At 36.3% G+C, this 41,841-nt stretch carries 39 protein-coding genes and 1 riboswitch; of the genes, 30 read left to right on the forward strand and 9 right to left on the reverse strand.

Features of this window, described 5'->3' with window-relative positions; translation table 11 throughout:
- The 10 genes from RV15_RS16980 to RV15_RS17025 all read left to right on the forward strand — a co-directional run.
- Positions 1–300, forward strand: a 300-nt coding sequence (locus tag RV15_RS16980) for a family 1 glycosylhydrolase (protein ID WP_139243056.1), incomplete at its 5' end; no start/stop codon positions are given.
- A 16-nt stretch (positions 301–316) separates the two neighbouring features.
- A complete protein-coding gene (locus RV15_RS16985; RefSeq protein WP_071879190.1) occupies positions 317–1,138 on the forward strand; it encodes a histidine phosphatase family protein in 822 nt (273 codons plus the stop codon).
- A gap of 132 nt (positions 1,139–1,270) precedes the next feature.
- On the forward strand, positions 1,271–2,032 hold the full coding sequence (locus RV15_RS16990; protein WP_071879191.1) for a tyrosine-protein phosphatase: 762 nt from the start codon (positions 1,271–1,273) through the stop codon (positions 2,030–2,032).
- 26 nt (positions 2,033–2,058) lie between these two features.
- Positions 2,059–2,541 (forward strand): nucleoside deaminase, encoded by a 483-nt coding sequence (locus tag RV15_RS16995; RefSeq protein ID WP_071879192.1) that lies wholly within the window; start codon positions 2,059–2,061, stop codon positions 2,539–2,541.
- A 159-nt stretch (positions 2,542–2,700) separates the two neighbouring features.
- On the forward strand, positions 2,701–3,018 hold the full coding sequence (locus RV15_RS17000; RefSeq protein WP_071879193.1) for a cupin domain-containing protein: 318 nt from the start codon (positions 2,701–2,703) through the stop codon (positions 3,016–3,018).
- A gap of 22 nt (positions 3,019–3,040) precedes the next feature.
- Entirely contained in the window at positions 3,041–4,678 is a 1,638-nt protein-coding gene (locus RV15_RS17005) for a peptide ABC transporter substrate-binding protein (protein WP_071879194.1), read from the forward strand.
- 219 nt (positions 4,679–4,897) lie between these two features.
- Positions 4,898–5,596, forward strand: a complete 699-nt coding sequence (locus tag RV15_RS17010) for a DUF1003 domain-containing protein (RefSeq protein ID WP_071879195.1) — start codon at positions 4,898–4,900, stop codon at positions 5,594–5,596.
- A gap of 10 nt (positions 5,597–5,606) precedes the next feature.
- Positions 5,607–6,143 carry a GrpB family protein gene (locus RV15_RS17015; protein WP_071879196.1) on the forward strand — a complete coding sequence of 179 codons (537 nt, stop codon included), beginning with the start codon at positions 5,607–5,609 and terminating at the stop codon, positions 6,141–6,143.
- 9 nt (positions 6,144–6,152) lie between these two features.
- Positions 6,153–6,596: a GNAT family N-acetyltransferase gene (locus tag RV15_RS17020; RefSeq protein WP_071879197.1), complete on the forward strand. Its 444-nt coding sequence runs from the start codon at positions 6,153–6,155 to the stop codon at positions 6,594–6,596.
- Positions 6,597–6,976: 380 nt separating this feature from the next.
- The gene (locus RV15_RS17025) at positions 6,977–7,408 is read left to right on the forward strand and encodes a hypothetical protein (protein WP_071879198.1); all 432 of its coding nucleotides are present in this window, start codon (positions 6,977–6,979) and stop codon (positions 7,406–7,408) included.
- A 234-nt stretch (positions 7,409–7,642) separates the two neighbouring features.
- Here RV15_RS17025 and RV15_RS17030 read toward each other — a convergent pair whose 3' ends face one another.
- Entirely contained in the window at positions 7,643–7,960 is a 318-nt protein-coding gene (locus RV15_RS17030) for a hypothetical protein (protein ID WP_071879199.1), read from the reverse strand.
- A gap of 356 nt (positions 7,961–8,316) precedes the next feature.
- On the opposite strand from RV15_RS17030, the gene RV15_RS17035 reads away from it, so the two are divergent.
- From RV15_RS17035 to RV15_RS17085, 11 genes are all read left to right on the forward strand, one after another.
- Complete coding sequence (locus tag RV15_RS17035; RefSeq protein ID WP_071879200.1) at positions 8,317–9,006, forward strand: winged helix-turn-helix domain-containing protein; 690 nt, start codon at positions 8,317–8,319, stop codon at positions 9,004–9,006.
- Positions 9,007–9,352: 346 nt separating this feature from the next.
- Positions 9,353–12,697, forward strand: a complete 3,345-nt coding sequence (locus RV15_RS17040; protein ID WP_071879201.1) for an isopeptide-forming domain-containing fimbrial protein — start codon at positions 9,353–9,355, stop codon at positions 12,695–12,697.
- A 22-nt stretch (positions 12,698–12,719) separates the two neighbouring features.
- A complete protein-coding gene (locus RV15_RS17045) occupies positions 12,720–13,070 on the forward strand; it encodes an LPXTG cell wall anchor domain-containing protein (RefSeq protein WP_071879202.1) in 351 nt (116 codons plus the stop codon).
- Complete coding sequence (locus tag RV15_RS17050) at positions 13,067–13,876, forward strand: WxL domain-containing protein (protein WP_071879203.1); 810 nt, start codon at positions 13,067–13,069, stop codon at positions 13,874–13,876. Before RV15_RS17045 ends, RV15_RS17050 begins: the two co-directional genes overlap by 4 nt.
- Before the next feature lie 46 nt (positions 13,877–13,922).
- Positions 13,923–14,696 (forward strand): WxL domain-containing protein, encoded by a 774-nt coding sequence (locus tag RV15_RS17055; RefSeq protein WP_071879204.1) that lies wholly within the window; start codon positions 13,923–13,925, stop codon positions 14,694–14,696.
- Between the two features lie 116 nt (positions 14,697–14,812).
- Positions 14,813–15,883, forward strand: a complete 1,071-nt coding sequence (locus tag RV15_RS17060; RefSeq protein WP_071879205.1) for a WxLIP family cell surface protein — start codon at positions 14,813–14,815, stop codon at positions 15,881–15,883.
- A gap of 67 nt (positions 15,884–15,950) precedes the next feature.
- Positions 15,951–16,613, forward strand: a complete 663-nt coding sequence (locus RV15_RS17065) for a hypothetical protein (protein WP_071879206.1) — start codon at positions 15,951–15,953, stop codon at positions 16,611–16,613.
- Positions 16,614–16,625: 12 nt separating this feature from the next.
- Entirely contained in the window at positions 16,626–17,324 is a 699-nt protein-coding gene (gene lepB, locus RV15_RS17070; protein ID WP_245791428.1) for a signal peptidase I, read from the forward strand.
- 148 nt (positions 17,325–17,472) lie between these two features.
- Positions 17,473–17,613: riboswitch (SMK box riboswitch) on the forward strand.
- Entirely contained in the window at positions 17,611–18,798 is a 1,188-nt protein-coding gene (gene metK, locus RV15_RS17075) for a methionine adenosyltransferase (RefSeq protein ID WP_071879207.1), read from the forward strand. It overlaps the preceding riboswitch by 3 nt.
- A gap of 372 nt (positions 18,799–19,170) precedes the next feature.
- Positions 19,171–20,634 carry an MDR family MFS transporter gene (locus tag RV15_RS17080; RefSeq protein WP_071879208.1) on the forward strand — a complete coding sequence of 488 codons (1,464 nt, stop codon included), beginning with the start codon at positions 19,171–19,173 and terminating at the stop codon, positions 20,632–20,634.
- A gap of 248 nt (positions 20,635–20,882) precedes the next feature.
- The gene (locus tag RV15_RS17085) at positions 20,883–21,671 is read left to right on the forward strand and encodes an alpha/beta hydrolase (RefSeq protein WP_071879209.1); all 789 of its coding nucleotides are present in this window, start codon (positions 20,883–20,885) and stop codon (positions 21,669–21,671) included.
- A 54-nt stretch (positions 21,672–21,725) separates the two neighbouring features.
- Here RV15_RS17085 and RV15_RS17090 read toward each other — a convergent pair whose 3' ends face one another.
- A complete protein-coding gene (locus tag RV15_RS17090; protein WP_071879210.1) occupies positions 21,726–22,373 on the reverse strand; it encodes a TetR/AcrR family transcriptional regulator C-terminal domain-containing protein in 648 nt (215 codons plus the stop codon).
- Between the two features lie 224 nt (positions 22,374–22,597).
- On the opposite strand from RV15_RS17090, the gene RV15_RS17095 reads away from it, so the two are divergent.
- Together RV15_RS17095 and RV15_RS17100 are read left to right on the forward strand one after the other, a co-directional pair.
- Complete coding sequence (locus RV15_RS17095; RefSeq protein WP_071879211.1) at positions 22,598–24,316, forward strand: ABC transporter ATP-binding protein; 1,719 nt, start codon at positions 22,598–22,600, stop codon at positions 24,314–24,316.
- Positions 24,309–26,078, forward strand: a complete 1,770-nt coding sequence (locus RV15_RS17100; protein WP_071879212.1) for an ABC transporter ATP-binding protein — start codon at positions 24,309–24,311, stop codon at positions 26,076–26,078. Before RV15_RS17095 ends, RV15_RS17100 begins: the two co-directional genes overlap by 8 nt.
- 146 nt (positions 26,079–26,224) lie before the next feature.
- Here RV15_RS17100 and RV15_RS17105 read toward each other — a convergent pair whose 3' ends face one another.
- Both RV15_RS17105 and RV15_RS17110 read right to left on the reverse strand, forming a co-directional pair.
- Positions 26,225–26,695 carry a hypothetical protein gene (locus RV15_RS17105; protein ID WP_217265838.1) on the reverse strand — a complete coding sequence of 157 codons (471 nt, stop codon included), beginning with the start codon at positions 26,693–26,695 and terminating at the stop codon, positions 26,225–26,227.
- A 4-nt stretch (positions 26,696–26,699) separates the two neighbouring features.
- Positions 26,700–28,187 carry a helix-turn-helix domain-containing protein gene (locus tag RV15_RS17110; RefSeq protein WP_071879214.1) on the reverse strand — a complete coding sequence of 496 codons (1,488 nt, stop codon included), beginning with the start codon at positions 28,185–28,187 and terminating at the stop codon, positions 26,700–26,702.
- A gap of 363 nt (positions 28,188–28,550) precedes the next feature.
- Here RV15_RS17110 and RV15_RS17115 point away from each other — a divergent pair, with 363 nt between their 5' ends.
- The 6 genes from RV15_RS17115 (at position 28,551) to RV15_RS17140 (ending at position 35,698) form a co-directional block, all read left to right on the forward strand.
- A complete protein-coding gene (locus RV15_RS17115) occupies positions 28,551–31,442 on the forward strand; it encodes a WxL domain-containing protein (protein ID WP_071879215.1) in 2,892 nt (963 codons plus the stop codon).
- A gap of 12 nt (positions 31,443–31,454) precedes the next feature.
- A complete protein-coding gene (locus tag RV15_RS17120; RefSeq protein ID WP_071879216.1) occupies positions 31,455–31,859 on the forward strand; it encodes an LPXTG cell wall anchor domain-containing protein in 405 nt (134 codons plus the stop codon).
- Positions 31,859–32,668 carry a WxL domain-containing protein gene (locus RV15_RS17125; protein ID WP_071879217.1) on the forward strand — a complete coding sequence of 270 codons (810 nt, stop codon included), beginning with the start codon at positions 31,859–31,861 and terminating at the stop codon, positions 32,666–32,668. The genes RV15_RS17120 and RV15_RS17125 overlap by 1 nt, the downstream gene beginning before the upstream one ends.
- A 40-nt stretch (positions 32,669–32,708) precedes the next feature.
- Positions 32,709–33,491, forward strand: a complete 783-nt coding sequence (locus RV15_RS17130) for a WxL domain-containing protein (RefSeq protein ID WP_071879218.1) — start codon at positions 32,709–32,711, stop codon at positions 33,489–33,491.
- 226 nt (positions 33,492–33,717) lie between these two features.
- Entirely contained in the window at positions 33,718–34,794 is a 1,077-nt protein-coding gene (locus RV15_RS17135) for a WxLIP family cell surface protein (protein WP_071879219.1), read from the forward strand.
- A gap of 184 nt (positions 34,795–34,978) precedes the next feature.
- On the forward strand, positions 34,979–35,698 hold the full coding sequence (locus RV15_RS17140) for a winged helix-turn-helix domain-containing protein (protein ID WP_071879220.1): 720 nt from the start codon (positions 34,979–34,981) through the stop codon (positions 35,696–35,698).
- Between the two features lie 120 nt (positions 35,699–35,818).
- On the opposite strand, the gene mnmM is transcribed toward RV15_RS17140, so the two are convergent.
- From mnmM to RV15_RS17165, 5 genes are all read right to left on the reverse strand, one after another.
- Positions 35,819–36,382 carry a tRNA 5-(aminomethyl)-2-thiouridylate-methyltransferase MnmM gene (gene mnmM, locus RV15_RS17145; RefSeq protein WP_071879221.1) on the reverse strand — a complete coding sequence of 188 codons (564 nt, stop codon included), beginning with the start codon at positions 36,380–36,382 and terminating at the stop codon, positions 35,819–35,821.
- On the reverse strand, positions 36,382–37,344 hold the full coding sequence (gene mnmL, locus RV15_RS17150) for a tRNA modification radical SAM protein MnmL/YtqA (protein WP_071879222.1): 963 nt from the start codon (positions 37,342–37,344) through the stop codon (positions 36,382–36,384). Before mnmL ends, mnmM begins: the two co-directional genes overlap by 1 nt.
- Before the next feature lie 14 nt (positions 37,345–37,358).
- Positions 37,359–38,009: a phosphatase PAP2 family protein gene (locus RV15_RS17155; RefSeq protein ID WP_071879223.1), complete on the reverse strand. Its 651-nt coding sequence runs from the start codon at positions 38,007–38,009 to the stop codon at positions 37,359–37,361.
- 134 nt (positions 38,010–38,143) lie between these two features.
- Positions 38,144–39,175, reverse strand: a complete 1,032-nt coding sequence (locus RV15_RS17160) for a DUF4097 family beta strand repeat-containing protein (RefSeq protein WP_071879224.1) — start codon at positions 39,173–39,175, stop codon at positions 38,144–38,146.
- Between the two features lies 1 nt (position 39,176).
- Entirely contained in the window at positions 39,177–39,833 is a 657-nt protein-coding gene (locus tag RV15_RS17165) for a DUF1700 domain-containing protein (RefSeq protein WP_071879225.1), read from the reverse strand.
- 309 nt (positions 39,834–40,142) lie between these two features.
- On the opposite strand from RV15_RS17165, the gene RV15_RS17170 reads away from it, so the two are divergent.
- The coding region (locus RV15_RS17170; protein ID WP_071879226.1) for a LysM peptidoglycan-binding domain-containing protein at positions 40,143–41,841 on the forward strand (1,699 nt) is incomplete at its 3' end.

A 41,841-nucleotide genomic window follows, 5' to 3' on the forward strand; every position in this document is an offset into this window, starting at 1 on the left:
GATACACCAGACGAAAACGGCAATGTGATCGATGATTACCGTATTGAATACCTAGCAGCGCATATCCAAGCGATGAAAGATGCGGTAGAGCTTGATGGCGTAGATTTACTAGGCTATACAACATGGGGCTGTATCGATCTTGTTTCAGCAGGAACAGGTGAAATGAAAAAACGTTACGGCTTTATCTACGTTGATCGTGATAATGATGGCAATGGAACATTAAAACGTTCGAAGAAAAAATCATTTGACTGGTATAAAAAAGTTATTGCGACAAATGGGGAAGATTTGACGAACGCATAAAAAAGGAGGAAATCAGATGAAAAATTTTGGAAAACTGTTAGGGGTTTTAATGTTAGGTTTGTTAGTAGTTGCAGGGTGTGGTAATGGTAATGCGAAGAGCGATGAGGCATCAGCAGCTAAAAAAACACCAGAAGAATTAACTCTGTATATCGTTCGACATGGTAAAACAATGCTAAATACAACAGATCGTGTTCAAGGTTGGTCAGATGCAGTCTTAACGAAAGCTGGCGAAGAAGTCGTAACAGCCGCTGGTGTTGGTTTAAAAGATATTGATTTTCAAAATGCATACAGCAGTGATAGTGGTCGTGCCATTCAAACTGCCAATTTAATCGTAAAAGAAAGCGCAAAATCTTCTGACTTAAAAGTGATTACAGATGAGCGCTTGAGAGAATTTAACTTTGGGACTTATGAAGGTGATTTAAATCACACCATGTGGCAAGATATTGCGGATGATCAAGGAATCACCCTAGAAGAATTTTTGAAAAATATGACGCCAGAATCATTTGCTAATAGTGTAGCCAAACTAGATGCTAAAAATGTAGAAGAAGCTAAAATCAACTGGCCAGCGGAAGATTACAAAACAATCACTACTCGACTTAAAGCAGGTCTAGATGATATTGTTGAAAAAGAAATGAAAAATGAAGGATCGGGTAATGTCTTGATCGCTTCACATGGGTTAAGTATTTCTGCTCTACTGGCGACGTTATTCGATGATTACAAAATTCCAGAAGGCGGTTTAAAAAACGCGAGTGTTTGTACAGTAAAATATAAAGATGGAAAATACACGTTAGATAAAGTCAATGATCTAAGTTATGTTGAAGCAGGGCAAAAAAAGTAGAAAAAGATGTAACTAACAATAGTAAATGAATATTAAAACTCAGCTTCATTCATATAAAATTCGATCAAAGAAACACTTTTGATCGAATTTTGTGTATAATAATAACAAAAAGAAGGAAAAGGGCTAACTATTATGGTAACTATTACAAATTTTCGTGATATCGGCGGTATCAAAAATAAAGCTGGAAAACAAATCAAAAAGAATGTTTTCTTAAGATCAGGTGAATTATCTAATTTAACCAAAGAGGATGAAAAACGCCTGGAAACAATTTACCAATTAGGTAAAATCATTGATTTAAGAAGTGAAGCTGAAGTAGAAGAAAGACCAGATCTGACTGTTCCCAAAGCAGAATATATCCATATTGATATTTTGGAAGATATCCAAGATGAAGGTGCATCGATCGAAGACTTTGTTAAAATTGGTTCTCCAGAGAAATCAGCTGCGTATATGGAAAAACTCTATGCTGACATTGCTTTAAACACGACATCTCAAAAGGGGTACAACAAGTTTTTTGAAGAAATTTTAGCATTGCAAAAGCCAGAAAGTATTTTATTCCATTGTTTTGCAGGGAAAGATCGTACAGGAATTGCAGCCTTATTGGTGTTGGAGACTTTAGATGTACCAAGAGAAGCAATTTATGCAGATTATTTATTAACAAATGATTTGAGAAAACAAGAAAATGCGATGATTTTGGAACAAGCCAAAAAAGCTCAGCTGGAAGAAACAAATTTAGAAGCGTTACATGTTGCTTTAAATGTAGACAACAGCTATTTAGATAATTTTTATCAAACAGTTGAAAAGCAATATGGTGATATTGCTACTTACTTAAAACGAGCGATCGGTATTGATAAGGGAACAAAAGAAGCGTTAAATCATCGTTTTGTATTAGATTAGATGAAAAGAAAAGACAAGAGGGACTTATGAAGAGACAACAGCATATCGAATTATTGAATCGGTGCGTCGAAATTTCCCGCAATGCCCGTGAGCATGGGAATACACCTTTTGGCGCTCTACTAGCTGATAAAGAAGGAACAATTCTTTTAGAGCAAGAAAATATCGAGATCACAGAAAATATCTGTACAGGGCATGCTGAGACAACCTTGGCAGCACAAGCCTCGCAACAGTATAGCAAAGAATTTTTATGGGAGTGCTTGCTATACACCACTGCTGAACCCTGTGCGATGTGTACGGGTGCGATTTATTGGGGTAATATTGGAACAATCGTTTATGCAATGACGGAAAAGCGTTTGTTGGAACTCACCGGTGATAATGAACAAAACCCAACCTTTGATCTACCCTCAAAAGAAATAGTGAGTCATGGTCAAAAAGATATTCAAATCATCGGTCCATTTCCTGAAGTGGAACAGGCAGCAGCTCTTGTTCATCAAGGTTATTGGGATTAATAAAAAGTAGAAATCATTCAGTTGGTTGGATCATTTCTACTTTTTTATTTAGGATAAAATAAAATGTCAGAATTTTCCGAAAGGTTATTGACATCTGTGGAGGTTAAGGCAATAATAGATAAAATCACTTACTAAAAAATAAAAGGGGCGAGACGAATAATGATTATTAAACCATCACTACCGCAGGAAATGACGATTTTTTTCGATGCAGAGAATCAACCAAATAAAAATGTGCAAATGGGAGTGATTATTTTAAAGCCAGGAGAAAAGAGACCATTGGAAGGCTTTGCAAGACATGATCAAGATGAATATTCGTATGTTGTTTCGGGAAAAGCCCATACGATTTTAGAAGATGGACAAGATTTGGTAGGAAAACCTGGTGATGCACAGCTGATCGAAGCAGGAGAAGGTCATATTAATTATAATGATGGCGCTGAAGATGCAGTTGTTGTTTGGCTCTTAGTGGAACGCACATAAAACAAGTTTAGGGGAGAAAAGTATGAAAAAAACACTTAAATCAGTCTTCGGCTTAGTTATGCTGATGACGATTCTATCGGGATGTTCTGGCGGTCAAGAAGCAAAACAAACACAAAAGAATAAGCCAATAAATTTAATGTCACCTTCAGAGTTAACAACGTTGGATACGTCCGTTATGTTGGATTTTCCAGATGCAATCGTCCAAACAGCTGCTTTTGAAGGACTATACGCATTAGATGACAAAGATCAACTGATTCCAGCGGCCGCTAAAGAAATGCCCACAATTTCTGAAGATGGGAAGACCTATACGATCAAGCTACGAGATGATGCTAAGTGGACTAATGACGATCCAGTCACCGCAGCAGATTTTGAATATGCTTGGAAAAAGATGATCGATCCTAAAAATGGTTTTGTTTATAGCTTTTTAGTAGTAGATACGATCCTAAATGCTGAAGAAATTTCAGCTGGGAAAAAAGCGGTAGATGAACTTGGAGTAAAATCGCTGGACGATCAAACCTTGGAAATAAAATTGAAAGAGGCAAAACCATATTTCACGTCTGTTTTAGCTTTTCCAACTTTTTTTCCACAAAACCAAAAGTTTGTTGAAAAGCTTGGTGCAGACTATGGAACAACAAGTGAGAACGTTGTTTACAATGGTCCCTTTACTGTAGAAAATTGGAAGCAAACCGATTTAAGCTGGGATCTAAAGAAAAATGAAAAGTATTGGGATCGTTCAAATGTAAAATCAGATACAATCCATTATGAGGTAGTTAAAGAAGCATCGACCGCCTTGAATCTTTTCGAAGATGGGCAGCTGGATGTAGCGACCATCACTGGAGAACTAGCAAAACAAAATCAAAGTAATCCAGATTATCATTCTTACCCAACTGCAACAATGAATTACATTCGCTTAAATCAAAAACGACAAGGGAAAGATACTCCTTTAAAAAATGAAAACCTAAGAAAGGCTTTGGCACTAGGGATCGATAAAGAAAATCTAGTGAATAATATTATTGCAGATGGCTCCAAACCATTGTACGGTGCAATAACAAAAGGCTTTGTAAGCAACCCTGAAACTGGAGTAGATTTCAGAGAAGAAGCTGGGGATTTAATGACCTATAATAAAGATGAGGCATTAAAATATTGGGAGTTAGCTAAAAAAGAATTAGGCGATAACATCACACTGGATTTAATGGTGACAGATGATGGCTCGTATAAAAAAATGGGCGAAAGCCTTCAAGGAAGTCTAGAAAAATTATTCTCTGGTCTGACTGTCAATGTTTCTGCCTTGCCAACTGAGACAGCGTTAAATCTTAGTCGTGAGAGTGACTATGATATGTTCTTGATTTATTGGACACCAGATTATCAAGATCCAATCTCAACGCTAAGTATGTTGCGGACAGGCAATGATCGTAATTATTCAAATGCTACTTATGATGGATTATTAGATGATGCTTCGCAGAAATATGCGACGAATCTAGAAAAACGCTGGGAGACATTGATTGCTGCTGAAAAAGAAGGAATTGAAACGACAGCTGGTATGATCATCATTAGTCAAAATCAACAATCTGTTTTACAAAATCAACAAGTCAAAGGGCTGAGCTATCACACGTTTGCAGCGCCTTTAACGTTAAAAGATGTCTATAAGGAAGCTGAATAGCTAAAAACTAAGACGAACGTGTTTAGCTCTAAAAATTTATTTTGCTACTAAAAAAATGATGAAATCAAAACGAGTGGACAAAACGAACGCATAGTTTTGTCCACTTTTTTAGTCATATTAATATCTGAAATCATGGTATCGTTGTATGATAGGAGTATCAAAAGCAAATGATTCTAGGCAAAAACGTCTGGATAGCAAAATAAATTAGGAGTGAAGCCAATGTCTAAGCCAGCACATAACAAACAACACAACAATAACGAAATACTCTTAAAAAATATCGAAGAAGAAATTCAGCAGTTTATCTTAAAGCAACATCCTAATTTAACCGGAAATTCAATCATTCTTTTTCCTGAACTTTTAAATTATCGTTTAGATTATATAAAAACAATGATCAAAAGTGATTCACAAACAATGGAAAAATTAAATGAGAATATTGTTCAAAATATCAAAAATAATGAAACTATCTCGAATAATCTAAATACAACTGTGGAAAAAAATTTAACTTTAGGACAGAAGACTGCTGATAAAATCGCGAAATTTGGTGGAAGCTGGCCGTTTATTTTCTTGTTTATTACGGTCTTGGTTATTTGGATCGTTGTCAATTCAACGCAGCTGTTCGGAAAGCCCTTCGACAGCTACCCATTTATTTTGTTAAATCTGGCATTATCGTGCTTGGCCGCCATTCAGGCACCGGTCATTATGATGAGTCAAAATCGTCAAGAATCCAGAGACCGCGAACAGGCAAATAATGATTATAAAGTAAATTTAAAAGCTGAAATAGAAGTCAATTTGCTGCATGAAAAAATGGATTATCTAATTAACAGTCAATGGCAGCATTTAGTCCAAATGCAACATATGCAAATCGAGTTGTTAGGCGAATTGCAAGAACAAATCAATGAATTGAATAGAAAGGAATGAGGAGACAACAGTGCCTAGAAAAATAGAAGTCATAGCTCCACAAGACAAGTGGTCAAAGTGCTTTGAACAAGAAAAAAGCCTGTTAGAAACTATACTAACTCAACAAATAGTAAGCATCGAACATATCGGCAGCACAGCAATCAAAAATAGTAGTGCAAAGCCTGTGATCGATATTTTAATGGTTGTAAAAGCAATTCAAGAAATCGATAGTTACAATTTAGCTTTTGAAAAAATCGGTTATACCTGTCTAGGCGAAAATGGTATTTCCGAGCGCCGCTTTTTTACCAAAGGTGGAGATAATAGAAGTCATCACCTCCATGTGTTTCAAGAAGGCAACACAGAAATCAAACGTCATTTGGTATTTAGAGATTTCATGAATCATCATCCTGAACAAACCGAAGCTTATAGTCAATTAAAAATCAACTTGGCTGAAAAGTTTCCATATGATATTGAATCATATGTTGCTGGAAAAGATGCTTTTATTAAAGAGATCGATCAAAAAGCAAAGATTTGGTATAATAGAACGGCATCTGAAGAAAAAAATTAGGAGAATAACATGAATTATCATCAAGTAACTGAAAATGAATTTAACACACTTGTAGAAATCTGGGAGAGATCAGTTGAACAAACACATGAGTTTTTAAGAAGAGAAGATCTTATAACAATCAAAAAGGAATTACCAACCTATTTTCCTCACCTAGATGTAAAAGTGTGGACGGATCAAGAAAAGCTAATTGGATTTTCTGGTGTAGCTGGGAATAAATTAGAAATGCTTTTTTTAGACCCAAGATATATTGGTCAAGGTTATGGTAAGCAGATAGTCAGAACTTTACTTGAAGAAAATGGCATACAATTAGTAGATGTTAATGAACAAAACCTGTCTGCGAGGCACTTTTATCAAGCGTTGGGTTTCGAAGCATATGAACGCAGCGAAGTTGATGATGCAAGGAGACCCTATCCAATTTTACACTTGCAAATAAGAGCAGATAATCTAAACTAAGAATCTCGACAGACGTTAATGAGCATTATTGTTTAGCTTATGTAGAATAATGTGTATAATTTTATTGTAGTCATTACAAATATAGCTACGGTGAGTAGTCTAAAACGTAATTATTTTAGAAAAATCAAAAAGCGAGATACTCAATAAAAAAACCAAAAAATATTTTTTTTAAAAATAATAAAAATGCTCTAATCCTTTGGAAACACTGTAGGATGGGGTTTTTTTTTGTTTTAAAGTCTAAAAAAAATAAATATAGGGATGAAAAAAATGACAAAAAAATTTATTTTAATAGCATATTACTTGATATAAGAGATTGAGAGATACTATAATAAGTACAAGTCAGCTGTTTTAGCTGCTTAGTTATGGGAGGAGAGAGCATTATGTTTAGTTATACAGATATGATTTTGTCAGTAATGCAGCGAGTTGAAGTCTACAATGAGATTTTTAATGCCATTTCTAAGGAAGTACAAGAGAACAGCTGCAGCCAAGCGATTAACCGAAGAGGGAAAGATACGTATGTATTTTGTCGGACGAATGTTAATCGGTTCTTTGTAGAAGAAGCGAGTTTCAGAAAAAACTTAGTCTTCTATGGCGAAAAAGAAGCAACAAAGATCTTGTTGGAAGGTCTAGATGCTTATAAAGAAGGAATCTACTTCTGGCTGGAAGGATTAAATGATAAATGCGAAGTAATTGATGAAATCAAGTACAAACGCGGATTGAATCGTGCCGAGAGTTCGTTTAGATTGATCAATCAAGCCTGCAAGGAAGCATGTGGAGGCATTCAAAGTGCACATAGTGTACATAAAATGTAAGCTTAGATATTTACAATGAAAATGCTATAATTTGTTTTTGAAAAAGTAATTTAGTTTGTTGGAATAATTTGTATTAGAGATATGTATATCAGATTTTTATTTATTTAGATTGAACTTTCAAAACGGATAAAAGTCTTTCACTCTTTAAACTAGCTAAGAGTGGCTTTTATCAACATTTACTCAACTTTAGAGCCCGCAACAAAACGGTCCAAATCGTTTTGTTGCGGGCTTTTTTTATAGTCTCTGCAAAAATTTTTCGATTAGCATATCCAAGGCACAATCAATTTCAACCGCGTTGACGTCATCTCTAGATAAAAAAAGTGGGGGAGAAGAAACCATATCAATTAGTTTAATGCCAGTTGCTTGTGTGTCGTCTAGAGCGACAGTGATTTGAGGATGCGGGAGGCTCTCACCGCAGGGACCAGCGATTAAATAAGCTAACTCAATTGTCCCTTCATCGATTGTCCGTATTCTATAATAACCGTCTTTAATAAACCTTTTGTCTTCGTTAAAAACAGTGGTCAGCTTATCAAGCTGCTTTTTTCTATTCATATTCTTGCTCCTTTGTAAATAGTGTAACACATGTTTAAAGATAGCCGAAAACGATTAAGGAAGTGTTATAAATCGTCAATTGCTTCAAGTTATATTCAAAACAAATACTATGAATTTTAATAATAAACGATATTATATTCACATAATTCTCAAATATTTATGTTATTTATCAAAAATATGATAAATAAATGATCGATTTATTGTAGACTAACCAAATTAAATAGATTAAACTAATTTTAGTTTAGAAATATATCTTATTTTTATCTTATTAATATTTTTTTCTAAATATAATGATATAAAATCGATATATTAGATAGATGGATGCCTACTAACAAAATGATAAAGGGGAACACTAGATGTACAACATAGGATTTACCTTGCTTGACAACATAAATGAACAGGAATCGATAAATTTACTAAAAAGTAGTCAGTTACATGTGCAGCCAATCAGTAAAGAAAAAATTGCTGAAGCAATGGAAACCTATGATGGTGTCATCATTAAAGAACGTGATTCTCAAAATATCGGTGTAATTTGTGAACTAATCATTCTATTAAAGAAAAAATGCGATACGTTCATTTGGGTGATTTCAGAGCGAACTAATAAAATGAATCACATCGTTTATTTACAGCTTGGCGTAGATGGCATCTTCGATAACGAATCTGATTCAGAAGAATGGAAGCTCATAATGCTCAATGCATTCAATCGATACTCGCAGCTCTGTTCTAAAACAGAAGAACAGCCTAATAAAAAAACTGCGTTTTTCGATCTTCAACTACGACCAGCTAATTTTAGTGTTTTATTGGATGGAGAAGAAATCAACCTAACAAAATTGGAATTTAAAACAATTGAATTTTTACAAACACAAAAAGGAGTCGCTGTTTCTTACGAAGAAATTTACAAAAATGTCTGGAAAAATGAAGGGAGTGATAAGCAATACCGCGTGTCAAACCTGATTTTTCATTTAAGGCAGAAAATTGAAAAAGATGCGGCACATCCTAAATACATTAAAACTGTTCGTTCAAAAGGCTATAAATTAACTGTATAAACTTATTTTTTATAAAAATGATGTACTTATTGAAACACAGATGTCATGGCGGTTGTTTTTGAAAGAAAATACAATGACGGTGACAAAAAGAAAGTGAATAGGTTTTCTCTTTTTTTTACTAATTGTTGAAGCATAAACAAAATAGAGAAAATCAGTGCTCATTTGTTAACGTCCTAAATAGAGAACAGCCATTCTCAATGGACGGATAAACAAAAGTTGAGCGCTAATTTTCCCCTGCATTGTGAATGTATCAAAAAATCAAACAATTGGCAAGAAAAATAGAAATAGATTGTGCGTTCTTTTAAGACAGACGGACAAAAAATGTTAGGGGAGGAGTTGAGAAGAAATGAAAATCGGAAAAAAGTCTTATTTTATTGGACTAGTTATTTTTCTGTTCAGTATTTTAGCGGTTATTTTATTTAATAACTCTAACAAAATTGAAGCAGCTGAGGAACCTTTGATAGAAAATGTTGATCTAAAAACCGAAGAGGACCTGCATAATCAAGAAACAATCACTATTCCCCAAATGGAAGCTTATATGGATGGAACTAATTACCAACCAGCTCAGACCAAAATTGAGAATAAAATCACAGGAAGCATGACAAATGAGCAGTATCAAACACAATATGCTGATTTGAATGCTCAGCAAAATCAAGCATGGAATACTCAATATAATTTCCGACCTGATACCAATGCGGTCCATGTAGCAACTTGGGCTGAATTTAGATCAGCTTTTGAGAATAATAAAGTCTCAAAGATTATACTTGATGCAGATATTTATTATGCCACTGCGATTGCTATTTCTAGAGCAGAATCAATTGAAATAGATGGTCAGGGGCATCTCCTTGAGATGCGAAATGGTTCAATCAATGCCGATGATTTAAGTTCTTTAGCAAGTTTTGGCAAAGCGTTTTCTGATGTACCAGTATTTCACATGCATGATATTCAAATTGCGAATAACACTGGGTATGGAGCGTTAGAGGGGAATCTTGGAACTGCGTGGTCATTTGTTAATGGTAAAGGACAATGGGGAACTGGTGGTTCAACTGGTTCAAATAGAAGATTATGGCGTTACAGAATTGGAAATATTTACACTCCTTATGACACTAGTAAAAAAAGTGATAACCAACGTGTGGGTGGCCGTTTGATCAGTGCTCCTCGTGCTGAGATTAGCATGTATGGTTACAATGTCATCGTAACAGGTGCTGAAAATTTCTATACTGGTGGAATGACATTTGAGCCTAGTACCTTTTATAAAGGCACAAACGCTGAGTATGATTATTCAGTTGTTTGGTTCATGGATAATACTGGTAAAAATGGAGACACTGATTCAACTGGGACAAGGAAGTTTGATATTGGAGAAGGCAGTTTTGTGTATTTAAATTACACAGCCAATGGCACCAATTACCCAGCTGTGTATAACTTTTTTGATGAGCTAAGAGTCGGGAAAAATGCAACTTATAATGCAAACATGCCAGGATCAGCTGCCTATTTTAATGTAGACAATGCAAGCTTTATAGCAGAAGAAGGTTCGACAGTCAATTTACTTTCTCGTGCAGGTAGTCGAGCTACTGTTCAATCTGGTGCAGTAAATGCTACGAATACTGGTTCACAAGCGAATCCTAAAAACACTAAATATGAATTTAAGCCTAAATCAAATGTGTTCATTGTTGGGAATAATAATGGTGGAGTAGTTGCGTATAACTCAACAAATGGAGGAAATCAATTCATATTTGATAGTCCAGAGTCATTTGACATTCGTAATTCGTATAATAGTACAACGACAACCAATGCCTTTTTGGGTGATACAACGTCGAATAGAGGAACCAACAGTTTCACTATAAAAAATTCTGATATATCTATTTGGAATAATCAAGCGGGTATCGATGGTGCTCCAACCTATGACTATTCGAATGTAACAGACTTCACTGTCACAAATGCTTCTGCAAATGGAGGAGTGACAAGCTCCGATCCGGCTCTTCAAAGTCAATATCTTCGTCCAAATTATAAACGTATCTCAGGAATGAATAGTATACCTGAACTAACTTGGACGCCAGTAACTGATGCGGATTTCGACCAACGAACACGTATTTTAATAGGATATACAGCAGTTGGTGGTAGTGATCCGTTTGATGAGGATGGTAATGCAAAAACAAAGCCAGTTTATGCAGATAGTATTCGTAAAGCCTATGTCGACTTTACAGATACTTTAGGCAACACTTTTACCGGAATTAGTACCGATGATAACTATGTACATTGGAAAAAGGCAGATCATACGATACCAGGATTTCAACTTGCCGAGCAAAATATGTTTGGCACACCATATCGTGCATCTTTTGTTAATAATGTCCTGACTCCTTATAGAACTGGGGAAAAGACACCTACAACAGTAATTGACGTCACACCGCCTGAACCAGCAGTTGTTACAGGGGATAAAGTGACAAATGCAATCAAACAATTAATCGGTAAAGATGCTGAACCAAAAGCTAAAATCTATGTTGATATCAACGGGACACGTCAATCAGCAGTCGGAGCAGTTAATGAAGATGGTACTTGGACCTATAACTTACCTCGTTACTTAAATACTGGTGAAACCGTCCAAATCTTCCTAGAAGACAATGCTGGTAAAATCACAGAAGTTTTAGATCCAGCAGCGCCATCGACCAATAGTGATACTGGAAATATCAACCCGGCTACTGAATTGAAATACCGCGATGCCACGTTTAAGGCGGCAACAAAGTATACAGTCGAAGATGCATTACCAGATAAACCACTTATGGAAAAAACAGTTGTTTCTTCTGGCGGACAAACAACCCAAGTTGGGGACGTGTTGACGTATACGTTAACTGCTAAGAATAATAAAGCAGCAACATTGACTACAAATTGGGCAAAAGTTGTGATTACGGATACTCTTCCTGCGGGTTTAGACTTTGATCCAGCAACAGCAGATATCAAAATTAATGATGTAACAGCCGTAAGTCCAGCTGATTATACGTATGATTCTGATTCTCGCGTATTAACAGTTAATGTTGGAAATTTAGCAACAGGCGCAACAGCTAAGGTAACATTTAAAGCAACAGTTGCAGCCAAAGCTGTCGGAACGATCATTACGAACGAAGCAGAAGCAATTGGTGATTCTCCAAGAGAAACCCCATTTGTCGAAGGTCCAAATGATCCAGATGCCAAACATGAAACCTATTCAGCCAAATCACTTGCTGTAGATAATCCTGGCGGCACAGTCTTTGGTGTCTTAGAACTAGCGTCTGCGCCAACGGAAATTGATTTTGGCAGTGTGAAATATCAAGGGAAGAAAACCCGTGTGAATGCTGCTGAACATCATGGTGCTGATCTTGTTGTTAAAGATAGCCGAGCAAATAAAAAAGGCTGGTCATTGACTGCTAAAATGACGACACCGATGACAAGTACGACGCCAGATGCTCCTGTGTATACACTGGATGGAGCAGTCAAGTATGTTTACAAAAACCGTGAAATCACGTTAAATGGCGGTGCGCAAGATATTATGGTACAGACTGCTGTTACCGGCGGAGCGATCGAAGGCGCTACCTATAACATTAGTGATACATGGTCTGAGTCTGGTGACGGATTCAAATTTGAAGTTTCTGCTCAAGATGTGAAAGCACTTGGTTCTTACCAAGGAGAAATTCTCTGGGAATTGGGCGATGCTCCATAAAAGTAAAGGAGATTCTTGATCTATGAGAAAAAAAATCAATTTTTTAATCTTCTCCTTTACTTTGCTATTAACGTTAGCAATCAGCTATCCTTTGACTGCTACGGCTAATAGCAATGGAGGAGAAGTGCAAACGGATGGTGTGATTCGTTTTTATGAAGATAGTTCTTCAACAGAGCCGTCAACAAGCACACAACCATCAAGCAGCACGTCAACTAGCTCAGCCCAAGTTTCTAAACCTGTTGGACGTTATCCGAGCACTGGTGAAATGGTAAAAACAAGTCTTGTATTTACCGGAGTAGCCTTGGTCATTATCGGATTACTTCTGTTTTTCTGGAAACGCAAGAAAGAGAATGAAGGGCGGGATAACACATGAGAAGATTGAAAAAAATAATTAAATTTCTCGTTATGCCAATTGCTGTAATTTCTTTATCAGCGCTTACCAGTAATACTGCATTTGCAGAAACAGAATCAATGAGCGGACCTGGCAAAATCAAATTTTCAGGTGAATATCCGCAAGAGATTGTCGATCCGGAAAAACCCGGTGAGATTGTTGATCCAGGAGAAACACCTCAACTTAAGGGAGATCTGAGAATCGATTTTGTTCCAAAACTAGATTTTTATCAGAATAAAATTTCCGATAAAGATGAGACATACTATGGAAACGCCCAAAATTTCTTTGGTGCAACAAAACCCAGAGGAAACTTTGTTCAAGTCACTGACTTGAGACAAAAGCCGACGGGATGGACGTTACAATTACGTCAAGAAATGCAGTTTACCAACAAAGATACGGAACACAGCGAAATCAACGGGGCAATGTTATCACTAGATAAATCCTGGGTAAGTTCTACTCGAGACTCTAGCGGCGCGCCCCAACTCTCAAAAGAGATCATTAACATAGACAATGTGGGTGCTTCGTATAATTTAGCACAAGCAAATGCTGGTCAAGGTGCAGGAACCTGGATGATTTCCTTTGGTGCATCTGAAGAAAATCAGAACAACCAAAGGAATACACTGGAACCAAGACTAGATCATACTGGTCAAGCAGTTTTAGATCCAATATTTGATAATAAACCTGTCTATTTGAATAAAGCTGTTTCATTATCGATTCCGGGCACAACGATCGTTGATCCGGTACCTTATACTACGGTGTTAACTTGGATATTAGCCGAGTTGCCATAAATAGAAACAACACATAAAAACACACACAAACTAGGAGGAAACACACATGAAAACAAAAACATTATGTTCAGTAGCATTATTAACTTTATTAGGAGTAAGCCTAGCAACACCAGCTGTAGCTAACGCTGAAGCAAAATCTTTACCAACTAATGGTAAAATCAAATTTACTGAAGACAACGATCCTAAAGATGTTGTTGATCCAGAAGATCCAGACAAACCAGTTGTAGATCCTAAAGAGCCAATCATCGTTAACCCAGATCGTGGTTCATTCAGTATCGACGCTGTAACTGAATTAAACTTTGGTGAAGATAAAGTAAAAGCTTTCGCTTCTAACCCAGAATACTTTGCAGCTGCAATCCCAGTAACAACTGCTGATGGTGATGTTACTCGTGGGAACTTCGTACAATTTACAGATGTACGTGGTGTTGCAAACCATAAATATCAAGTAAGTGCACAATTATCAAAACAATTCGAAGCCAACGCTAATGCTGGAACATTCTTGAAATCAGCTACAATCGATTACTCAAATGCAGCTATCACATCTGCTGATCCAGCAGCACAATGGCCTGCAACAACTGTTGCCGGATTCCAATTAGCAGCAGATGCAGCTGGAACAGGCGCTGGTGCTTCAGTAGTAGTTTTAGATAATAAAGAAGCATCTAAAGGAATCGGAACATACACAATTGAATTTGGTCAATATGGTGATGGAACTGCTGATACAACTGCAGAATCTGTTAAATTAACTGTACCAAACACAAACGTTTTACTAGCTGACGAATATACAGCTGAAATCACTTGGACAATCGCTGAAGTATTATAATTTAAACTGAATAAGTAGGTTGAATTATATCGCATACTTTAAGTAGTCATGTTCAAATAAATGGCGAGACAGAAATGATTATTTCTGTCTCAGCCTTTTTAAAGAGAGGGATAGCGATGAAGAAAAAGCATCTATTATTTTTAGTAGCGACATTTATTGTAACAATGCTTATGCCAATCAAGACATATGCAGAAGCAAACAGCGGCGGTAACGCAACTGGATTTACATATGAAACAATTAAACCTGATAATCAGAAGAGTCAAGATACAGGTTACTTTGACTTAAAGATGACACCTGGGCAAAAGCAAACTGTGAAAATCAAACTTAAAAACTTGGCTTCAGAAGAAGTCGAAATTTCAGTGAGATTAAATGGTGCTAAGACAAACGCCAACGGAGTTATTGAGTATGGTCCGACAACAATCAAAAAAGACAATTCATTAAAATATGATTTTGAAAGTATTGTTAAAGCTCCTGAAACGGTTAAATTGCCAGCCAATGGTGAAAAAGATGTCGACATAGAACTTACGATGCCGGAAGCCTCCTTCGATGGAGTGATTTCAGGCGGAATCCAACTGCAAAAAATTGAAAAAGAAGAAGCGTCAAAACCAAAGAAAACGGGCGTTATTAATAAATACGCTTATGTCATCGGGATGCTGCTTTCTGAAACGGACAACGAAGTTCAACCAAATTTAGAATTAAATAAAGTTTATGCAGAATTAAATAACTTTAGAAATACATTTTTTGTGAATTTTTCTAATGTGCAACCTGCCTATCTAGAAAATATGACCACACAAGTTCAAATCATGAAAGACAGTAGTGATGAAGTTTTATACGAAACAAAACGTTCTGGTATGAGAATGGCACCTAATTCTTTGATTGATTTTCCAGTCAGTATGGAAGGCGATCGCATGGTTCCAGGAGACTATCGCGCTAAAATTTTAGTGACTTCTGGTGATAAGAAATGGGAATGGAACGAAAAATTCAAGGTTACAGATGAAGAAGCCGATAAATTTAATAATCAAGACGCTGGTTTAGAAGACGTTCAAACGTTTAACTGGCAGTTGATTGCAGGAATTGTTGGAGGAGTATTAGCATTAGCAGTTATTATCTTCCTAGTAATTAGAACAGTGAATAAAAAGAAACAAGCCAAGAAAAAACAAGCAAGAAAAAAGAAGCCTAAAAAATAATAACGAATGAAGAACAATTATCTAGTTTAAAAAGCTAGCGATACTTTTAAATGAAGGAGGTAAACAAATGACTATATTAGATTGGTTTTTTATTGTTTCTTTGTCCATAGCCAGTGTAGGATTATTATTTGCAGGGACCTCCTTTTATCTGATGATTCAAACTAAAAAAGCTTTAAACAAGGTAAAAAGAACCAAAGTCAAAAAGAAAAAAAAGAAACAAAAAAAACGAAAAATCAGAGAACTAACGAAAAAAAGCAAAAAGCAGTGGACGTTTGGAATTGTGCTAAGTCTTCTATTTGTACTATCAATGTTAAGCGCTAGCTATTCATTGTATTATCAAGCCATGCATTTAAGTCAAAAAGATTCTAAAGCTGTCATTCAAGGTTATTATCTAGTAGGCAATATCGAAAAAGAGCTACAAGCAGCAAAAACAACGGATAATGACATCAAAGCAGGAAAAAACATTAAACTATTAGCAGGGCAGCTTTCGAGCTATGGTATTTATAAAGCAACGATCAGAAATACTGAACAAGGACAAAAAACGTTGAATAAATATTACAAGTCAATGAAAGAGTTAGGAATAAACTTATCCTCTCAAACAGATGGATTTTTCAAAGATGAGATGCTCTTAAATGAATTTGAAGCAGATGTTGCGGCAGTTAAGAAAAATCAAGCAGCAGTTGTCAGCTACTTTAAAATCAATGAAAAAGCGTTGGTAAATAAAAAATAACCTGGTGATTTTATGAAAAAAGCAACTCATAAAAATAGGACGAAACAAAAACCAAAAAAACAAACCGCCCAAACAACAACGAACGCTAAAAAAACAGTTAAAAGAAACGTTCTCACCAATCCTAAAATGCCGTCAAAAAAGCGTAAGAAGAAACGGAATAAGAAAAGAAGAAAAATGCTTCTTCTTTTTGGGGAAATCGGACTCACTTTGTTGGTGACCATTGTGGTGGTCTATCTATTATCTCTGTTTACCTTTTCTTTGGCAAAAGTTGAAGGCTATTCTATGAGTGATACATTGGACGATAAAGATGTAGTTGTTATCAATAAACTAAAGGATATCAAGCGTTTTGACCTAGTCTATATGAAAGTACCTAACGCTAAAGATAAATCAATTCGAAGAATCATCGCTTGTTCTGGAGAAAGTGTATACTATAAAAATGGACAGTTGTTTATTAACGAAGAGGAAAAAGAGGAACGTTTTATTGCCGATTACAAGAGTCAATTTGAAAAAGATGGTATGATGTTTACCGAAGATTTCACATTAAAGACTTTGACGGGAAAATCTACGATACCTAAGGGGAAGTATTTGGTTTTAGGCGATAATCGACCTTATGCAACGGATAGTCGTTATTATCAGCTCGTAGATGAAAAAGAGATCATCGGCACTGTCGAAATGAGAATACTACCGCTACATAAATTACAGAAATTTTAATGCAATATTTGAAAAACACCGCGATTTTAGAGATTCGTAGGTGTTTTCATTTTAGAAGTCAATCTTTTTTTATCAATGAAAAAACAAAAGAGTTTCACTTAGAAAGAATAAAAAGTAAGTTTTTTCTTTGGAAATCTGTTATACTGGTAAGCGTTACAAGTTCCCGAAAGGATTTGTTGTAAAATAGTAGGCTTTTCGATGAAATATTCTTTTTGATATGATGCGAGTGGTGCTACATTTTGTACAAAGATGCCTTGTAACCGAATAAACTTAGGGGGAATACATTATGACAGAGAGACATTTATTTACATCAGAATCCGTTTCTGAAGGACATCCAGACAAAGTTGCCGATCAAGTGAGTGACGCAATACTAGATGCGATTTTAGAACAAGATCCACTGGCCCGTGTGGCATGCGAAACAAGTGTTACAACTGGCTTAGTTTTAGTTTTTGGAGAAATTACGACTACAGCTTATGTAGATATCCAAAAAGTCGTTCGTCAAACGCTGAAAGATATTGGTTATACTCGAGCTAAATATGGCTTTGATGGAGACACGGTTGCTGTTTTAGTGGCAATTGATGAGCAATCACCAGATATTGCACAAGGTGTGGATGATGCACTAGAAACACGTGGTGAGAAAGATACCAAAGATGATATTGGTGCTGGAGATCAAGGCTTGATGTTTGGTTTTGCGGTTGATGAAACCCCAGAATTAATGCCATTACCGATTTCTTTAAGTCATAAACTCGTTCGTCGTTTAGCGCAATTACGTAAAGAGGACAAACTTCCTTATCTACGTCCAGACGCAAAATCACAAGTAACAGTAGAATATGACGAAGACGGTAAACCACAACGTGTAGATACAGTCGTAATCAGTACACAACATGATGAAGAAGCTACGCTGGAGCAGATTCAAGCAGACGTAAAAAAACTCGTTATTGATGAAGTTATCCCAGCAGAATTACTAGATGAAGACACTAAATATTTTATAAATCCGACAGGTCGCTTTGTTATTGGTGGACCGCAAGGCGATGCAGGCTTGACTGGACGTAAGATCATCGTAGATACCTATGGTGGCTACGCTCGTCATGGTGGTGGTGCCTTTTCTGGAAAAGATGCGACGAAAGTCGATCGCTCTGCAAGCTATGCAGCACGCTATATTGCAAAAAACCTTGTTGCTGCAGGTTTAGCTGAGAAAGTTGAAGTTCAGTTAGCCTATGCAATTGGTGTAGCACAACCTGTATCGATTTCGATCAATACTTTTGGAACGAGTGAAGTAGCCGAAAGTAAATTGATTGAAGCGGTTCGTAAAAACTTTGACCTGCGTCCAGCAGGAATAATTGAAATGCTTGACTTACGCCGTCCAATCTACAAACAGACAGCGGCATATGGTCATTTTGGTCGTACAGACATTGAACTACCTTGGGAGCAGACAGACAAAGTCGATGCAATCAAGAAAAGCTTGATGGAGTAAACGAGGCGGCGCTACTAATGAAAATTAGTGGCGCCGTTTTGCTGTGAATCACCACGACTGGCTCCGCCAGAGTGGATGATGAACAGTACTAGGCGACCAAAGGGAGCGTAGTCACCTTACTAGTGAATCACCAAACGCCATAGACTAAATAACAAATAGAGATAGTGAATCACCAAACGCCATAGACTAAATAACAAATAGAGATAGTGAATCACCAAACACCATAGACCGAACAACAAACGGAAGTCAACAATCCACAAAAATAGTCATAAAGTAAGTTACAATAAACCTTCACACCAGTGGTAAAAAAAGTTTAAAATAATGCACAAGTAACTGTATCAAACTAAAAAATAGCAAAAAGGATGGAGATATATGGAAAGAAAAACAAATGTCAAACTTGTAACGATCAGTGTTTTCGTTGCAACCTTTATGACAGCAATCGAAGGAACAATTGTTTCAACCGCAATGCCGACGATTGTCGGATCGCTACATGGTATGGAGATTATGAATTGGGTCTTCTCTATTTACCTACTAACAAATGCGATGTTAACACCGATTTACGGAAAATTAGCAGATAAAGTCGGGCGTAAACCGATTTTTATGATAGGAATTATTATTTTTATTATCGGTTCATCTCTTTGTGGTCTAGCACAAAATATGATCACCTTGATTATTGCTCGAGCAATTCAAGGAATCGGAGCAGGGGCGATCATGCCAGTGGCGTTAACGATTCTTGCAGATATCTATTCGATTGATAAACGTGCAAAAATGCTTGGATTAAATAGTGCAGCGTGGGGAATTGCGAGTATCTTTGGTCCACTTGCTGGTGGCTTTATCGTTGATACAGTTGGTTGGCACTGGATTTTCTTCATTAATGTGCCAATTGGACTTGTCTTGATGGGCTTAATCGCTTACTTCTTAGTGGAACCCAAAAGAGAAAAATCAAAAGTACCAATGGATATCTTGGGTAGTGTTCAGTTGATGTTCGTTTTATTAACGCTATTATTAGGATTCCAATTAATTGGCGATAATGGTTTTGATTTAAAAGTCTTCCTTTGTTTAGGAGCTTCTGTGTTATTCTTTATTAGCTTTATTTTTGTGGAAAAAAGAGCAAAAGATCCTGTTATTGATTTGATGCTGTTTAAAAATTCCACTTTCGTGATCGTCAATATCGTAGCTGCTTTGATCAGCGGATTTTTGATGGGCGTAGAAGTGTATATTCCAATGTGGATGCAAGGTGTATTGGGCAAAAGCGCTGGAATCGGTGGATTAGTATTAGCGCCGATGTCGATTTTATGGATGGTCGGTTCATTTATTGCGAGTAATTTAATGGAGAAACATACAACAAAAAGAGTACTAACGATTGGCTTGAGTATTACGCTATTAGGGGGTATTTTCTTAGTGTTGGTTCCAGCAACGATTTCATTTGTCTGGTTCTTTGCAATCTCTTCTGTTTTAGGCATTGGTTTTGGGATCACGATCACAACAACAACTGTGACAGCGCAAAGCAGTGTGGATCCTTCTGAGATGGGTGTGGCTACGTCATTCAATACATTAGCGAGAACAATTGGGCAAACCTTGATGGTATCGATTTTTGGGGTTATCATCAATGCTGTGACAACTTCTGAATTAGCGAAAAGTACCTTAAAAGTTGATTCGGATGTGATGAATCAGTTGGTTAACCCACATACTGCTAACACGATCCCAGCAGATTTGCTGAAACCATTACGCGGTATGCTGTATGCTGGTTTGCATAACGTTTATTTAGTTGGAATTGGCTTGATTATTGTTGCAATTATTTTAAATGTGAGTGTTAAAAAGAAAATAGCTAATTAGAGGAGTCTATATTTCTTTGTAAAAAATAAACAGACAATACGAAGTTTCGCCATACAAAGTTCATATTTACTTTGTATGATAGAAACATACAAAAAGAAAACAACTTAAGAAAATCATTTTTCATTTTTAACTCCTCCTCCGGCTCGTTCTTCATTGAAGAACGAGTTTTTTTGTGATGTCAGACATTTAGTCAAAAAATAAGTGATTTAATGCTACAATAAAAGAAAACAGAAAATGAGGGATGCTGGATGGCTTTTTTGCAAGCAAATATTTATTCTAATGTATTAGAAATGGAAGTTTCAGTAAATGTTATTTTGCCACAAAAAACAGAGAAAAAAATTGGAACTACAACGAAAGGAAACCTTACAGATGTCCCTGTCATGTATCTGCTTCACGGAATGGGCGGCAATCACAGCGTATGGGAACGCCGGACGTCAATCGAACGTTACGTTGCTGATTTGGGCTTGGCTGTGATCATGCCTTCGACAGATCTTGGTTGGTATACAGATACAAGCTACGACATGAATTATTGGACATTTATCTCAGAAGAGCTACCATTAATTTGCCACGAATTATTTCCACAACTAACAACAAAAAGAGAAAAAACATTTGCAGTAGGACTTTCGATGGGAGGCTATGGGGCGCTGAAACTAGGACTTGCCAAACCAGAAAATTTTGCGGCTGTGGCATCTTTATCAGGAGCGGTCAATTTAGCTGATAGAATCGAAGATTTGTTAGCGGTCAAAGGGAGAAACTTCTGGGAGGGAATTTTTGGACCTTTGGAGCAGGTTCAAGGATCGATCAATGACCCCATGTTTTTACTTAATCAGTTAGTAAACAGTGGAGAGAGTGCGCCCAATATTTTTTTATGCTGTGGGGAAGAAGATTTACTTTTATATGGAAATAAGAAAATGGAGGCAGCCTTGACGGCTAATAAGATCGAACATACATTTGAAACAGGTCCTGGCAATCATGATTGGGTCTTTTGGGATGAGTGGATTCAACGAGTATTGGAATGGTTGCCGTTAGAAAACTAAAAGTGAAAAAGCTTAGACAGATAAAAATGTCTAAGCTTTTTTGCGTATTTAGTATTAGACAAACGTATCTAACCCATTCAAAAACACCCGTAAGGTTTTCATAAAAAAATCCTTCTGCTTTTCTTTTTGTCGATATTGAATGCTTTCGCTGATATTATCCAGCTCTTGTTCTTGAACATATTGTTTCATCAAGATAATTTGCTTTTTCAAATAGTCATCACCAGCCATGACTTTATTGTATAATTTTTTCTCTTCAGAAGAATCCATCAGCATGCCAAAGAGTAAATGCTGTAAAGAAGTGATTGTCATATAACTTAACTCAATAGAAAATCCAGCATCATTCAAAATACCCAGTATTGCGTCAAGATTTCTTAAACGAGAGGGATAAGAAGGAATGGTCTGAATTTCGATTTCGATAGCACAGGGGTATTGTTGGTACAGTTCATAATAATTTTCCATATAAGCATAGAGGGTTTCTTTCCAGTTTTCTTGGTGTGTTGGTGGTATAAAATGATCCTCTATTTCTTCAGCCATACTTTGCAGTAAGGCCTGTTTATTTTCTACATGCCAATAGATTGCGGGCGCTTGAATATTAAGCTTTTGCGCTACTTTACGCATGGATAATTTATCTAATTCAGGATTTTCCGTCAACAATTCAAATGCTGCCTGAATGATTCTTGCTTTTGATAATTTTTCTTCCAAATTTCTCATCCTTTTATCTAAAAAATAGAAGCTAACTTCTTGAATTTCATTTCTAAAAATGGTAAATTGTTATGCAGCCTAATTTTACAGTGTTAAGTTTGTGAAATCAATGGAAATGAATGTGTCTCATTCCTTGACTATGATCACATAATAACATTAAATGATCGTTGAAAGTTGCACAATGAATCAGATATGGCTAGTTTTACTAAGAAAGTTGGGATTAAGTGAGTATTATTCTGGAACATGTCAAAAAGTACAAGCTGGAAGTTTCCATTGCCTTGATTACTGTTGTTGTCATGGTCATGTCGGCTTTATGGCAACCTAAACTATTACAAAAAGTGCTAGAAGCAATTATTAAAGAAGATAAGAGCCAAATGAAAGAACTTGGACTATATTTGATTGGGATCGCAGGTCTGGGGTTGATCGCAGGAGTATTCAATACGATATATTCTGCTAAAGTTGCACAAGGTGTAAGTGCAGATATTCGTGAAGCAACATTTCGTAAGATCCAAACCTTTTCATTTGGGAACATTGAAGAATTTTCAGCTGGAAATTTAGTCGTTCGTTTGACGAATGACGTGACCCAAATTCAAAATGTGATCATGATCGCATTGCAGTCATTATTCAGAATTCCGATTCTGTTTATCGGTAGTTTTATTCTAGCAATGATGACCTTGCCGCAGTTGTGGTGGGTGATCGTCTTACTTGTTGTCGCGGTCTTCATTATCACAGCACTATCTTTTTCGCAAATGGGTAAGCATTTTATGATCATTCAAACATTGATCGATAAAGTAAATGGTTTAGCGAAAGAGAATCTCTTAGGTATTCGTGTCGTTAAATCCTTTGTTCAGGAAAAAAATGAATTAAATCGTTTCAGTAAAGTCAGTGAAGAATTGACGACACATAATTTGATTGTTGGCACACTCTTTTCTGTGATGATTCCATCCTTTATGTTGGCAGCTAACTTAGCTGTTGTAGGGTCGATTTTTCTTGTAAGTAATCTTGTAAAAGATGATCCAACTGTTATCGGTGGCATTGCTTCATTTATGAGCTATTTGATGCAAATCATGATGGCAATCATTATCGGTGGAATGATGATGATGACCTCTCGTGCAGCTGTCTCAATCAAACGGATCAAAGAAGTCATGGATACTGTTCCTGCACTAACATATAAAGATGTACCGGAACAAAATTTAGATGGCAGTGTGGTTTTTGATCACGTTAGTTTCCGTTATCCTGGAGATGAGACCGATACATTGAAAGATATTTCATTTTCTATCAAGCCAGGTGAAATGGTTGGGATCGTAGGTGCGACTGGTGCAGGTAAATCAACCTTAGCACAATTGATTCCTCGATTATTTGATCCTTCTGAGGGAAAAGTGGAAGTTGGCGGAATTGATCTTAAAGAGGTCAATGAGCATAGTTTGCGTAAAGCTGTATCTTTCGTATTACAAAAAGCGATTCTTTTCTCTGGTACGATCTCGCAAAATTTACGTCAGGGAAAACGAGATGCTAGTGAATCTGATATGTCACGGGCAACTGAAATTGCGCAAGCAAAAGAATTTATTGAGAAACTATCATTACAATATGAAGCACCAGTTGCTGAACGAAGCAATAATTTCTCCGGCGGACAGAAACAACGTTTATCTATTTCACGAGGTGTGATCGGCGATCCTAAGATCTTGATTTTAGATGATAGTACGAGTGCTTTAGATGCCCGTTCAGAACGTCTAGTTAGAGAAGCGTTAGATAAGGATTTAAAAGAAACAACAACAATCGTGATCGCCCAGAAGATTTCCTCTGTTGTTCATGCTGACCGTATTTTAGTCTTAGACAAAGGTCAATTAGTGGGTGAAGGAACGCACGAAGAACTAGCTAAAACAAACCCAATCTATCAAGAAATTTACGAAACACAAAAAGGAAAGGATGAAAATAATGACTGATTTAATAAGAGCAAGTAAATTCTTTTTTCATTATTTAAAACGCTATAAACTTTCCTTCTTGTTTATCTTTGTGACAGTTGTCATTGCCACCTATTTACAAGTGAAAGCACCCCAATTTGTTGGTGAAGCAATTCAAGAATTGGCCAATTATGTGGGGGCCTTGATACAAGGAACGGATGATAAGAGTAAGTTTGTGGATATTATTTGGAAGTTATTGATTTTCTATGTGCTGACCAGTGCAGCTAACTTTATTTATAGTATCTTATTTACCCAAGTAGTTGGTAAGTCAACAAATCGGATGCGTATCGGTTTATTCAATAAATTAGAAAAGCTAACGATCCGTTTCTTTGATTCTCATCAAGACGGTGAAATTTTGAGCCGATTTACTAGTGATTTGGATAATATTCAAAATAGCTTGAATCAGGCGTTGTTGCAAGTGCTGACGAATATTGCGTTATTTGTTGGGATCTTGATCATGATGTTCCAGCAAAATGTTCAATTGGCTTGGGCCACGATTGCTTCTACTCCAGTTGCTATCTTGATTGCTGTAGTTGTGATCAGTAAGGCGCGCAAATACGTTGATATCCAACAAGATGAAGTCGGTAAATTAAACGGTTATATGGATGAAAAAATCAGCGGTCAACGTGTCATTATCACCAATGGTCTGCAAGAAGAAACGATTGATGGTTTCTTAGAGCATAATGAAACAGTGCGTAAAGCAACATTTAAAGGACAAGTTTACTCTGGTCTATTATTTCCAATGATGCAGGGAATGTCACTTGTAAATACCGCGATCGTTATTTTCTTTGGTGGTTGGTTAGCATTAAACGGTGATTTGGATAAGACGGTCGCTTTAGGTCTGGTTGTAACTTTTGTTCAATATTCACAACAATATTACCAACCGTTAATGCAGATTTCTTCAGGATACAGCATGATTCAGTTAGCAATCACAGGAGCACGTCGTTTGAATGAAATGTTTGACGAGCCAGATGAAATCAATCCGACAGCTGGCAAAGAAATCGATGGTATCAATCAATCCGTTTCTTTGAACCATGTTGATTTTGGCTATGATCCAGAAGTGCCGATTTTAAAAAATGTTTCAATTAATGTAAGTAAAGGTGAAATGGTCGCTTTAGTAGGTCCGACGGGTTCGGGGAAAACAACGATCATGAATTTATTGAATCGTTTTTATGACGTAAATAGTGGTTCAGTCACATTTGATGGAACGGATATTCGTGAAATTGAATTGAGCAGTTTACGAAGCCACGTGGGAATTGTTTTACAGGATTCAGTGTTATTTTCTGGAACGATTCGAGCAAATATTGCTTTTGGTAAACCTGAAGCAACTGAGGAAGAAATCATCGGAGCCGCTAAACAAGCCAATATTCACGAATTTATCATGGAACAAGAAAAAGGGTATGAGACTGAAATTACTGAAGAAAACAACATTTTCAGTACAGGTCAAAAGCAATTAATCAGCATTGCTAGAACGATCATTACAAATCCATCACTATTGATTTTGGATGAAGCAACCAGTAATGTAGATACTGTAACGGAAGCAAAAATTCAAAAAGCAATGGATGAAGCAATTAAAGGTAGAACTAGCTTTGTCATCGCGCACCGCTTAAAAACGATTTTAAATGCGGATCGTATTGTGGTTTTAAGAAATGGTGAAGTCATCGAAGAAGGAAGCCATCATGAATTATTGGAACAAGCTGGTTTTTATTCGGAGCTTTACCACAATCAATTTGTATTTGAATAATGGGTAAAATAAACTAGTCATTGTTCTGCTAGAAAATCAATACTTTTAAAATTTTAATAAATGGTAATAAAATAGAATTCAACACTAAAATAAGCACTAGAGAGTAAAATCATCTATTGATGGTCGTATTCTCTGGTGCTTATTTTTTAATTTTTGTATTTTCTTCCATATAGAAGGACTCCTGATAATCTTGCTAATGTTTGTCCAGTCTGAGTAGTTGTTCCAGTAAAATCATCTGACCCGCCACTTATATCGGGATGACTTTGTAGGACTAGCCCTTCATTGCTCAACGGATAAGAAGAAAGTTCATTGATGTTTTTTAATCTAGATTTCTTCTTTTTTTTCATAGTCACACTAGCATCATTTACTTTGTGGGGGAATTGATTAGACTCCGTTGAACTTGAACTTGAACTTGAACTTGAACTTGAACTTGAACTTGAACTGGAGGTTTGAGTTGTGTTGCTTTCTTTTTCAGAGCTTGAAAAAGTGTCAGGCGGCGGTGAGGTTGGCTGGACAACGACTGTGGGATTAAGTGGATTCACCGGAGCCCCGCCCTTGTTGTCTTGGGTTGCAAGAACATCAATGGGCGCCACAACCAGTAAGCTAGTTAGCACCACTGCGCTATGGAGAAGGGAGGATGTGAGAATAGTCTTTTTTCGATTGTTTTTGTTCATTAAGCACTGTTTTCCTTTCTTTCATTTCAACTACGATATTACCGAAGTGTTCCCAATCAGAAGCTAGTGGAGGCTTTTTCCAAATAATAAACGCACACGGCAAGTTATTTAATTTGATATCTGATAAATAGAGATCCGTTTTTTCAGAAATTGTGTTTTCTATAACAATATTAAGAAATTTAAATGACTGAATATTTTCAATAATAAACTCGTTATACGCTTTTCCATACAAAAAATCAACACAGACATATACTGGCGTACTAATAATTGTCGTTGGCATATGCTGAATGAGCAAAAATAAGTAATCATATTGAAGTGTGCTTGCTGAATCTGTATGTAACTTTCTCTTCTTCATAAAAGAGTCAATGAATAAAAAGAAATCAGGGTAATTTTCTTTAAAAAAAACAAAATCAGATTCAAAGGAATAAGAAGCATTTATGTGAGTGAAACGAAGGTATCGGTAATGAACCTGTAGTAAACCGTCTCGTAAGCTAGAATAATAGGATGATTCTTCAGTAACATCAAACTCTTTTTTCAACTCTTTTATAAAATGGGCTGTTAAACGAAAGGCATCTGGGCAAAAATTTTTTATATGACTCCTAACTACTTTTGGTTCATAAATGGCTATCATCTGTTCAGCAATTAAGAACGAATAAATAAACGTTACTTCCCGAGAAATTTCTTCTGAGGTTAAATTGGTATAAACAGTGAACCATTCTTTTACGGATGTAATTCTTAAAGAAGCCTCTTCCTCAGTTGGTTCCTCTGTAGAAATAGTATGTCCGCCATACAATCTTTGGAAAATAATGGCTAGGAAAAATTTTAATTTTATTTTTTGTGAATCGGGAAAATTCATCGAGTGCAGCAGCCCGATTTTTTTTAACAGGTTTTCAGATAGATTAAGAATTTCCGTTGAAAAAGGAAATTCTAAGCTATTAAAAGAAAAGAAATAGACATCGAAAAGAAAAATACGAATCGCCGTCTCCACTCCTGAAAATTCTAAATTGGAATTGATACTTATATCATACAAGTCCAGTAACTCATCAAGTTCAGATTTTAACAGATAAGTGGCGGAAAGACTTAAATAGTGATGCGTTGAAAAGTCCTCAAAAGAAAAATGCTCCTCTTTAAAAAGGGCATCTAAAAGTAAAAATAGTTTTGATTCCTTTAAATAATACCATTGGAGAGTTAATAATGAATCTTGTCCTGTTGTGTAAAAATAGACAGTTTTATTTTCAATAACTATCTTAAGATCAGAAATTTGATAAAAGTCGAAGTCTTCAAGTAATTGACCGACTTCTTTTTTTATTACATAGGTAGACAACATCAACTCATTAGATAATTGTTTAAATGAAGCATTTTGCAGAGGTTGTATTTCAAGATAATTTAAAATAGCAAGTCTATATTGGTATTCTTTATTTAAAAACTGCTTCATAAAAACTCTTCTCCTTTAAAATATACTTCAAACTTCCATTATATAGACAAAATTGTGGCAAAACGACAAACAATTTCCGAAAAAAAAGGAAAAAATTAAAAATTATTGATTTAGAAGTGCTTCTCTGGGTTTCCATTTTTTTTGCATTTTTTTCAAAAAAATTGAAATGACAAAAAGAGCGGGTGACAATATAATAATTTATGTCTTAGGGATGCGGTGCACCAAGTCCTCTAGAATAAGGCAAATCGTGTATCAGCTAGAAAGGAGAGGCTAATGATCACAAAGCGGAGAAAAAAACTTTTTTCCAGTACTTATATACTTCTTACGTTGTCTATTCTTTTCGTATTAACGGGAAGTATAACTATGTTTTTTTCTAGTAAAATTTCTGCTCAAGAGAAATCATTGCACTTGAGTACAGCTGAAAGCATAGTTCAAATTGAAAGTATTACGGATTTCACAATTGGTTTAAATGGTGTGGAAGAAAATGCTCTCACGTTGCAGTATCCAAAAAGCTTTCAATTAGAAGAGGAAAAATTTAAGCAAGAAAATAGTGATAAAGTTCAAAATATTGAAGTTGATTCTCGGCAACACCAACTTTCATTTATGCTAAAGAATAAAAATACAACAGAGATTGTGTTTTCTGGTGAGTTCTTAGAGCAAGGTGAACAGAAACTTACGGTTTATGCTGGCGTAGAAAAAGAGCAGCTGCTGATTAGTGTTCAAGGCGCAACAGCTGAAAGTACTTCTGATCAAGTCAAAAGTTCAAACGTGTTGAAAACAACTTCGACTGAAGAGATGACTACACGTTCACTGAGCGATAACACGTTAGAAGCTGTTCAACCAAGAGCTGACATTTTACCAAGCTTCGATTGGAATTTGTTGAACACAGATGGAACGGATCTGTCAACATATGAACAAGTTTCTGTCAATACACCTGTCAAATTAACAGGGAGTGCGTTTGATCAACAGCAACGAGACTACTATATGTTTTTCGGTCATGTTGGGAAAATGAACACCTATAAATATGATACGGGATTCAATACTCAAGGAAACATGTACGCGCCTTTAGGGGAAAAAAGTATGCTGCCACTATTATCACCAATGATGATCGGGGTAAAAAAACAAGTAGCAGCTGAAACAAGCACAGGTCTTTTTGGGTATGATTATTCTTATACTGACAGTAATGTTGGTGGTAGCGGAGCCAATTTTGATATAGGAGAGATAGATTCCCAAACAGGTACAATCTCAAAAGCAGGTATAACTGATCCCGTAAATCTATCAGTATCGAAAACCTGGATCATTTCTCAGTATGTAAAAGAAAATGAAATCTTGTCATATGGATTTGTAGCAAAACAAGTAATAGGAAATAAGAAAGAAACATTTTATCAACCTGTCAGAGTCCATGGATATGTAGTAAGTAAAGGAACTGGGAGAATTCGTTATGACATTTCTTTTTACAATGAGGATCAAGAAGAAAAAGAGTATGCATTGACTTATGGAGCGCATATGGACGTCGGAGGTGCTCATACAAATTCAAGGCTGTTTTCATATGGTGAATCAGGGTTGTATTTCGATGAACCTACTAAAACACCAGTGGATAAATTGCCAGCACGTATTTATTTTTATATGAATAATGGCTATGGCAATCAGGTAGGTCCGGCAGACTACAAATCAGGGAATTTATATGAAACTACCACGAGCTCAGGAAAGCAAGCCTTATATAAAATTGGGTATTGGAGTGATATCAAAATTCAAAGGTGGTTAAACCCTATGAATGGTTATACAACTCCCTATGAACCTTGGGATCCATTCCAACCTATGGGATACGAGTTTCCGTTAAAGCATCCAGTTTTTGCATTACGATGGAATAAAATAAATGTCAAACCTAATGATGTCGGTACAGGCTCTTTAGATTTATCAATCGAAGAACCAGCACCCATTTTGCCAGTAGCAGAAAAAAACTATACAAATGAAAGCTCAACAAACAATGTAAATCGCGTAGGCGATACTCTGTCTTTCAGTTTAACAGCCATGAACAGAGGCGATATAGATATTTGGGAACAAGTCAACCTAACAGATACCTTACCTAAGGAACTAGAGCTGGATACGTCCTCATTAATTCTAGTAGATGAAAATGGAATAGAAAGTCAGCTTGATCCAGCAATTTATGATGAAAAAATGCATAAGTTTACTGCAGGAGCGTATAATATTTCACCTAAGAAACAGATTGAAATAAAATACAAAGCTAAAATCATTTCAGGGATCGATCAAACAATCATCAATAAATTTACTGCGACTAATCAAAAAGCTGAGACAGCCGAAGCGGAAGTCCAGATTCCTGTTAGTGAACGTCTAGACTTCAAACTAAAAGAAGAGGTTTTTCATGAAGATGGTACAGTTGCCGAAAAGGCAAATCAAGGGGAAACATTATTATATCGAACAACCATTTTCAACCCGAATAGTTTAGGCAAACTAAATTATCGAAGTCTTCAAGGTTATATACCATTGGACACTAATTTGGAGAATGTGAAAGAAGGAACACTGAAAGATCAATCCGGCAACATAATTGGGATCGTTGTTTATAGCGCTGCTTCTAATAGTGTCATTTATTCTGGAAACTATCTTGAAGAGACGGATATTCTTCCTATTAATCAAGATATTTATGTTGAATATAAAGCAACCGTTAAACAAGACACACCAGATGGATCATTGATTAAAGCCCAGGCTAATTTTTGGGCGGACTTTAAAAATGATACTGCGCTAGATCAAGACGACAAACCCACTTCTAATGAGGTACAAACAGAGATTGTGACCAAAAGAGGAGACTTACTGTTCGTTTCGGCACCAACAGTCCTTGATTTTGGTGAAAATCTAAAAATTTCTGCAAAAAATAAAAGTTATCCGATCGCTTCAAAAGATGATGCTCTTGTTGTAGAAGATTATCGTGGTACAGGGGAACATTGGTCGATGACAGCTACTTTGTTAAAAGAATTAAGCAGTACTTCTGGACATCAACTAACAAACAGTTTGCACTATAAAAACCAAAATCAGGATTATATCTTTACTTTGGGGAATGCTATTCCAGTTATAGAAAAAGAGACAACCGATGAACAGGGAGTAGATATTTCTGCTGATTGGGCAAGCACGAACAATGGTCCCTTTTTAGATGTAAAAGCTGGTCAACCACGTGCTGAAAAATATTCAGGCTCCATAAAGTGGACATTGCAAGATGTTCCAGCCAATGACCAGGAATAGGAGAAGAAGCAAATGAAAAAAAGACAAGTTTTTGTTGTGTTGTTGTCACTATGCGGTCTCTTCTTTCTACTGATTGGAGGCCAACAAGTACAGGCAGATGAACATCAAGAATATGGATCACCGGCTGGGGTTGGATTTTATGGTTCTTATGAATATCCCGAAGAAGAATCTCAACCAGATGACTCTTCAACTGAAGGGTCTACAGAAATACCTTCCCCGGAAAAGCCAATAGAGGATGAGCCGCCTCAACGTGAAACTGGTATTAATCAATTAACCAGTAAACCTGTAGGAAGAGTATTTCCTCATACAGGGGAAATGAATAACCGCTATATTGGATTGATCGGTAGTTTGATTGTCGTGATGGCTATATTGATCGTCCTTATAAATAGAAAAAAGAGTAAAGAGGAGAACGTATAATGAAATTTATCAATTTAAAATCAGCAGCAGTATTAATGATTCTAGGATCAATGACTGCTTCAGGAATGAACGCATATGCAGAGGAAAATTATGAAAGAAACTATCAAAGTGGCGGTCTCGTTGAATTTGTTCCGGATACAGATCCAACTGATCCCGTTGATCCAACGAATCCAGATCCTAACAATCCTGTGGCGCCTTGGGATCCAACAACACCTGACCACAAACCGACCCCAGGAACAGATGGCCCATTAAGTATAGATTTTGCATCAAGCATTGACTTTGGTAAAAATAAAATTACCAACAAAGATGAATTATACTATGCAGAACCACAATATTTATGGAATGAAGATCATTCAGACTTTGAACCAGCTTCTGCAAAACCTAACTATGTCCAAATATCTGATAAACGTGGAACAAACGGTGGTTGGACACTGACAGTTAAACAAGATGCACAATTCAAAAATGAAGCAACATTAAACAAAGAGTTAACAGGTTCACAGATTAAATTTACGCAAGGTCAAGCTGCGTCAAATAGCACAAGTGTAGTAGCACCAAAAACTGTTGATATGACTTTAGTGCCAGGAACAACTACCAACGTTATGGCAGCAGATAAAGGTGCGGGCGCAGGTACTTGGGTAGACCGTTTTGGCACACTTGAAGAGGTTGAAATCAATGGTCAAACAGTGAAAAAAAATAAAGCAATCACGTTATCTGTACCAGGAACAACACCAAAAGATGCAGTGAAATATGAAACAACATTAATTTGGTCCTTAACAGATGTACCAGGAAATGCAACAGAAGCAGAATAATCATAAAAAAATAATGAAATAGACAGAGGAGAATAACAACATGAAATCAATCAAATTAGCAACAACAGCAGGAGTATTATTATTTAGCACAGTATTATTTGGCACACAAGCACTAGCTGCACCAGGTGTTTTGCCTGCAAATCGTGACACAGATGCACAAGTAAAATTTATAGAAGATGATGCGCCAACCGATCCTACTGATCCAACCAACCCAGATCCAGAAAAACCAGTTGTTCCAGTAGATCCAACCAACCCAGATCAACCAGTAGAACCAGGTACAAATGGACCGTTAAGTTTAGATTATGCTTCAATTTTAGACTTTGGGACGCAACTGATTTCTAACAAAAATCAAACCTACTTTGCAAAACCTCAATATTTAAAAGACAAAGATGGCAATGTTGACGAAGTAAATCCAGTACCTAACTACGCTCAAGTAACAGACAAACGTGGTGGTGAAAAAGGCTGGGCGCTTAGTGTGAAACAAAATGGTCAATTTAAATCGTTAACAAATAAAAAAGAATTAACTGGTGCCCAAATCACTTTCCTAAACGGTGAAGCAGCTACAGTATCTTCTTCAAACGCCCCAAGTACTGTGAAAGAAACATTCAGCTTAGGGACTGATGGTATTGGTGTAGCTGAAAATGTGATGGCTGCAACTACAGGCGAAGGCTTTGGTACTTGGGTTTATCGTTTTGGGGATGCAACAACAATGAAAGAAAGTATTAAATTAGACGTTCCAGGTTCTACAGTTAAAGAAGCAGATACTTACAAAACAACTTTAACTTGGACTTTAACAGATATTCCAGAAAACACTGAAGAATAAACATAAGAGTAACATGTTTAGAATGAGATAAGATCTGGTGAAAATTAGTAAATTCAAACTCTGAGTAGCGAGAAGTAATTAAGAGCGTTGATGAGAGAATAAGTAATACTTATTTTCTCACCAACAATCAGCTGCAAATCACTCAATTAAACAAGCGAAGCATACTATTTTTATCTGTTCTTTTCTTGATTCTATTTACATATGCAAATATAGGAGGAAAATAATAATGTTAAAATTAAAAAGGTTATGGATTTTTTCTTTAATCCTATTTATTAGTTTAGTAGGTTTTATGCCAAAAGTAGAGGCTTCAGAACTAAAATTTAGTGTTGAACCGGTACTTCCAGAAAATCAAAGGAGTAAAGGACATACTTATTTTGATTTGAATATGAAACAAAATCAAAAGCAAACACTAAAAGTCCACATGCGCAATGATACAGATAAAGAAGTAATTGTGAAGCCATCCATTCATGCAGCGACAACGAATATCAATGGTGTTGTTGAATATGGTGAGTCAAATACCAAGGTTGATGAGACAATTCAATATAATATTGAAGACATTGTTAAATCGTCTGTGGACGAGATCAAGGTTCCAGCTAATGGAGAAACAGACTTAGACTTGAATGTTCAAATGCCAGAAGCAAAATTTAAGGGAGTTTTAGCAGGAGGAATTACTTTAGAAGAAAAAGAAGCAGAAAAAAAAGAGGAAAAAAATAAAGCACAAGGGCTGGCTATTGAAAATAAATATGCCTATGTTGTAGCTGTTGTCTTACATGAATCAGAGGAAAAAGTTGCTTCAGAATTAAAACTTGCCAAAGTAGAACCTGGACAAGTAAATGTTCGAAATGTGATTAATGCAACGATTCAAAATACTCAACCTAAGTATATGAACCAACTATCCGTCAATACAAAGATTACTAAAAAGGGCGAAAAAGAGGTATTATACTCTTCTGAAAAAGAAGGGATGCAAATGGCACCGAATAGTTCTTTCGACTATCCAGTCTCACTAAAAGGAGAAGCGTTGAAGCCAGGTAAATATACATTGGACATGACAGCAACCTCTATGAAACAAGATTGGCATTTTACCCAAGATTTTGAAATTAAAGCCGATGTTGCTAAAAAACTAAATAAAACAGACGTAAGTATTAAAAAGGAAAATAACTGGATGTATCTCTTGATTGCTCTTTTATTTATTTTAATTATCATTTTACTGGTGGTACTCTTATTTAAGAAGAAAAAAGAAAAACAGGTGAATACCAACAAAGGAAAATTGAAAAAGAAAAAAAAGAAGAATAAGAGCCGATAATACTAAATCGTTTATTTGAATAGGTCAAATGAAGGAGAGGCTTTCAGCTTCAGTGGGTTAATTTTTACAAGGATAATGTTTTTGTAAATACGAATATAAATCGAGATAAGAGGGTCTGATTTTATTTCGATTTTACGCGTATTTGGATCCAGTGAATAGAAATAAACATAAGGTGTGAACAAAAATGAGTACTATAGGGTTAATATATATGAGAGTTGAGGAAGAAGAAGTCAAGACCGACTACTTAGAAGAATATCAAGAAATTTCTTTATTAAGCAACAAAGCAGAACTTTTTGAACGATTAAATCAGTTTGAGGGCGTTATTATTGTTGAAGAAGAAAAAAATAAGTTAGGTGAAACTTGCGAATTGATTATGGCAATTAAAAAGCAATCGGCTTGTTTTATTTGGCTTGTTTCAGCTCTAGAAAAAGACATGGAAAAGCTAGTCTATCTACAATTAGGTGTTGATTTTGTCATTAATAAAAATTCTAGTAAAATGGAAAAAGAGTTGATCGTAAAAAACTCAATGCGCAGAAGTTATGTGTTAAAAGCAGAAAATGAGACTGAGCAACCTAATGTAGCCTTATCTGAAGAAAATGAAATGAAATTTGACTTAATACCTGAAAATTTAAGTGTGAGAATCAACGGAGGGACGGAAGTTTCCTTGACTAAATTAGAATTTCAATTATTAGGTCTGCTATTCGAAAATCCCAGGGTAACTTTTACCTATGAAGCGCTACAAAAACATCTATATGGAAATATTTCTGAGGATCGCCAATACCGTATAACCAATCTAATGTATCATTTAAGAAAAAAAATCAATAAAGTAGATGACCCGAAGAATCATTATATCAAGACCGTTCGCTCAAGAGGGTACATGTTTACTTATAAAAAATCTAATTAGTCTGCAGCTGAAAGTTGATCCGAATCTGGGGAAATTAACCACAAAAATAGGAAGTATTTGTAAAATATATACATTAAAAATAAGTAGTAGAGCAAAACATTGTCCGTTTTGCTCTACTACTTATTTTTTTTCAATACAAAACAAAATCGGCGGATTGTTTCTCTGATTAACAAACTGGTAAGTCAAGACGCTATATTCTTCTTGAGGTAGTTTTTGAGAATAGTCTTGGACTAATGCTAATTCTGCTTCACCGCCTGTATGTCCATAATAAACAACTAAAATAATCCGTCCTTTAGGCTTTAATCTAGTCAGTATAGCATCTAAGGCTTTTTTAGTTGTATCTGGTTTTGTGATGATTTGTTTGTCACTTTTAGGAAGATATCCCAGATTAAAGACAGCGGCAGTCAGGCTTGTTTCTGTTGGGATCGTCTCTTCAATGGTTTCGTGCCCCTTATGAAACAAAGTAACTTGTTCTGTTAAGCCTAATTCAGTGAGTTTTTTTTCAGTGTTTATCAAGGCTGCTTCTTGTATATCAAATGCATAAACTAAGCCTTTCGAACCAACAAGCTGTGCTAGAAATGCTGTATCATTGCCATTGCCCATAGTAGCATCGACAACGGAAGCACCTGGTTCTACCACTTCTTTTAACAGTGTATGGCTAAAATGAAGAGCTGTTTGCAACATTAAGCAAGCACCTCCTTGCGGACATTATAAATTCCTTGGACACTATTGCGACGTTTCATTTCATCATCAATTGCATTTAACACTTCCCATTTTTTTAAACTCCACATCGGGCCAACTAATGAATCAGCTGGTGCATCGCCTGTTAAGCGGTGAATCACGATCTCTTTGGGAATCATTTCCAATTGATCACAAATAACAGTGACATAGTCTTCTCGGGTCATTAATTGTAAACGTCCCTCATGATAATCTCTCAGCATCCGTGTATTAGTCATAAGGTGCAGTAAGTGTAATTTAATCCCTTGTATATCTGAGTCGAGGATCGTCCGACGAACATTTTCTTTCATCATCTCCAGACTTTCACCAGGTAAACCGTTGATTAAATGAGTACAAACACGGATATTATGTTTGCGCAATTTCGCTACGCCTTCTAAATAGGTTTGATAGTCATGTGCTCGATTGATCGTATGACTGGTGTTTTCATAGGTTGTTTGTAAGCCTAGTTCTACCCATAAATAATAGCGTTGATTTAATTCTGCTAAATAGTCAACAACATCATCTGGTAGGCAATCAGGACGTGTACCGATGGAAATGCCGACCACGCCTTTTTCATTGACTACTTGTTCAAAGCGATGTCGAATGACCTCAACAGGTGCATGAGTATTTGTGAAATTTTGAAAATAAACAATATATTGATCGACTTGAGGCCATTTTTTATGCATCATTTGAACCTCTTTTTGAAATTGAATCGGTAAAGGATCTTGTGGTGCAACGATCATATCACCTGAGCCTGATACACTGCAAAAAGTACAACCGCCTTTAGCAACAGTCCCATCACGATTAGGACAATCAAATCCGCCATCTAAGGGGACTTTAAAAATTTTTCCGCCAAACTGCTGGCGTAAAGCATAATTCCATGTGTGATAGCGTTTATTCGGATCTTCTGTATATGGAAACTCAGACATTGTCATTCTTCTTTCTATTGTTGTTTACTTTTAAAGCGCCAAACAAAGCGTTTTTCTAAATAGATTGGATACGTCATCAACAGCCAAGCTAAGCCAAAACAGAATCCACCTAAAACATCACTAGGGAAATGAACACCTACATAGATTCTGCTGATACCAATCAGAAAAATTCCTAATCCTAAAAGAATTTGTAAAAATAAACAAAGATTTTTTTGTTTAATAAATTGCGGTAGTAGTAAAATGATTGTTCCATATAATAAGACACTTCCAGTAGAATGCCCACTTGGAAAACTGTAACTATGTTCTGTTACTAAATGATTTAATGTTGGGCGCGGACGCATAAATAGTAATTTGATCAAAGGGTTCGCCAAACCAGCAATCAAGCCTGTATTAATTAACAGCCAGAGAACCTCCGCATAATATTTTCCTCTAAATAATATAAAAGCAATTGCTAAAGTAAGAATCCCGACAGTCAATGGATCAGCGAATCTTGTATACCAAATAAAAAATTGATTAGCAAAAGGATACGGAGTTCTTGCGAGTGCAGTGATGGTCTGATCAAAACCGTTTAACCAACTTGGATAAAAACGTACCACGTAACCTAAAAACATAAAAACAACTAAAAAACAGCTGCCTGCAAATTGATAATATAATTTATTCTTCATTAAAAGGTCCTTTCCAAATTAGATAAAGCCTATTATAACATCAAATAAATAAGAAGGCATCTGAGAATCCGGAAAAAAGAAGCCTATATGAAAACTTTAAAAGTTTCATATAGGCTTCAAAAGTAAGAAGAGAATTAATCATCTTCTCCATCTTCATAATCTGATGGTCCATCAACCGAAATGTCACCAGAATTTGTTTGCAATGTGAATGATTTTGTTCCTTTTCCACGTTTGAAAGATGTTCTTTCCTTACCGAAAATCGTGCTATCACCCAATTGAGTTTTTGTTTTGATTGTTACATCATACAAAATTTCTTCTGTATTTACTTGAATATCTCCTTGTTGAGATTCAACTAGCAGTTTTTTAGGAATTTCTGTTCCGTATAATGAAAAACTGCCATTAGTAGTTTTGGCTTGTGCCTCACCTTTTAGATTCGTTACTTGAATATCACCATTGCTCGTCTCAATGTTAGTGATGCCCTTGATGTCACTTAAGGAAATGGAACCAGAGGTACTGTTTGCAGACCATTTTGAAGCAGTAAAATCATTTACTTGGATATCGCCGTTGGTCGTTTGGAAAGTCGCTTCATCTGCACGTACATCATTAAAGACGTTAAGATAACCATTTGTTGTTTTAATCGATAATTTTTCAGCATTAACATCATTAACATTGATATCAGAGTTGGTAAAGGCAATGGCTAAATCTTTTGTTGCTGCATTTGAAAGGTGGATAGAACCCTCAGCTTTGCCATCAATAATCAAGCGTTCAGTGTCATCTGGAATCGTTAATGTCACAGCTGAACCTCTATCAAAAAAACCAAATTTCAGACCTTCAAATTCCTTTTTTCTCTGGTCGCTATTTGCTGAGATCAATAATTGATTGTTTTTTTCCTTAACATCTAAGGTGCTTTTTATAGAAACTGGTAAGGAACTGCGAGAGTTCATTACAACCTTATTAGAATTTTCAGTCAGGATATAAAATTCAGCATTGCCAGAAAGATTTAGATGAATCTCTTTTTTACTTTGCTTATCTTTTATCTCATAAGTTTGTTTTTTTACATCGACCATAGAATTTTCAGCACGCCTGAAATAAACAGCACCACCTATTCCACCGACGATCATAGCTAAAACACCAATAGTTAGAAAAAAAGCAGTTGTCTTTTTCATATTAAACCTCTCCCCTTAAGACACGAACGTTCCATTGTAGATAACGTTGTAGACATTTTCCAAAAAATTTTGTTAATGGCGTTAGGATCAATAATCCAACAATTCCAGCACCAGAAAGGAAAATACTAGCAAACAACTGGAACATCGCTCCATCATTGAAGCCGGTAAAGACTGAGATTCCTCCTAAAATAGGTGAAAACAAGAAGACAACGCCAACTAGCCAAAAAGCGAAGAAAACCATAATAAAAGCAAAAATTATCCAAAACATAAAGAGAAAATTAAAAGAAAGAACGCCAGCAATTTGACAGAATCTTGTAAAACCATTATGGTGCGGACGTTCATAAGAACGGTAAGGATCCTCATAAGGATGTTCAAGTTCTTCCTCATAATAATAGTCATTGTTTACAACTGGTTGAATCTCCTGCCAGCCATCACGTTCAATTCTTTTTTCAGGAACGGAAATATCAAACTCCTGTAAAATTTCTTCAGCGATTCCTCGTGGTTTTCCTAAGCTTTTAGCAATCTGTTCTTCTGTGTCACCTTCAGCCAAACGTTCTTCAAAAATTGTTTCATATTTGTTCAAGATAAGAGCTTGTTGTTGGCTATTCAAAGGCTTTAAGTAGATTTTCAATTCGATTAAAAAATGCTCTTTATTCATTATTTTCCCCCATTTCATTTTATCGTCAGTTTACTTCTTCTCCACTATAATTTTTTTTGGGAGCAATAACAAGCCTTTGGTCAAAAAATCAGCCTAAGGTAAAGAGGTTGGTCAGTCTTAAGACCTAGTCAGAATGTCAAAAAAAGGGTAAAAGCCTATAGAAAAAACAAATCAATGGTAGGTACGAAATATTTTACATTTTTATTTATATATTCAGGAAATAAAATAAAAAAATATTTCTATTTTCTTTAAAAAAAGGGTATACTATAAATCAAGGATTACTTTTTTAGAAAATTCGGAGGATACATTATGAAGAAGTACGTAATATCAAGAAAAGAGCGGAGGAAAGCCGAACAGAACAAGCTTGCTTACGATCAGTTAAAAAAAGGAACCACTATGCTTAGCTCAGCGCTCGTTGTTTCCTCGATTGCTGCACCGATTGCCGCGCCAAAAATAGCAGAAGCTGCAGAAGATCAAAGTTCAAGCGCACAAGTAAGTTACTCAGATACAATGACACATACAGAAGCCGTTCAAGCAGAAACGACGACTGACTCAAACGATTCGATGACACAAGAAACTCAGACGACAGCGCCTGAAACATCTTCAAGTGAAGCGACATCTGAAACAGTGGAATCATCAGAATTAAATACATCAGAAACAACACAAAGTACTGAGGCAACTGAATCTACAGAAAAATCAACTGAAACAACAGACTCTTCAACCACCGAAACAGAAACCGAAGAATCAACAGAACCGAATCTTATGATGCGTTCAGCCTTTGCTCAATCTAGAAGTATCAGCCCATCCACGTTCATCGCTGAAATCGCTGGACATGCTCGTTCTGTTGCAGCAGCGAATGACTTATATGCATCTGTGATGATGGCCCAAGCAATCCTTGAGAGTGATTGGGGCAGAAGTACTTTAGCCGCAGCACCAAATCATAATTTATTCGGAATCAAAGGAAGTTATCAAGGACAATCTGTGACCATGAAAACATGGGAAGTTATCAATGGACAATGGGTTCAAGTAAACGCCGCTTTTAGAAAATACCCTTCTTATTCGGAATCATTCAGTAATAATGCTGCTGTTTTGAAAACGACATCTTTTCAAGCAGGGGTTTACTATTATTCAGGTGCATGGAAAAGCAACACGAATTCTTATAAAGATGCAACTGCTTGGCTGACTGGACGTTATGCAACAGATCCAGGATATAATACAAAGTTGAATAATATTATTACAACGTATAATTTAACTCAATACGATACTCCTTCATCTGGTGGCGGAAATACAGGCGGAACTACGCCTGGCGGAGGCAGTACAGGCGAAAATACTGGCAATAATAATAATACAGGCGGTGGAACTAGCAGTCAAAATGTGACCCATACAGTAAAAGCTGGGGATAGTTTATGGGCGCTGTCTGCAAAATACGGTATATCGATCGCTACTATTAAAAGCTGGAACAATCTTTCTAGCGATGTTATTTACGTCGGTCAAAAACTGGTTGTGAAAAAAGAATCAGGAAACTCTGGAAGTACAGGCGGAAGTAATTCAGGCGGAAATACAGGCGGTTCCGGAAATACAGGCAACACAGGAACGTCAAGTACTTATTACACAGTAAAATCAGGTGATTCGCTGTGGGCGATCGCCAATGCAAACGGTATAAGTATCACTAATTTACGTCAATGGAATAGTTTAAGCGGGGATATCATTTACCCAGGTCAAAAGCTGATTGTTAAAAAGGGTTCTGGAAACACTGGTGGGGGCAACACAAGCGGCAATACTGGCGGTTCAACAGGAAATTCAGGGGGTTCTAGCAATGCAGGAGCATCAAGTACTTATTACACAGTAAAATCAGGTGACTCGCTGTGGGCAATCGCCAATGCAAATGGTATAAGTATCGCTAATTTACGTCAATGGAATAGCTTAAATGGTGATATCATTTATCCAGGTCAAAAATTAGTTGTGAAAAAAGGCTCCGGAAGCACTGGAGGCAATACAAACAGCGGCA

The organism is Enterococcus silesiacus (genome assembly GCF_001886225.1).
GTDB classification, from domain to species: domain Bacteria; phylum Bacillota; class Bacilli; order Lactobacillales; family Enterococcaceae; genus Enterococcus_L; species Enterococcus_L silesiacus.

Coding starts and splice junctions, on each gene's coding strand:
- RV15_RS17130 (WP_071879218.1), top strand. CDS start 32,709: ATGAAATCAATCAAATTAGCAACAACAGCAGGAGTATTATTATTTAGC.
- RV15_RS17055 (WP_071879204.1), top strand. CDS start 13,923: ATGAAAACAAAAACATTATGTTCAGTAGCATTATTAACTTTATTAGGA.
- RV15_RS17140 (WP_071879220.1), top strand. CDS start 34,979: ATGAGTACTATAGGGTTAATATATATGAGAGTTGAGGAAGAAGAAGTC.
- RV15_RS16995 (WP_071879192.1), top strand. CDS start 2,059: ATGAAGAGACAACAGCATATCGAATTATTGAATCGGTGCGTCGAAATT.
- RV15_RS17000 (WP_071879193.1), top strand. CDS start 2,701: ATGATTATTAAACCATCACTACCGCAGGAAATGACGATTTTTTTCGAT.
- RV15_RS17160 (WP_071879224.1), bottom strand. CDS start 39,175: ATGAAAAAGACAACTGCTTTTTTTCTAACTATTGGTGTTTTAGCTATG.
- RV15_RS17125 (WP_071879217.1), top strand. CDS start 31,859: ATGAAATTTATCAATTTAAAATCAGCAGCAGTATTAATGATTCTAGGA.
- RV15_RS17005 (WP_071879194.1), top strand. CDS start 3,041: ATGAAAAAAACACTTAAATCAGTCTTCGGCTTAGTTATGCTGATGACG.
- mnmL (WP_071879222.1), bottom strand. CDS start 37,344: ATGTCTGAGTTTCCATATACAGAAGATCCGAATAAACGCTATCACACA.
- RV15_RS17120 (WP_071879216.1), top strand. CDS start 31,455: ATGAAAAAAAGACAAGTTTTTGTTGTGTTGTTGTCACTATGCGGTCTC.
- RV15_RS17080 (WP_071879208.1), top strand. CDS start 19,171: ATGGAAAGAAAAACAAATGTCAAACTTGTAACGATCAGTGTTTTCGTT.
- RV15_RS17035 (WP_071879200.1), top strand. CDS start 8,317: ATGTACAACATAGGATTTACCTTGCTTGACAACATAAATGAACAGGAA.
- RV15_RS17010 (WP_071879195.1), top strand. CDS start 4,898: ATGTCTAAGCCAGCACATAACAAACAACACAACAATAACGAAATACTC.
- RV15_RS17155 (WP_071879223.1), bottom strand. CDS start 38,009: ATGAAGAATAAATTATATTATCAATTTGCAGGCAGCTGTTTTTTAGTT.
- RV15_RS17100 (WP_071879212.1), top strand. CDS start 24,309: ATGACTGATTTAATAAGAGCAAGTAAATTCTTTTTTCATTATTTAAAA.
- metK (WP_071879207.1), top strand. CDS start 17,611: ATGACAGAGAGACATTTATTTACATCAGAATCCGTTTCTGAAGGACAT.
- RV15_RS17135 (WP_071879219.1), top strand. CDS start 33,718: ATGTTAAAATTAAAAAGGTTATGGATTTTTTCTTTAATCCTATTTATT.
- RV15_RS16990 (WP_071879191.1), top strand. CDS start 1,271: ATGGTAACTATTACAAATTTTCGTGATATCGGCGGTATCAAAAATAAA.
- RV15_RS17025 (WP_071879198.1), top strand. CDS start 6,977: ATGTTTAGTTATACAGATATGATTTTGTCAGTAATGCAGCGAGTTGAA.
- RV15_RS17020 (WP_071879197.1), top strand. CDS start 6,153: ATGAATTATCATCAAGTAACTGAAAATGAATTTAACACACTTGTAGAA.
- RV15_RS17050 (WP_071879203.1), top strand. CDS start 13,067: ATGAGAAGATTGAAAAAAATAATTAAATTTCTCGTTATGCCAATTGCT.
- mnmM (WP_071879221.1), bottom strand. CDS start 36,382: ATGTTGCAAACAGCTCTTCATTTTAGCCATACACTGTTAAAAGAAGTG.
- RV15_RS17115 (WP_071879215.1), top strand. CDS start 28,551: ATGTTTTTTTCTAGTAAAATTTCTGCTCAAGAGAAATCATTGCACTTG.
- RV15_RS17110 (WP_071879214.1), bottom strand. CDS start 28,187: ATGAAGCAGTTTTTAAATAAAGAATACCAATATAGACTTGCTATTTTA.
- RV15_RS17060 (WP_071879205.1), top strand. CDS start 14,813: ATGAAGAAAAAGCATCTATTATTTTTAGTAGCGACATTTATTGTAACA.
- RV15_RS16985 (WP_071879190.1), top strand. CDS start 317: ATGAAAAATTTTGGAAAACTGTTAGGGGTTTTAATGTTAGGTTTGTTA.
- RV15_RS17165 (WP_071879225.1), bottom strand. CDS start 39,833: ATGAATAAAGAGCATTTTTTAATCGAATTGAAAATCTACTTAAAGCCT.
- RV15_RS17085 (WP_071879209.1), top strand. CDS start 20,883: ATGGCTTTTTTGCAAGCAAATATTTATTCTAATGTATTAGAAATGGAA.
- RV15_RS17065 (WP_071879206.1), top strand. CDS start 15,951: ATGACTATATTAGATTGGTTTTTTATTGTTTCTTTGTCCATAGCCAGT.
- RV15_RS17030 (WP_071879199.1), bottom strand. CDS start 7,960: ATGAATAGAAAAAAGCAGCTTGATAAGCTGACCACTGTTTTTAACGAA.
- RV15_RS17045 (WP_071879202.1), top strand. CDS start 12,720: ATGAGAAAAAAAATCAATTTTTTAATCTTCTCCTTTACTTTGCTATTA.
- RV15_RS17040 (WP_071879201.1), top strand. CDS start 9,353: ATGAAAATCGGAAAAAAGTCTTATTTTATTGGACTAGTTATTTTTCTG.
- lepB (WP_245791428.1), top strand. CDS start 16,626: ATGAAAAAAGCAACTCATAAAAATAGGACGAAACAAAAACCAAAAAAA.